General features: G+C 71.8%; 58 protein-coding genes and 1 riboswitch (2 of these 59 cut by a window edge). Of the genes, 31 read left to right on the forward strand and 27 right to left on the reverse strand.

All coding sequences use genetic code 11. From position 1 onward, the window contains the following. From OG738_RS24005 to OG738_RS24045, 9 genes are all read left to right on the forward strand, one after another. Positions 1-309 carry the end of a maleylpyruvate isomerase family mycothiol-dependent enzyme gene (locus OG738_RS24005; RefSeq protein ID WP_329044241.1) on the forward strand. Its footprint begins 402 nt before the window's first position, so the window shows 309 of its 711 coding nt (coding positions 403-711); its start codon lies beyond the left edge, outside the window; the stop codon is at positions 307-309. Between the two features lie 105 nt (positions 310-414). Continuing rightward, the gene (locus tag OG738_RS24010) at positions 415-3,714 is read left to right on the forward strand and encodes a phosphodiester glycosidase family protein (protein WP_329044242.1); all 3,300 of its coding nucleotides are present in this window, start codon (positions 415-417) and stop codon (positions 3,712-3,714) included. Between the two features lie 102 nt (positions 3,715-3,816). Continuing rightward, complete coding sequence (locus tag OG738_RS24015) at positions 3,817-4,011, forward strand: hypothetical protein (protein WP_329044243.1); 195 nt, start codon at positions 3,817-3,819, stop codon at positions 4,009-4,011. Further along, positions 3,995-4,504, forward strand: coding sequence for a DUF6879 family protein (locus tag OG738_RS24020; RefSeq protein ID WP_329044244.1), 510 nt, complete (start codon positions 3,995-3,997; stop codon positions 4,502-4,504). Before OG738_RS24015 ends, OG738_RS24020 begins: the two co-directional genes overlap by 17 nt. Then, the gene (locus tag OG738_RS24025) at positions 4,488-5,336 is read left to right on the forward strand and encodes a helix-turn-helix domain-containing protein (RefSeq protein WP_329044245.1); all 849 of its coding nucleotides are present in this window, start codon (positions 4,488-4,490) and stop codon (positions 5,334-5,336) included. Before OG738_RS24020 ends, OG738_RS24025 begins: the two co-directional genes overlap by 17 nt. Before the next feature lie 69 nt (positions 5,337-5,405). Then, positions 5,406-6,350 carry an ABC transporter ATP-binding protein gene (locus OG738_RS24030; RefSeq protein ID WP_329044246.1) on the forward strand — a complete coding sequence of 315 codons (945 nt, stop codon included), beginning with the start codon at positions 5,406-5,408 and terminating at the stop codon, positions 6,348-6,350. Then, positions 6,350-6,682 (forward strand): hypothetical protein, encoded by a 333-nt coding sequence (locus tag OG738_RS24035; protein WP_329044247.1) that lies wholly within the window; start codon positions 6,350-6,352, stop codon positions 6,680-6,682. Before OG738_RS24030 ends, OG738_RS24035 begins: the two co-directional genes overlap by 1 nt. Continuing rightward, on the forward strand, positions 6,679-7,485 hold the full coding sequence (locus OG738_RS24040; protein ID WP_329044249.1) for an ABC transporter permease: 807 nt from the start codon (positions 6,679-6,681) through the stop codon (positions 7,483-7,485). The genes OG738_RS24035 and OG738_RS24040 overlap by 4 nt, the downstream gene beginning before the upstream one ends. Then, positions 7,485-8,315 (forward strand): ABC transporter permease, encoded by an 831-nt coding sequence (locus OG738_RS24045; protein WP_329044250.1) that lies wholly within the window; start codon positions 7,485-7,487, stop codon positions 8,313-8,315. Before OG738_RS24040 ends, OG738_RS24045 begins: the two co-directional genes overlap by 1 nt. Positions 8,316-8,318: 3 nt before the next feature. Here the strand turns inward: OG738_RS24045 and OG738_RS24050 are convergent, their stop codons facing one another. After that, a complete protein-coding gene (locus OG738_RS24050; protein ID WP_329044252.1) occupies positions 8,319-9,752 on the reverse strand; it encodes a S8 family peptidase in 1,434 nt (477 codons plus the stop codon). A gap of 533 nt (positions 9,753-10,285) precedes the next feature. Here OG738_RS24050 and OG738_RS24055 point away from each other — a divergent pair. The 5 genes from OG738_RS24055 (at position 10,286) to proB (ending at position 16,731) form a co-directional block, all read left to right on the forward strand. Continuing rightward, positions 10,286-13,282, forward strand: coding sequence for a translation initiation factor IF-2 N-terminal domain-containing protein (locus tag OG738_RS24055; protein ID WP_329044254.1), 2,997 nt, complete (start codon positions 10,286-10,288; stop codon positions 13,280-13,282). 161 nt (positions 13,283-13,443) lie between these two features. Further along, entirely contained in the window at positions 13,444-13,758 is a 315-nt protein-coding gene (rplU, locus tag OG738_RS24060) for a 50S ribosomal protein L21 (RefSeq protein WP_086678418.1), read from the forward strand. A gap of 39 nt (positions 13,759-13,797) precedes the next feature. After that, positions 13,798-14,058, forward strand: coding sequence for a 50S ribosomal protein L27 (rpmA, locus tag OG738_RS24065; RefSeq protein ID WP_329044255.1), 261 nt, complete (start codon positions 13,798-13,800; stop codon positions 14,056-14,058). A gap of 106 nt (positions 14,059-14,164) precedes the next feature. After that, the gene (gene obgE / locus OG738_RS24070; RefSeq protein WP_329044257.1) at positions 14,165-15,625 is read left to right on the forward strand and encodes a GTPase ObgE; all 1,461 of its coding nucleotides are present in this window, start codon (positions 14,165-14,167) and stop codon (positions 15,623-15,625) included. Further along, entirely contained in the window at positions 15,622-16,731 is a 1,110-nt protein-coding gene (gene proB, locus OG738_RS24075) for a glutamate 5-kinase (protein ID WP_329044258.1), read from the forward strand. Before obgE ends, proB begins: the two co-directional genes overlap by 4 nt. Before the next feature lie 205 nt (positions 16,732-16,936). Here proB and OG738_RS24080 read toward each other — a convergent pair whose 3' ends face one another. Beyond that, complete coding sequence (locus OG738_RS24080; RefSeq protein ID WP_329044259.1) at positions 16,937-17,650, reverse strand: SDR family NAD(P)-dependent oxidoreductase; 714 nt, start codon at positions 17,648-17,650, stop codon at positions 16,937-16,939. A 62-nt stretch (positions 17,651-17,712) separates the two neighbouring features. On the opposite strand from OG738_RS24080, the gene OG738_RS24085 reads away from it, so the two are divergent. Further along, positions 17,713-18,312 (forward strand): TetR/AcrR family transcriptional regulator, encoded by a 600-nt coding sequence (locus tag OG738_RS24085; protein ID WP_329044260.1) that lies wholly within the window; start codon positions 17,713-17,715, stop codon positions 18,310-18,312. Here the strand turns inward: OG738_RS24085 and OG738_RS24090 are convergent. The 5 genes from OG738_RS24090 to OG738_RS24110 all read right to left on the reverse strand — a co-directional run bounded on the left by OG738_RS24090 (position 18,282) and on the right by OG738_RS24110 (position 24,275). Beyond that, the gene (locus OG738_RS24090) at positions 18,282-18,566 is read right to left on the reverse strand and encodes a putative quinol monooxygenase (RefSeq protein WP_329044261.1); all 285 of its coding nucleotides are present in this window, start codon (positions 18,564-18,566) and stop codon (positions 18,282-18,284) included. The two genes, OG738_RS24085 and OG738_RS24090, sit on opposite strands and share 31 nt — an antisense overlap. Beyond that, positions 18,563-18,949, reverse strand: a complete 387-nt coding sequence (locus OG738_RS24095; RefSeq protein ID WP_329044263.1) for a PPOX class F420-dependent oxidoreductase — start codon at positions 18,947-18,949, stop codon at positions 18,563-18,565. The genes OG738_RS24090 and OG738_RS24095 overlap by 4 nt, the downstream gene beginning before the upstream one ends. 11 nt (positions 18,950-18,960) lie before the next feature. Further along, positions 18,961-20,682, reverse strand: coding sequence for an arginine--tRNA ligase (argS, locus tag OG738_RS24100; RefSeq protein ID WP_329044265.1), 1,722 nt, complete (start codon positions 20,680-20,682; stop codon positions 18,961-18,963). 96 nt (positions 20,683-20,778) lie between these two features. Next, the gene (locus OG738_RS24105) at positions 20,779-22,065 is read right to left on the reverse strand and encodes an MFS transporter (RefSeq protein WP_329044267.1); all 1,287 of its coding nucleotides are present in this window, start codon (positions 22,063-22,065) and stop codon (positions 20,779-20,781) included. A 98-nt stretch (positions 22,066-22,163) separates the two neighbouring features. Beyond that, on the reverse strand, positions 22,164-24,275 hold the full coding sequence (locus OG738_RS24110; RefSeq protein ID WP_329044268.1) for a RecQ family ATP-dependent DNA helicase: 2,112 nt from the start codon (positions 24,273-24,275) through the stop codon (positions 22,164-22,166). A gap of 197 nt (positions 24,276-24,472) precedes the next feature. Between OG738_RS24110 and nadD the strand changes: the two genes are divergently transcribed. The 7 genes from nadD (at position 24,473) to OG738_RS24145 (ending at position 30,957) form a co-directional block, all read left to right on the forward strand. Beyond that, a complete protein-coding gene (gene nadD / locus OG738_RS24115; RefSeq protein ID WP_442875951.1) occupies positions 24,473-25,042 on the forward strand; it encodes a nicotinate-nucleotide adenylyltransferase in 570 nt (189 codons plus the stop codon). Positions 25,043-25,101: 59 nt separating this feature from the next. Continuing rightward, positions 25,102-25,497 (forward strand): ribosome silencing factor, encoded by a 396-nt coding sequence (gene rsfS / locus OG738_RS24120; protein WP_003067112.1) that lies wholly within the window; start codon positions 25,102-25,104, stop codon positions 25,495-25,497. Beyond that, a complete protein-coding gene (locus OG738_RS24125) occupies positions 25,494-26,108 on the forward strand; it encodes a histidine phosphatase family protein (protein WP_329044273.1) in 615 nt (204 codons plus the stop codon). Before rsfS ends, OG738_RS24125 begins: the two co-directional genes overlap by 4 nt. 3 nt (positions 26,109-26,111) lie before the next feature. Continuing rightward, positions 26,112-26,840 carry a diglucosylglycerate octanoyltransferase gene (gene octT, locus OG738_RS24130; RefSeq protein WP_329044274.1) on the forward strand — a complete coding sequence of 243 codons (729 nt, stop codon included), beginning with the start codon at positions 26,112-26,114 and terminating at the stop codon, positions 26,838-26,840. A 4-nt stretch (positions 26,841-26,844) separates the two neighbouring features. Continuing rightward, a complete protein-coding gene (locus OG738_RS24135; protein WP_329044276.1) occupies positions 26,845-27,702 on the forward strand; it encodes a DegV family protein in 858 nt (285 codons plus the stop codon). Positions 27,703-27,859: 157 nt separating this feature from the next. Continuing rightward, positions 27,860-28,579, forward strand: coding sequence for a ComEA family DNA-binding protein (locus OG738_RS24140; RefSeq protein WP_329044278.1), 720 nt, complete (start codon positions 27,860-27,862; stop codon positions 28,577-28,579). After that, positions 28,576-30,957: a ComEC/Rec2 family competence protein gene (locus OG738_RS24145; RefSeq protein ID WP_329044280.1), complete on the forward strand. Its 2,382-nt coding sequence runs from the start codon at positions 28,576-28,578 to the stop codon at positions 30,955-30,957. The genes OG738_RS24140 and OG738_RS24145 overlap by 4 nt, the downstream gene beginning before the upstream one ends. A gap of 5 nt (positions 30,958-30,962) precedes the next feature. Here the strand turns inward: OG738_RS24145 and OG738_RS24150 are convergent, their stop codons facing one another. Together OG738_RS24150 and thrC are read right to left on the reverse strand one after the other, a co-directional pair. Then, complete coding sequence (locus OG738_RS24150) at positions 30,963-31,472, reverse strand: DUF4231 domain-containing protein (protein ID WP_329044282.1); 510 nt, start codon at positions 31,470-31,472, stop codon at positions 30,963-30,965. A gap of 115 nt (positions 31,473-31,587) precedes the next feature. Then, the gene (gene thrC, locus OG738_RS24155) at positions 31,588-32,853 is read right to left on the reverse strand and encodes a threonine synthase (RefSeq protein ID WP_329044284.1); all 1,266 of its coding nucleotides are present in this window, start codon (positions 32,851-32,853) and stop codon (positions 31,588-31,590) included. Between the two features lie 13 nt (positions 32,854-32,866). Beyond that, positions 32,867-33,000, reverse strand: a riboswitch (SAM riboswitch). A gap of 136 nt (positions 33,001-33,136) precedes the next feature. Between thrC and holA the strand changes: the two genes are divergently transcribed. Continuing rightward, positions 33,137-34,117 carry a DNA polymerase III subunit delta gene (gene holA, locus OG738_RS24160; RefSeq protein WP_329044285.1) on the forward strand — a complete coding sequence of 327 codons (981 nt, stop codon included), beginning with the start codon at positions 33,137-33,139 and terminating at the stop codon, positions 34,115-34,117. Between the two features lie 240 nt (positions 34,118-34,357). Here the strand turns inward: holA and rpsT are convergent, their stop codons facing one another. Then, on the reverse strand, positions 34,358-34,618 hold the full coding sequence (rpsT, locus tag OG738_RS24165; RefSeq protein ID WP_013228460.1) for a 30S ribosomal protein S20: 261 nt from the start codon (positions 34,616-34,618) through the stop codon (positions 34,358-34,360). A gap of 331 nt (positions 34,619-34,949) precedes the next feature. Here rpsT and OG738_RS24170 point away from each other — a divergent pair, with 331 nt between their 5' ends. Beyond that, complete coding sequence (locus OG738_RS24170) at positions 34,950-35,813, forward strand: DMT family transporter (protein ID WP_329044288.1); 864 nt, start codon at positions 34,950-34,952, stop codon at positions 35,811-35,813. Between the two features lie 23 nt (positions 35,814-35,836). Beyond that, positions 35,837-36,211 (forward strand): VOC family protein, encoded by a 375-nt coding sequence (locus OG738_RS24175; protein WP_329044290.1) that lies wholly within the window; start codon positions 35,837-35,839, stop codon positions 36,209-36,211. Here the strand turns inward: OG738_RS24175 and OG738_RS24180 are convergent. Continuing rightward, positions 36,208-36,828 (reverse strand): class I SAM-dependent methyltransferase, encoded by a 621-nt coding sequence (locus tag OG738_RS24180; protein ID WP_329044291.1) that lies wholly within the window; start codon positions 36,826-36,828, stop codon positions 36,208-36,210. The two genes, OG738_RS24175 and OG738_RS24180, sit on opposite strands and share 4 nt — an antisense overlap. A gap of 115 nt (positions 36,829-36,943) precedes the next feature. Between OG738_RS24180 and lepA the strand changes: the two genes are divergently transcribed. Further along, positions 36,944-38,794, forward strand: coding sequence for a translation elongation factor 4 (gene lepA, locus OG738_RS24185; protein WP_329044292.1), 1,851 nt, complete (start codon positions 36,944-36,946; stop codon positions 38,792-38,794). 131 nt (positions 38,795-38,925) lie between these two features. Beyond that, a complete protein-coding gene (locus tag OG738_RS24190) occupies positions 38,926-39,495 on the forward strand; it encodes a Uma2 family endonuclease (protein WP_329056818.1) in 570 nt (189 codons plus the stop codon). Positions 39,496-39,502: 7 nt separating this feature from the next. On the opposite strand, the gene OG738_RS24195 is transcribed toward OG738_RS24190, so the two are convergent. From OG738_RS24195 to OG738_RS24205, 3 genes are all read right to left on the reverse strand, one after another. Then, positions 39,503-40,078 (reverse strand): PH domain-containing protein, encoded by a 576-nt coding sequence (locus OG738_RS24195; protein ID WP_329044293.1) that lies wholly within the window; start codon positions 40,076-40,078, stop codon positions 39,503-39,505. A 25-nt stretch (positions 40,079-40,103) separates the two neighbouring features. Next, entirely contained in the window at positions 40,104-40,550 is a 447-nt protein-coding gene (locus OG738_RS24200) for a pyridoxamine 5'-phosphate oxidase family protein (protein WP_329044295.1), read from the reverse strand. Between the two features lie 115 nt (positions 40,551-40,665). Further along, on the reverse strand, positions 40,666-42,432 hold the full coding sequence (locus OG738_RS24205; RefSeq protein ID WP_329044296.1) for a family 20 glycosylhydrolase: 1,767 nt from the start codon (positions 42,430-42,432) through the stop codon (positions 40,666-40,668). Positions 42,433-42,559: 127 nt separating this feature from the next. Here OG738_RS24205 and OG738_RS24210 point away from each other — a divergent pair, with 127 nt between their 5' ends. After that, entirely contained in the window at positions 42,560-43,609 is a 1,050-nt protein-coding gene (locus OG738_RS24210) for a nitronate monooxygenase (RefSeq protein WP_329044297.1), read from the forward strand. Here the strand turns inward: OG738_RS24210 and OG738_RS24215 are convergent. The 3 genes from OG738_RS24215 to OG738_RS24225 all read right to left on the reverse strand — a co-directional run bounded on the left by OG738_RS24215 (position 43,606) and on the right by OG738_RS24225 (position 47,312). Further along, positions 43,606-45,072: an amino acid permease gene (locus tag OG738_RS24215; RefSeq protein WP_329044299.1), complete on the reverse strand. Its 1,467-nt coding sequence runs from the start codon at positions 45,070-45,072 to the stop codon at positions 43,606-43,608. The genes OG738_RS24210 and OG738_RS24215 overlap by 4 nt on opposite strands. 93 nt (positions 45,073-45,165) lie before the next feature. Next, on the reverse strand, positions 45,166-46,209 hold the full coding sequence (locus tag OG738_RS24220; protein WP_329044301.1) for an alpha/beta fold hydrolase: 1,044 nt from the start codon (positions 46,207-46,209) through the stop codon (positions 45,166-45,168). Between the two features lie 137 nt (positions 46,210-46,346). Then, complete coding sequence (locus OG738_RS24225; RefSeq protein WP_329044302.1) at positions 46,347-47,312, reverse strand: quinone oxidoreductase family protein; 966 nt, start codon at positions 47,310-47,312, stop codon at positions 46,347-46,349. Between the two features lie 59 nt (positions 47,313-47,371). On the opposite strand from OG738_RS24225, the gene OG738_RS24230 reads away from it, so the two are divergent. The 3 genes from OG738_RS24230 to OG738_RS24240 are packed head-to-tail and all read left to right on the forward strand — an operon-like array spanning position 47,372 to position 48,413. After that, positions 47,372-47,575 (forward strand): hypothetical protein, encoded by a 204-nt coding sequence (locus OG738_RS24230; RefSeq protein ID WP_329044304.1) that lies wholly within the window; start codon positions 47,372-47,374, stop codon positions 47,573-47,575. A gap of 11 nt (positions 47,576-47,586) precedes the next feature. After that, entirely contained in the window at positions 47,587-48,048 is a 462-nt protein-coding gene (locus OG738_RS24235; RefSeq protein ID WP_329044305.1) for a ribonuclease domain-containing protein, read from the forward strand. Next, positions 48,045-48,413, forward strand: a complete 369-nt coding sequence (locus OG738_RS24240; RefSeq protein ID WP_329044306.1) for a barstar family protein — start codon at positions 48,045-48,047, stop codon at positions 48,411-48,413. Before OG738_RS24235 ends, OG738_RS24240 begins: the two co-directional genes overlap by 4 nt. A gap of 18 nt (positions 48,414-48,431) precedes the next feature. Here OG738_RS24240 and OG738_RS24245 read toward each other — a convergent pair whose 3' ends face one another. From OG738_RS24245 to OG738_RS24285, 10 genes are all read right to left on the reverse strand, one after another. Further along, positions 48,432-49,205, reverse strand: a complete 774-nt coding sequence (locus OG738_RS24245) for an enoyl-CoA hydratase family protein (protein WP_329044307.1) — start codon at positions 49,203-49,205, stop codon at positions 48,432-48,434. A gap of 87 nt (positions 49,206-49,292) precedes the next feature. Beyond that, on the reverse strand, positions 49,293-49,922 hold the full coding sequence (locus OG738_RS24250) for a cyclase (protein ID WP_329044309.1): 630 nt from the start codon (positions 49,920-49,922) through the stop codon (positions 49,293-49,295). A gap of 163 nt (positions 49,923-50,085) precedes the next feature. After that, positions 50,086-50,823: a sirohydrochlorin chelatase gene (locus OG738_RS24255; protein ID WP_329044310.1), complete on the reverse strand. Its 738-nt coding sequence runs from the start codon at positions 50,821-50,823 to the stop codon at positions 50,086-50,088. Further along, positions 50,820-52,082: a sulfate adenylyltransferase subunit 1 gene (locus tag OG738_RS24260; protein WP_329044311.1), complete on the reverse strand. Its 1,263-nt coding sequence runs from the start codon at positions 52,080-52,082 to the stop codon at positions 50,820-50,822. The genes OG738_RS24255 and OG738_RS24260 overlap by 4 nt, the downstream gene beginning before the upstream one ends. Then, positions 52,082-53,002 carry a sulfate adenylyltransferase subunit CysD gene (cysD, locus tag OG738_RS24265; protein WP_325154296.1) on the reverse strand — a complete coding sequence of 307 codons (921 nt, stop codon included), beginning with the start codon at positions 53,000-53,002 and terminating at the stop codon, positions 52,082-52,084. The genes OG738_RS24260 and cysD overlap by 1 nt, the downstream gene beginning before the upstream one ends. A gap of 11 nt (positions 53,003-53,013) precedes the next feature. Next, positions 53,014-53,709, reverse strand: coding sequence for a phosphoadenylyl-sulfate reductase (locus tag OG738_RS24270; protein ID WP_329044315.1), 696 nt, complete (start codon positions 53,707-53,709; stop codon positions 53,014-53,016). Continuing rightward, entirely contained in the window at positions 53,706-53,861 is a 156-nt protein-coding gene (locus OG738_RS24275; RefSeq protein WP_329044316.1) for an Insertion element protein, read from the reverse strand. The genes OG738_RS24270 and OG738_RS24275 overlap by 4 nt, the downstream gene beginning before the upstream one ends. Continuing rightward, a complete protein-coding gene (locus OG738_RS24280; RefSeq protein ID WP_329044318.1) occupies positions 53,858-55,546 on the reverse strand; it encodes a nitrite/sulfite reductase in 1,689 nt (562 codons plus the stop codon). The genes OG738_RS24275 and OG738_RS24280 overlap by 4 nt, the downstream gene beginning before the upstream one ends. Positions 55,547-55,652: 106 nt before the next feature. Continuing rightward, positions 55,653-55,763 (reverse strand): putative leader peptide, encoded by a 111-nt coding sequence (locus OG738_RS44705; RefSeq protein WP_352252756.1) that lies wholly within the window; start codon positions 55,761-55,763, stop codon positions 55,653-55,655. Positions 55,764-55,800: 37 nt separating this feature from the next. Beyond that, a protein-coding gene (locus tag OG738_RS24285) for a TetR/AcrR family transcriptional regulator (RefSeq protein ID WP_329044320.1) crosses the window boundary here: on the reverse strand, positions 55,801-56,250 show its 3' portion. It continues 78 nt past the right edge of the window; only the last 450 of its 528 coding nucleotides appear in the window; the start codon falls outside the window, past its right edge; the stop codon is at positions 55,801-55,803.

Here is a 56,250-nt window from a genome sequence, read left to right on the forward strand (position 1 = left end):
CACGTGCTCGACCCGGCCGTGGCCGCGGACGGCGTCGACGAGGTCCTGTCCACTCTCCTGCCGCGCGTGACCCGCTGGCACGCCGTGCCCCGGCTGCCCGGCCCGGTTTCCCTGCGGGCCACCGACACCGGCGACGTCTGGACCGTCCACCCCGGCGAGCCGCCCGCGCTGGGCCCCGCCGCCGACGGCGCGACCGTCGAAGCCCCGGCCCGCGATCTCCTGCTGCGGCTGTGGAAGCGCACCGGTCCGGACCCCCGCGTCGAGGGCGCCGCCGCGGCCGCGCTGCTCGAAGCACCCCTGACCCCTTGATGGTGTTCTAGACCATTCAGGCGGCGTTCACCGGGAAGTCTTCCCCCGGCCGTGCCACTGCGCTGTGCTGGTTCGGCTCACTCTCACTCGATACTGGGGTACCTGGTGAAGAAGTCACCCATCGCGCTGCCGCTCGTCGCCTTGTTCGCGACGGCGTTCGTCGTTCCCGCCCACGCCGATCCGCTCCGCGCGCCGCTCGGCACGCCGCCGGTCGAGGCCGCGCCCGCCGCGTCGTCGGCTCACGAAGGCCCGGCGGCCTTCGCCGCCGCGAACCCCGACGACGGCCTCGTCACCGGGAGCGCGACCACGGAGGTCGCGCCCGGCCTGGACCTCACCCAGTTCGACCGGTTCGACCCGGCCGGGTGGATCCGCGGCGACACGCTCGCCGTCGACCTGGGCAGCAAGGTCCTGAAGCCGACGTACCTGAGCCCCGGCACGGTGTCCGCGCGCACGCCGCTTTCGCAGCAGGTCGCGCGCACCGGCGCGGTCGCTGGTGTCAACGGCGACTTCTTCGACATCTCCGCGACCGGCGCGCCGATCGGCGTCGGCATCGACCACGGGCAGCTGCAGACCGCGCCCGCGGCCGGCCACAACTACACGGCCGCGATCACCGACGAGGGCAAGGCCCGGCTGGCTTCGATCTTCCTCGAAGCGAGCGTGACGCTGCCCCGCGGCACGGTGCGGGCCACGAACTTCAACAGCCCGGTCCTCGACGAGGACGCGATCGGCGTCTACACGCCGTTGTGGGGCGCTTCCGCCCGCAAGACCTCGGTCGCCGGCGCCCAGCGGGTCGTCGAGGTGGAGCTGCGCGACGGCGTCGTCACGCAGGTCCGCAACGCGCCCGCGGACGGCCCCATCGCGGCGGGGACGACGCTGCTGCTGGCCCGCGAAGCCGGGGCGGACGCGCTCGCGTCGCTGAAGCCGGGCGACCCGGTGGGCGTCACATACGCGCCGCGGTCGGACGCCGGCAAGATCGCGGTCGCCGTGGGCGGCAACGAAGTCCTGCTCCACGACGGCGTCGTGCAAGCGGTCGACGACGTCGCCATGGCACCGCGCACCGCGGTCGGCTTCTCCGCCGACGGCACGCGGATGTGGCTGGCCACAGTGGACGGCCGGCAGGCCGACAGCCGCGGGATGACCGAGCTGGAACTGGCGCGGCACATGAAGAGCCTCGGCGCCGACGACGCGCTCAACCTCGACGGCGGCGGTTCGTCGACGCTCCTCGCGCGCAACGAAGGCGAAGCCGCGCCGAGCGTCCGCAACGCGCCGTCCGACGGCGGGGAACGCCTGGTGCCCAACGGAATCGGCTTCGCGACCGCGCCGGGCAGCGGCAAGCTCACGGCGTTCGCGCCGGCGCCCGCCGTCGCGACCACGGACGCGAACCGCGTGCTGACCGGCCTCACCCGGCACCTGGTCGCCGACGGCCACGACGAGACCGGCGCCGCGGTCGCCGCCGACCCGCACTGGCGCACCTCGGACCCGCGGCGGGCCACGGTGACGCGCGGGGTGGTGACCGGACACGGCGCGGGCGGCGTCGACGTCGTCGCGCGCTCCGGCCGCGCGTCCGGCAAGACCACGCTTTCGGTGCTGGGCAAGCCGGTCCGGCTCGGCACGAGCACCGAGCAGGTCGCGTTGTCCGGTGCCGGCGCCAAGAGCACGTTCAAGGTCTACGGCTACGACGCGGACGGCTACGGCACCTGGCTGGAGCCCGACGACGTCAAGCTCGACTACGACCACTCCGTGGTGCGGATCGAGCCGTCGGGCGACGGGTACCAGGTGACCGCGCTGACCGCGTCCGGCGCTTCGGCGATCACCGCGGCGGCGGCGGGCCTCACCACGCACCTGGCCGCGTCAGTGGGGACCGTGCCGCGGATCGCGTCGCCACTGGACGGGCCGGCGGGCTGGACGGCGACGGTGTTCCCGGCGGTCGTCGGCGCCGCGCTGTCCGCGGCGCCCGGTCGCGACGGCGGCCAGGGTCTCGCCCTGGACTACCGGCTCACCGGCACGACCGCGACGCGCGCCGCGTACGTGACGCCGTCCTCGCCACTGCCCGTGCCGTCCGGCACGCAGAAGATCGGGCTGTGGGTGAACGGCGACGGCAAGGGCGCGTGGCTGCGGGCGGAGCTGCGCGACGCGGCGAACGTCGCGTCCATTGTGGACCTTTCGCTGAGCGTCGACTGGACGGGCTGGCGGTACGTCACCGCCGCGGTCCCGGCCGGACTGCCGGACGGCCAGCGGCTGGCGCGTTTCTACGCCGTCGAGAACGTGCCGGACCAGCAGTACGAAGGCCGGCTGGTGTTCGACGACCTGACTTTCGAGGTGGCGCCGACGACGTCGGTCCCGGCCGACCCGGCGCCGCACGACCCGGCGCTGGTCACCGACGGCACGCTCACCGGCGGCCTCCGCGTCGCGGTCGTCAGCGACGCGCAGTTCACCGCGGACGACCCGGCCGGACCGCTGGTCGCCCAGGCCCGGCGGGCGCTGCGCGAAGCGGTCGCGGCGAAGCCGGACCTGGTGCTGATCAACGGCGACTTCGTCGACCGCGGCACGGCACCCGACTTCGTGCTGGCGCGGCAGGTGATCACCGAGGAGCTCGACGGCAAGGTGCCCTGGTACTACGTGCCGGGCAACCACGAGGCCGAAGCCGGCAACGGCCTCGCCAACTTCCAGGCCGTCTTCGGCGTGACGCACCAGGTCGTCGACGTGCACGGCATCCGGCTGGTGCTGCTGGATTCCTCCCGCGGTTCGCTGCGGGCGGGCGGGTTCGACCAGGTCCGGATGCTGCGCTCGGCACTCGACTCCGCCGCTTCCGACCGGTCGATCCGCGGGGTCGTCGTCGCCATGCACCACCCGGTCAAGGACCCGAGCCCGACCGGGAACTCCCAGCTCGGCGACCGGAAGGAAGCCACGCTGCTGACCCAGTGGCTCACCGGGTTCGAGCAGGCGTCCGGCAAACCGGCCGCTTCGGTGGCTTCGCATGCCGGCGTGTTCTCGCTGTCGCGCGTGGACGGCGTGCCGTACCTGGTCAACGGCAACTCCGGCAAGGCGCCCGCGGCCGCGCCCGGCGACGGCGGGTTCGTCGGCTGGACGCTGCTGCGCGTCGACCCGGCCGACCGCGCCCAGCCGGTGCGGTTCGAGACGCGGCCGAACGTGGACTCGCTCTCCGTGTCGGGGCCGTCCTCGCTGGCTCGTGGGGAGCGCGCGGTCGTCCGCGCTTCGTTGAGGCAGGGGACGCGCGACGTGCCGGTGTCGTACCCGGTGAGCGCCGACTGGACGGTCGGCCGGGGTGTCGTCGCGTTCGATCCCGCTTCGGGTGTCCTGACGGCGCTGCGGCCGGGTGTCGCGCGGCTTTCGGTGACGGTCAACGGGGTGACGCAGTCGCTGGTCGTGACGGTCGGCGGCTAAACCAGTTCATGCAAGATCGCGAATCGCAGCAGCGGGCTTCTTGCCACCGTGTATGACGCTCCGTAGTGTCCTGGCTGCTGCGACAGCAAGGGGGAGGACGCCGTGAAGCTGACCAGGCTCGCGAAGGAATGCAAGGAAGGTGAATGCGACACCGTGTTCCTGTCGGACCGAGGAACGCTGGTCCTGCAGGGAATGGCGGTTTTCGCCGCTGACGGCATGTGCCTTGGCGCCGGGGAGCAGGCGGTGGAGCTGCCGGTAGCACTGGTGAAGGAGGCGTTGAGTGCTCTTGCGCAGTGAGGAACTGGGCCGGCTGTTCCGGACGTTCCGGCTTTCGGCTTTCCGGCTCGAAACATTCCCGGTTTACGACGTGGCGAGCGAGCGGGAGGAGTACGACCGCTTCCTCGCGGGAGAGAAGCCGCCCGCCGATCTTCATTACGGTTGGCTGGACATCGTTGCCGGACATCGCGAAGCGGGCCGCTCCATGCAGCGGGTCCGTGTCGTGTCCCGGCCGCTCACTGACTACGTTCGGTACGAGTTCGAGTGGGGGTTCCAGTTCAACGTCCGGTCAGGGGAGGACATCCGCATCCTGGACCTGACCAACCGTGCGCTCGACCTGCCCCAGCAGGATTTCTGGTTCTTCGACGACTCGACGATCGTGCGTCTCGACTACGACGAGGACGGTGCCGTGTCCGGCCGGATGCGGCTTGACCGGCCGGACCTGGCGCAGTACCGGGCTTGGCGTGATCTCGCTCTGACGGAGTCCGTGCCGTTCCGTGAATACCGGACCTGACGAGCCTGGGCCCGGGCGGGACGACCTGGCCGAGACGTTGCGAGCCCTTCGCCGGGCGGCTGGTCTGTCGGGCGAGCGGCTCGCGGTCCGTTGTGCCATGTCGCAGGCGAAGATCAGCCGGATCGAGGGGCGGAAGATCACGCCCAGCGTTGCCGACGTCGAGCGGATCCTCGTCGCCCTCGAGGTTCCGCGTGGCGTGGCCGATGACCTCGTGGCGCTCGCTCGCAGGGTCAATGTCCAGCACACCTCCTGGCGCGCCGCCGCCCGGATCGGTCTCTGGCGGAAGCAGGACGAACTGCGCGTCCTCGCCGATTCGTCGAAGACGATCCGTCAGTTCCTTCCTGCGATGCCCAGCGGTCTGCTGCAGACGGAGCACTATGCCCGCGCCGCGTTGTCTCCGATGGTGTCGACAGATCCGGCGCGAGATGTCGACAAGGCGGTCGGAGCGAGACTCCGGCGACAGGAGACGTTGGATGACCTGGATCGCCGATTTCTCTTCGTCTTGACCGAGCAGGCTGTGCGGTGGCGCTACGCAGGCCCGCCGGTCATGGCGGCGCAGTGCCGGCACATGGCCGACGTGGCCGAGCGTCCGAATGTCGACCTCTCCGTGGTGCCCCGGTTCGGCGAGACGCCCGGCGGACCGTTGAACACGTTCGTCGTCTACGACCACCGGCTGGTGCTCGCCGAGCTGTTCTCCGGCGAGATCGCCTTGCGTGATGCCAGAGACATCGCCCACCACCTCGAGGTCTTCGACTTCTTCCGCAGCCGTGCGCTTTCCGGTGCGGACGCGGCGGCTTTCCTGCGCTTCGTCGCCAAGGAGTTCACCGATTGAGCCGCTGGTCGTGACCGTCCGGGGCTAAAGCGTTCGGTTTTTGTCGGTGCCCGCTCGTATGGTCGGGGTGTGGACGAATCGGAGGACCGGGAACCGGCGCTGGTGCAGGCCAAGGCGCTGGTGAAGCGCTTCGGCGAGTTCGAGGCGGTGCGCGGGATCGACGCCGAGGTGCGGCGCGGGGAGGCGTTCGGCTTCCTCGGCCCGAACGGCGCCGGCAAGTCGTCGACGATGCGGATGATCGCGTGCGTGTCACCTCGCACCGACGGCGACCTCCGCGTGCTGGGGCTGGATCCGGAGGTCGCCGGGCCGCGGATCCGCGCGCGCCTCGGCGTGGTGCCGCAGCAGGACAACCTGGACGTCGAGCTGACCGTCCGGGAAAACCTGCTGATCTACGGCCGGTACTTCGGGCTGTCCCGGGCGGCGGCCCGGCGCAAGGCGGACGAGCTGCTGGAGTTCGCGCAGCTCCAAGATCGGGCCGCCGACAAGGTCGACCCGCTGTCGGGCGGCATGAAACGCCGGCTGACGATCGCGCGGTCCCTGGTCAACGACCCCGAGCTGCTGCTGCTCGACGAGCCGACGACCGGCCTCGACCCGCAGGCGCGGCACCTGCTGTGGGACCGGCTGTTCCGGCTCAAGGAGCAGGGCACGACGCTGATCGTCACGACCCACTACATGGACGAGGCGGAGCAGCTGTGCGATCGCCTGGTCGTGATGGACCACGGCCGCATCGCGGCGGAGGGCTCGCCCGCGGAGCTGATCAGCCGCTACTCGACGCGCGAGGTGGTGGAGCTGCGCTTCGCGACCGGGCAGCAGGTGTCGGCGGCACAGCAGGTGGCGGGGCTGGCCGAGCGGGTCGAGGTGCTGCCGGACCGGGTGCTGCTGTACAGCGACAACGGCGAAGACACCCTGGAGCACGCACATTCCCGCGGCGTCCGGCCGCTGTCGAGCCTGGTGCGCAGGAGTTCGCTGGAGGACGTGTTCCTGCGTCTGACCGGGCGGACGCTGGTGGACTGATGGTGATCGTCCTCGCCGGTGCCCCCGGCCCGCTCGCGAAGCAGGTCACCCGCGGCAGCGCGCCCGTGGAGCGTGAAGCCCGTGGTGGCTCGCTCCCCGACCCTGTTGGTCGTGGTGGCCTGCTCTCGGCTCTCGTGGATAGTGGTGGCTCGCTTTCGGACCGCGCCGGTCTTGGCGGCTCGCTCCCGGAGCCCGCCGCCCGCTTCCCCTTCTTCGACCAGCCCATCCGCGTCGGCGGCGCGCTGCCGCTCGCGTCGGGCAGCTCAGCCGCCCGCAGCCGCACTGCCCGCGGCGGCCCCGGGCACCCGGCCCGCGTCCGGAGGCGGCCATGACCACCGTCGCACCGACCGGCCGCGTCGTCGGCAAGTGGCACGGCGCCTGGCTGCGCGTCGAGGGGTACTGGACCTGGTACCGCCGCCATTGGTTGTCCACCTTGTACTCCACCGGCCTGCAACCCGTCCTGTTCCTCGCCGCCATGGGCCTCGGCTTCGGCTCGCAGGTGCGGCCCGGCGCGGTCACCGGCGGCCTGTCCTACCTCCAGTACATCGCTCCGGCCCTGCTCGCCGCCGGTGCCGCGCAGCAGGCCGTCGGCGATTCGAGCTATCCCGTGCTGTCGGGGTTCAAGTGGCAGAAGGACTACCTGGCCGTCACGGCCACGCCGGTCTCGCCCGGCCAGGTGCTCGGGGGCCACCTGATCTGGTCGGCGCTGCGCCTGACGCTCGCCGGCGCGATCTACGCGTTCGTCGCCCTCTTCTTCGGCGCCTGGACCGGCCCCGGCGTGCTGCTCGTGATCCTCGCCGGCACCGTCACCGGCCTGGCCTGCAGCACGCCGATGGCCGCGCTGGCCGCGCGGACGTTCGACGAGGGCCAGCGCTTCGGACTGATCTTCCGCTTCGTCCTGATGCCGATGACCCTGTTCTCCGGCACGTTCTTCCCGATCTCGCAACTGCCGGCCGCGATCCGCTGGCTGGCCTGGCTTTCCCCGCTGTGGCACGGCACGCAGCTGGCCCGCGGCTTGAGCGTCGGGGGAGTCGGCGGCTGGGCGATGCTCGGCCACTTCGCGGTGCTCGCGGCGTTGTTCGCGGCCGGGTGGGCGGTCGCGCACCGGGCCTTCTACCGGAGGCTGGTGGTCTGATGGTGAGCGTCCAAGCCCCACCCGCGCGCGCCGGGCTGCTGCTGCGGATCCTGCCGCCCGGCCTGTACGCGGGCCGCGCGCGCATGCTCGTCGAACGGTCGGTGCGGGTCTACCGGAACAGCTGGCTGATCTTCCTCTCCGGCGCGGCCGAGCCGTTCCTGTACCTGCTGGCGTTCCAGCTGGGGTTCGGCAAGCTCGTCACCGAGGTGGCCGGCCCGGACGGCCGCCCGATGGGCTACGTCGCGTTCGTGGCACCGGCCCTGCTCGCGACGTCGGCGATGAACGGCGCGGTCTTCGAGTCGACGTACAACCTCTTCTTCAAGCTGCGCTACGCGAAGCTGTACGACGCGATGCTGGCGACGCCGATCGGCCCGCTCGACGTCGCACTCGGCGAGATCGGCTGGGCGATGACGCGTGGCGGCGTCTACGCGGTGGCGTTCCTCGCGATCGCGGCGGCGATGGGGCTGCTGGCGTCGTGGTGGGCGCTGCTGATGGTCCCGGCGGCGCTGCTGGTCGGGTTGGCCTTCTCGGCGATCGGTATGGCCCTGGTGACGTTCCTGCGCTCGACGGCCCAGTTCGACTACATCGCGCTGGGCCTGATGCCGATGTTCCTGTTCGCGACGACGTTCTTCCCGCTGTCGGTCTACCCGGAGCCGCTGCAGTGGGTGGTCCGCTGCCTCCCGCTGTACCACGCGATCGAGCTGATGCGCGGCCTGGCGACCGGTCTGCTGTCCGGCAGCATGCTGGTCAACCTGGCCTACCTGCTGGTCCTGGGCGCGGTCGGCCTCTGGGCCTCGACGAGGAGGATCGCCAAGCTCCTGCTCACGTGAGCCTCACCGGGCCGGATCGGGCCGTCCCCGGGGCGCGGCGGCGGCCAGCGCGTCCACCATCCCGTGCCCGTAGAAGCCGTTGAACCCCTCGTACCCCGCGCAGTACGCGTCCTGGGTCCCGTCGCCGGTGAGGTCGTAGTCGGCCGGGCACGGCATCGGCATCGCCTCAGCGTCCAGCGTCCGCCGCAGCTGCCGCGGCCCGGCCTGCGGCAACGACGACGCGAGCAGGGCCAGCACCCCGGTCGCGTGCGGCGCGGCCATCGACGTCCCGCACAGCGGGGCGTACCCGCCGGGCACCGTCGACAGCACGCACTCGCCCGTCTCGCCACCGGGCGCGGTGACATCGATCACGCCCAGCCCGTACGAGCTGTAGCCCGCCTTCACCCGGTCCGAGCCGACGGCGGACACCGCGACGACGTCCCGCAGCGCGGCCGGCAGCGCCTCGCAGCCCGAACCCGCGCCGGGCGAGCCGGAGCGCGCCGACGGCGTCAGGTCGACGGCCTCGTTGGTCGCCGCCGCGACGTTCAGCGTGCCCGCCGAGGTGCTGTACTCCACGGCTCTCGCCAGGGCCTCGTGCACCACGCCGCGGTCGTCGCCGCGGATGCACGACAGCGTCCACGGGTTCACGAAGAAGCTGCTGTTCGTCAGCCGCATGTGCCGGGACGCCGCCCACATCAGCCCGCACACCGCGGCCTCCGGGTCGGCGTACCCGCGGTCGTCGATCACCTTCACCGACGCCACGCGCACCCCGGGCGCCACTCCCGTCACGCCGTGGCCGTCGTCGGCCGCCGCGATGATCCCCGCCACGTGCGTGCCGTGCACCGACGTCGTCGGCTTCCACGACGCTTCGGCCCGGTCGGGCGCGCCGGTCAGGCAGCCCGCGGAGTCGTCGCGGTCGAGGGCGGCGCTGAGGTCCGGGTGGTCGGGGTCGATCCCCGAGTCCAGGACGCCGACGACGACGTCCCGGCTGCCGGGCGAAACGCCGGAGGTGCCGGGCGCGCGGCCCGCGTTGATCATCCGCATGTCCCACTGCCGGTCGCTCAGGTCCGCGGTGGGCACGCGGGCCGGGTCGGTGACGGGCAGCGTCGCGCGCGCGGGCTGCGGCCTGACCTCGGTGGCGCGCTGGGCGGCCAGCCGCTCGGCCTGGGCGCTGAACGCCCGGTCGAGCCCGATCCGGGCACCGAACGAAGAGTCGCCCGAGGTCGCGACGGCGACGGCGATCTGCGGGTAGTAGACGGTGGTGGCGCCGCACGCGCCGGCGACCTGCGCGCGAGCGGAGGACTCGGCCGTGCCGCGGTCGAAGGTGACGACGTAGCGCAGCGGCCGGCCGTGGCCGCAGGACGGCTCGTCGGCCGCCGCCGGACCGGCGGTGACGCATCCCGAAAGCACCAGGACGGTGCACACGGCCGTCCGCAGGGGCCGCGCCAGCAGGGACACCGGACCTCCCACCGGATGCAGGAACCGCGGGTGCCGGCGCGCGAGATCCCGGTCACCCCGAGCCGCACGGTAGCCACCCCGTGCCCGGCGGACAAGCGCTACGGCCAAGTTCCCCCGGCCGGTGGGGCTCGCGGCGCGCCCGGCGGCGTGGGCGGAGGTACCGAGTACGACGGAGCAGTCACCCGGTGTGGGATACTCGAGGTGGCCGCTGGGCCGCGGGGCACGTGAGAGGTGCTGCCTGCGGCGTTGTGGCCCGGTGATGTGCACGAACTCCCGCGACGCGCGTCGCTGCCCGCGAGCCGGGCGGCTGGACGACGTGGCGGGCGGCCCGGGGGCCGCGACTGGTGACGCACAACGCCGAGCAGACCTTTGACCGGGTTGCGCCACCGGATGCGGTGGTGCGGCGCCCGGTCGTCGGGCCAGGATTCCCGTCGCTGGTGACCACCACGGCGGAACGAACAGAAAGGGGCCCCTGCGCGGCCGCGTCCCTGCCGGTGAACACCGGCAGACGCGCCCGGGGGCGGAGGAGACACATGTCGAACGCGGAAACACCCGCCGAGCAGACCGGCGGGAATCCCGCCACACCCGCGAGCGGTCCACTGGCCGACCTGCCCGCCCGGATCCGGGTGCACGCGCTGGCCAAGCTGCTCGAGAAGCCCAGCCGGGACGTCCTGGCCCAGCTCGCGGAGCTGGGCGAAAGCGTGCGCAGCGCGCAGTCGAGCGTGACCAGGGACGTCGCGCTCAAGGTGGCCGAGGCCTTCGCCCCGGCCGAAGCCGGTGCCGCACCCGCCGAGGCCGCGCCCGAGCAGGCCCCCGCCGAGCCCGCCCGCCCGGCGGTGCCCGAGGTGCCGGCCGCCGAGGCCGAGAAGCCGCGTCCGCGGCAGAAGACCCGCGCGCACCTGCCGGTGTTCGCCGCGCCGTCGCCGGTCTTCCTGCCGCCGGAGCCTGCGGCCACCAAGCCCGCCCGCAAGCCCGCCGACCCGTTCGCGGAGCCGCCGCCCCTGCCGGAGACCCCGGCCCGCCCGGAGCCCCGCCCCGAGCCCGAGGCCGACGACGAGACCGAGGACACCTCGGCGGCCGGCGACCTCGGGGACGACGACGGCGAGGACGGCGCCAGCCGCCGCCGTCGCCGCCGCGGCCGTCGGGGCCGTGGCCGCGGCAAGGGCGCCGACGGCAGCGACGAGACCGGTGAAAACGAGGACGGCCAGGCCGAAGAGCAGCCGCGTCGCAAGTCCCGCAACGGGGACGAAAAGCCCGAAGCGGACGCCGAGGAGACCGAGGACGCCGCCGAGTCGTCGGACTCGGAAAGCGACTCCGACGACGGCGAGGGCGGTAGCAAGCGCCGTCGCCGCCGCCGTCGCCGCAAGGGCTCGGACGGCGATGACGCCGAAACCACCGACGACCCGCCCAACACCGTCACCCACGTCCGCCAGGCCAAGGCCGAGCAGGCCGAACGCGCCGAGCGCGAGCGCCCGGCGCGCGACGAGGTGCGCAGTGTCCGCGGGTCGACGCGCCTGGAGGCCAAGCGCCAGCGCCGCCGCGACGGCCGGGAGGCCGGCCGCCGCCGCGCCCCGATCCTGTCCGAGGCCGAGTTCCTCGCCCGCCGCGAGTCGGTCGAGCGCACGATGGTCGTCCTCGAAAAGGGCGATGCGACGCAGATCGCGGTGCTCGAGGACGGCGTGCTGGTCGAGCACTTCGTGACGCAGTCGGGCTCCGGCTCGATCGTCGGCAACGTCTACCTCGGCCGCGTCCAGAACGTGCTGCCGAGCATGGAGGCCGCGTTCATCGACATCGGCCGCGGCCGCAACGCCGTGCTCTACGCCGGCGAGGTCGACTGGGACGCCGCCGGCCTGGAGGGCAAGGCCCGCAAGATCGAGCAGGCGCTGTCCACCGGCGACTCCGTGCTGGTCCAGGTCACCAAGGACCCGGTCGGGCACAAGGGCGCCCGGCTGACCACGCAGATCTCGCTGCCCGGCCGCTTCCTGGTGTACGTCCCCGCGGGCGGCGCCACCGGCATCTCCCGCAAGCTGCCGGAGAACGAGCGCCGCCGGCTCAAGGACATCCTCAAGCGGATCGTCCCGGAGGACGCGGGCGTCATCATCCGCACCGCCTCCGAGGGCATCGGCGAGGAGGAGCTGGGCCGCGACGTCGACCGCCTGAAGGCCCAGTGGGACGTCATCAAGGAGAAGGCCGCCGCCGGTTCCGGCAAGAAGGGCGGCGCGCCGACCATGCTCTACGAAGAGCCCGACCTGCTGGTCAAGGTCGTGCGCGACCTCTTCACCGAGGACTTCACCAAGCTGGAGATCCAGGGCAACCGGTCCTGGGAAACCATCAACGACTACGTCCGGCACGTCGCGCCGGAGCTCGCCGAGCGCCTCAAGCGCTACACCGGCACCGGCGACGCGTTCGCCGACCACCGGATCGACGAGCAGATCACCAAGGCCCTCGACCGCAAGGTCTGGCTGCCGTCGGGCGGTTACCTGGTCATCGACCGCACCGAGGCGATGACGGTGATCGACGTCAACACCGGCAAGTTCACCGGATCGGGTGGCAACCTCGAGGAGACGGTGACCCGCAACAACCTGGAGTCGGCGGAGGAGATCGTCCGCCAGCTCCGGCTGCGGGACATCGGCGGCATCATCGTGATCGACTTCATCGACATGGTCCTCGAGTCCAACCGTGAGCTGGTGCTGCGCCGGCTGACCGAGTGCCTCGGCCGCGACCGCACGCGCCACCAGGTCGCCGAGGTCACCTCGCTCGGCCTGGTGCAGATGACCCGCAAGAAGATCGGCACGGGCCTGCTGGAAGCGTTCTCCACGCCGTGCGAGCACTGCAAGGGCCGGGGCGTGATCGTCTCGACCGAGGTGCAGCGCACGAGCAGCGGCTCGCAGTCCCAGGGCGGGAACGGCAACGGCGGGAACGGCGGCGGTGGCGGTGGCGGTGCCGGGGAGAAGAGCTCCCGCCGGTCGCGCGGCCGCGGCAAGGCCGACGAAGCCGCCAAGGCCGAGGCCGAGAGCGCTGCCAAGGCCGAGGTGCACGCGGTTCCGCCGCCCGAAAAGCGCGAGTCGATCGCGTCCGCGGTGGCGGCGATGGCGAACGCCTCGAAGGTCGCGAAGGAACACGACCACGGCGCCCTGAACGGCAACGGGCACGTCCCGGAGCCGGCCAGGGAGGTCGCGGACGTCCCGGCGACCACGGAGGCGGACGAGACGCCGGTGGCGGCCGAGCCGCCCGCGGAACCCGCCCAGGAGGTCGCCGGTGTCCCGGTGACCACCGAGGCGGACGAGGCCCCGGTGCCGCAGGACGAGGAGCCCGAGGTCGAGCAGTCCCCGGCGCCGGAACCGGCGGAGGAGCCCGTCACCGCGGCTTCAGGGTCTTCGGAGGCAGGGTCTTCGGAGGCCGCGCAGCCGGTCGCCGAACCGGAGGTCAGCGTGCCGGAACCGGCCGCGCGCTCCACCCGGCGCCGTCCGCGCCGGGCCGCGTCGCGCCCGGCGGGTCCGCCGGTGCACGCCTCCGACCAGAGCAAGTGAACAACTAGGGGACCCCGGTGGTAACGCACCGGGGCACCCCACGTAACCTGTAGTACGGCCTGCCAGCAGAGTAGGTCGCTGCGCGAGTTCAGGACCGCCTTCCCGGAGGCGGGCCGATCGCGCGGGCCCCCACCCATTGTCGAGTAATGCAGGAGACTTCCGTGTCGGCGTACGCGATCGTCAAGACCGGCGGCAAGCAGTACAAGGTGGCCGTCGGCGACGTCGTCGAGGTCGAGAAGCTCGAGGGCGAGCCGGGCACCGAGCACATCCTCCCCGCCGTTTTGTACGTCGACGGTGGCGAGGTCACCACGGACGCCGACGCGCTGGCGAAGGTCTCGGTCACCGGCAAGGTCGTCGAGCAGACCAAGGGTCCGAAGATCCGGATCCACAAGTTCAAGAACAAGACGGGCTACCACAAGCGCCAGGGTCACCGGCAGAAGCTGACCCGCGTCGAGGTCACCGCCATCTCCCTGTAAGACCGTCTCCGGATCTTCGGCAAGAAAGAGGATTGAGCCATGGCTCACAAGAAGGGTGCGTCCAGCTCCCGCAACGGTCGCGACTCGAACGCGCAGCGCCTCGGCGTCAAGCGCTTCGGCGGCCAGCAGGTCAACGCCGGCGAGATCCTGATCCGCCAGCGCGGCACCAAGTTCCACCCCGGCGTGAACGTCGGCCGTGGCGGCGACGACACGCTGTTCGCGCTGGCCACCGGCGCGGTCCAGTTCGGCGAGAAGCGCGGCCGCAAGACGGTCAACATCGTTGTGCCGACCGAAGCCTGACCTTCGGTCTGTCGCTAGACCTCTGACGAGGGGTGGGGCCGGAATATCCGGTGCCACCCCTCGTTTGTTTTGTGTATCCCTTGTTCGCGAGTGAAAGAGGCAAGTCATGGCGTCCCGGTTCGTGGACCGCGCGGTCATCCACCTGACCGCCGGTGACGGGGGCAACGGCTGTGCCTCGGTGCACCGCGAGAAGTTCAAGCCCCTCGGCGGCCCGGACGGCGGCAACGGCGGCAACGGCGGCGACGTCCTGCTGGTCGTCGACCCGAACGTGCACACCCTGCTCGACTTCCACTTCCGCCCGCACGCCAAGGCGGGCAGCGGCAAGATGGGCCAGGGCGGCAACCGTGCGGGGGCGGCGGGGGAGACCCTGGTGATGAAGGTGCCGTCGGGCACCGTCGTGTTCACCGAGGACGGCGAGCTGGTCGCGGACCTCATCGGCCCGGGCACCACGTTCGTCGCGGCGCAGGGCGGCCGCGGCGGCCTCGGCAACGCGGCGCTGTCGTCGAAGGCGCGCAAGGCCCCCGGCTTCGCGCTGCTGGGCGAGCCCGGCGAGGCCCGCAACCTGGTGCTGGAGCTGCGCTCGGTCGCCGACGTCGGCCTGCTCGGCTTCCCGTCCGCCGGCAAGTCGTCGCTGATCTCGGTGCTGTCCGCGGCCAAGCCGAAGATCGCCGACTACCCGTTCACCACGCTGGTGCCGAACCTCGGCGTCATCACCGGCGGCGAGACGGTGTTCACGATGGCCGACGTGCCCGGCCTGATCCCCGGCGCGTCCGAGGGCAAGGGCCTCGGTCTCGACTTCCTGCGCCACATCGAGCGGTGCGCGGTGCTGGTGCACGTCGTCGACTGCGCCACGCTCGAGCCGGGCCGCGACCCAGTGTCCGATGTGGACGCTCTTGAGGCGGAACTTTCCAAGTACACCCCGGGTCTCGGCGGGAAGCTCGAGGAGCGCCCGCGCGTGGTCGTGCTCAACAAGATCGACATCCCGGAGGCCGCCGAGCTCGCCGAGTTCGTCCGGCCGGAGTTCGAAGCCCGCGGCCTGCAGGTGTTCGAGGTCTCCACGGCGTCGCGCAAGGGCCTGCGTGAGCTGACGTTCGCCCTGGCCAGGGTCGTCGAGCAGTACCGCGAGGCGCAGCCGGTGCTCGAGCCGGAGAAGATCGTCCTGCGGCCGCTCGCCGTCGACGACACCGGGTTCACCGTCGAGGTCGACCCCGAGGAGGAGGGCGCGTTCATCGTGCGCGGGTCCCGCCCGGAACGGTGGATCCGCCAGACCGACTTCGGCAACGACGAGGCCGTCGGCTACCTGGCCGATCGGCTCGAACGCCTCGGCGTCGAGGAGAAGCTGGCGAAACTCGGCGCGGTGCCGGGCAGCCCGGTCACGATCGGCGACGTCCAGTTCGAGTGGGAGCCGTCGACGCCTGCGGTGGCGATGCACCTGTCCGGGCGCGGCACCGACGTCCGGCTGGAGCGCAACGACCGGGTCGGCGCGGCCGAGCGCAAGGAAGCCCGCCGGATCCGCCGCGACGGCCCGGACGAGACCGAAGACGGCGACGTGGACCTGGACGCGTGAGCGGCACGCGGGAAGCCATCGCCTCGGCCCGGCGCCTGGTCGTCAAGGTCGGCTCGTCGGCGCTGACCACGGCCGGCAGCGGCCTCGACGTGGCTCGGCTGGACGCGCTGGTCGACGCGATCGCCGAGCGCGTCGCCCGCGACGCGCAGATCGTGCTCGTGTCCTCGGGTGCGATCGGCGCCGGGCTGGCGCCGCTTTCGCTCGGCAAGCGTCCCCGCGACCTCGCGACCCAGCAGGCGGCGGCGAGCGTCGGCCAGCTGACGCTGGCGCACGCGTACGCGGAGTCGTTCGGCCGGTTTTCGCTGACGGTCGGCCAGGTGCTCCTGACGTCCGACGACGTCGTCCGCCGGTCGCACTACCGCAACGCGCAGCGGACGTTCTCGCGGCTGCTGGCCCTGGGCGCGGTCCCGGTGGTCAACGAGAACGACACGGTGGCCACGGAGGAAATCCGCTTCGGCGACAACGACCGCCTGGCGGCGCTGGTGGCCCACCTGATCGGCGCGGACGCGCTGATCCTGCTGTCCGATGTGGACGGCCTCTACGACGGCGACCCCCGCGAGGGCGCCACCCGCAAGCTCACCGAGGTCCTCTCGGAGTCCGATGTGGACGGGATCTCGGTCGGCATGTCCAGCTCCGGCCTGGGAACGGGCGGCATGGTGTCGAAGCTGGCGGCGGCCCGCACAGCGGCGGGCGCGGGCATCCCGGTCCTGCTGGCGGCGGCTTCGGAAGCTTCTGCCGCGTTGACAACGGCTTCCCCGGGCACGGCGTTCGCCCCGGCGGACACGCGCCTGTCGGCCCGCAGGTTCTGGCTGGGTTACGCGGCGGACACGACGGGCAAGCTCCACCTGGACGACGGCGCGGTAACGGCGGTGGTCCGCCGCCGCAGGTCGTTGCTGGCGGCGGGAATCATCGGCGTCTCAGGCGAATTCCAGGCCGGCGACGTGGTCGACCTGGTGGACGCGAAGGACCGCCCGGTAGCCCGCGGAGTGGTGGCCTTCGACGCGACGGAACTCCCGGACCTGATCGGCCGCTCAACCCCCGAGCTGCCGCCCGAACAACGCCGCGAGGTAGTCCACGCCGACGACCTCGTCCCCCTCCGCCGCTAACCCCCCACCGCCTCACGTGCTCGCCCAGGCATCACCCGTGATCCACCGGGCATCACCCGTGATTGAGCGGGCATCACCCGTGATCCGGCGGGCATCACCGTGTCGACCGTCCAATCACGTGTGATGCCTCTCCAATCACGTGTGATGCCCCTTCGATCACGGGTGATGCCTTCCTGATCACGGGTGATGCCCCTTCACGTCGGGCTCAGCCCACCGAGACCAGGCGGGCGCCGCCGTCGGCTTCCAGGATCGTGCCGCTCAGGTTGCGGTTCGTCGCCGCCAGCGCCACGACCTCCGCCACGTCGTCCGCCGTCGCCACGCGGCGGCACGGGATCGAAGCCGCCGTCTGCGCGAAGAACCCTTCCCGCACCTCCGCCGGGAAGCCGCTCCACCACGCCGTGTCCACGACGCCCGGCGAAACCGCGTTCACCCGCCGCGGCGCCAGTTCGACCGCGAGCGGCTTGACCAGCGCTTCCACTGCCGCGTTCAGCGCGGCGATGCCCGCCGTCCCCGGCATCGCCGCGTGCGCGCTGATCGCGCCCAGCAGCGTGATCGACCCGTCCGCGGCCAGGTGCGGCAGCACCGCCTGGATCGTCGTCAGGTGCGCCCAGAACTTCGCGTCGAACGCCCGCCGCAGCATCGCCAGGTCCAGCGACGCGATCGGCCCCATCCCTTCGGCGCCGGACAGGCTCACCACCAGCACGTCGACCGTGCCCAGCGACTCCGCCAGCGCGGCCATCGCCGAGGCGTCGCCGCCGTCGGCCTGGTGGCCGGTCAGCTCCGGATCACTGAGAGCGACGTCGTCGAGGCGTTCCTTGCCGCGCCCGGTCACGTGGACGTCGTAACCCTGCTCGTGCAACCGCCGCGCGGTCGCCAGGCCGATGCCCGAAGTGCCGCCGGCGACGAGAGCGATGCTCATGACTTGTTCCCCATTTCGAACCGGTACGTCTCGTTTCGAAACCGACGTTACCATCGGATCCCATGACCGACCAGTCCCGTCCCGGACGCAAGCGCAGCGAACAGAGCCGGCTGGCGATCCTCACCGCCACACTCGACCTGGTCGCCGAGGCGGGCTACGGCGCGCTGACCGTCGAAGGCATCGCCGCCCGCTCCGGCGTCGGCAAGCAGACGATCTACCGCTGGTGGCCGTCGAAGGCCGACGTCCTGCTCGACGCGCTCGCGACGAAGGCGGACCTGTACGTGCCGATCCCCGACGAGGGGACGTTCCGCGCCGACCTTGCCGCGTTCCTGGGCAGCACGTTCGAACTGGGCGAGAAAGCGCAGGTCGCGGACACACTGCGCGCGCTGATGGCGCAGGCGCAGATCGACCCCGGCTTCGGGAAGCGGTTCCGCGAAGACTTCCTCAACCGCCGCCGCGAAGCGCTCGGCACCCTCGTCGACCGCGCCCGCGAGCGCGGCGAACTGCCCGCGGAAGTCAGCTCCCGCACCGTGATCGACGTCGTGTTCGGCACGCTCTGGTACCGGCTCCTCGCGACGCGGGAGCCGATCGGCACCAGCCTGACCGGGGAACTGGTGGCGCTACTGGCCGATCACGGCGCCTCGACCGCCGAAATCCGGTAGCGCGCCACCGAAGCGTCGAGGATCTGCGCCGCCTGCTCGTCCGACGGCCCGGACCCGCGGAAGCGCTCGAGGTCCGCATCGGACTCCCAGCGCTCGTACACGGTCACCCGGCCGGGGTCGAGCAGGTCGGCACCCAGCGCGTACTCCAGACAGCCGGGTGCCTCCCGCGCGAGGCGGACGGCCTCGCCGCAGCTCTCGAGGTAGGCGTCCCGGCCTTCGGGGGCGACCCGCAACCAGCCCGCGATGATGATCACGGGGTGATCCGATCCGGTTTGATCGTGAGCAGCAGCCGCGTCTGGTCCCGGCCGCCCCACCACGGGTACGGGCCGCCGAGGTAGCGCTGCGAGAGCTTCTCGATGTGCTCGACCGCGCCGTCCTCGGTCATCTCCAGCACGCGTCCGCGGATCGCGTAGTAGCGCGACGGCCGGTCGCGGTCGGCGACGTTCAGCGCCACCCGCGGGTCGCGCTGGAGGTTACGCTGCTTCTGGTGGCCCAGCACGGTGTTGACGAGGATGTGCGCGCCGTCGGTGTCCACCCAGGTCTGGGTGAGCTGCGGCGAGCCGTCGGGCATCAGGGTGGCCAGGAAGCAGAGGCTGGGCTCGCGCAGCAGTGCGAGCAGATCGCCGGGCAGTTCCAAGGTGATCTCCGCTAGAGCCGGTCGGGCGCTTCGATGCCGAGCAGCGAGAGCCCGAGCGCGAGCGTGTGCGACGTCAGCGTAGTCAACCTCAGCCGGGACGCGCGCAACTCGGGGTCCGGCGCCTTGATGACCGGACAATCGTCGTAAAACCGGGAGAACGCGACCGCGGTTTCGTACAGGTACGTACAGAGCTTGTGCGGCGCGTAGCCGTCCGTCGCGACCTTCAGCGCTTCGCCGAACCGGAGCAGCTTCACCGCCAGAGCTCGCTCCGCAGGCGCTTCCAGCGTGATTTCCGCACCATCGGATACGCCGGCCGCCTTCCGGAGGATCGACCGCGTCCGCGCGTGCGCGTACTGGAGGTACACCGAAGTGTTGCCTTCCTTGGCGAGCATCCGGTCCCAGGCGAAGACGTAGTCGCGCTCGCGGTCGCCGGACAGGTCGGCGTACTTGACCGCGCCGATGCCGACGGCCCGGGCGACCTCGGCTTGCCCGGCTGCGTCGAGCTCGCTGCGTTCGGCGACGACCGCGGCGGCCTGCGTCACGGCTTCGGTGAGCAGGTCGGCCAGCTTGACCGTGTCGCCGGACCGGGTCCGCATGGTCTTGCCGTCGGCACCCAGGACCGTGCCGAAGCCGATGTGCTCGGCGTGCCCGGTCAGCCAACCGGCCGCGCGGCAGACGGCGAACAGCATCGCGAAGTGCTGCGCCTGCGGCGTCCCGACGACGTAGAGGAGGTCGGTCGCGCCGCGTTCGGCCGTCCAGTACCGAACGGTGGCCAGGTCGGTCGCGGCGTACCCGTAGCCGCCGTCGCGCTTGCGGACGATCAGCGGCAGCCGGTCACCCTCGCGGTTGCGGAAGCCTTCGGGGAACACGCACACCGCGCCGTCGCTGATCTCGGTCAGCCCGGCCCGTTCGAGGTCGTCGACCACGGCGGCGAGGTGCGGGTTGTAGAAGCTCTCGCCGTAGATGTCCTTGTCCGTCAAGGAGATGCCGAGCAGCGCGTAGACCTCGTCGAAGTGCCGGGTCGATTCGGCGACGAGCTCCCGCCAGACGGCCAGGGTTTCCTCGTCGCCGCTCTGCAGCAGCACGACGCGGGTGCGCGCCCGCGTCGCGAACGCTTCGTCGCCGTCGAACTTCTGCCGCGCTTCGCGGTAGAACGCGTCGAGGTCGGCGATGGCGCGTTGCCCGGCCGGGACGTCGAGGAGGTGCTCGATCAGCATGCCGAACGGCGTGCCCCAGTCGCCGAGATGGTTGTGCGGCAGCACTTCGTGCCCGGCGAACCGCAGGAGGCGCGCGAGCGCGTCGCCGATCACCGTCGTGCGCAGGTGCCCGACGTGCATCTCCTTGGCGACGTTCGGGCTGCTGTAGTCCAGCGCGATCCGCCGCGGCGACGCGGTTTCCGGCACGCCGAGGCGGGGGTCGCCGAGGAGCGCGGCGGTGCGGTCTTGGAGCCATTCCCCGCGCAGCACGAAGTTGAGGAACCCCGGCCCGGCGATCTCGGGCGGGTCGGCGATGCCCTCGAGTTCCAGCGCGCCGGCGATGGCTTCCGCGACCTCACGCGGTGGGCGCCCGAGCCGCTTGCCCAGGCTCATCGCGAGGTTTCCCTGGTAGTCGACGCCTTCGCGCGGCGACGCCTGGATCAGCGCCTGCTCCGGCGTCAGTTCGACGTCCAGCGCCCGGCCGGCGGCGGCCACCACGCGGCGCGCCAGCTCCTCGGTAACGTCGGCGGTCTGCACGGTGTCCCTCCTTCGGCTCGGTCACGGAGCCCACAACTGCTTGAGGGGGTCCGGATGTCGCAGCGTAGCGAGCGTGACCGGCCGGTGACGAAGGGTTTACCGCAGCTCGCTGCCCTTGGTCTCGGGCAGGGTCAGGATGACCGCGAAGGCGATCGCCGCGCCGACGGCGACGTACCAGAAGTAGAGCGTCTGCGAGACCGTGCCGAAGACGGTGATCAGCAGCGGCGCCGTGCCGCCGAAGATCGCGACGGTCAGGTTGTACCAGGCGCCGATCCCGAGCCCGCGCAGCTCGGTGGGGAACAGCTCGCTCATGATGGCCGGCGCGATCGACGTCATCGCCGTGTACAGCCCGAGCCCAACGCAGAACACCGCGAGCAGCCCACCGACGCCGGGGCCGATCAACGTGGACAGCGGCACGACGACGAGCGCGGTCACCCCCGACCAGACGAGCAGCTGCGGCTTCCGCCCGGCCCGGTCCGCGAGCGCCCCCATCGGGTACTGCAGGGCGATGAACAACGCCGTGCCGACCGAAAGCGCGAGGAAGACGGCGTCGGCGCCGGCGTGGCGGTTCTTCACCGCGAACGACGTCAGCGCGCTGAAGAACGTGTAGTAGCAAAGCGTCGAGAGCATCGTGAAGCCGACGAGCCTGCCGACGGCCTTGGGGTGGTGCGTCAGCGTCGTCAGCAACGGCCGCTCGAGTTTCCGCGCCTTGGCCTTCGTCTGCTGGAACAGCTCGGTCTCGGCGAGGCTGCGGCGCAGCCACAGCCCGACCAGCCCGAAGACGCCGCCCAGCAGGAACGGCAGCCGCCAGCCCCACGACGCGAGCTGCGCCTTGTCCAGCGTCCGGGCCAGGACGAACCCGAGCACGGTCGCGATCAGCACGGCCGTCCCGGTCGAGATGTAGAAGAACGCCGAGTACCGCCCGCGACGCTCCGGCGGCGCGATCTCGCCCAGGTACGCCGACGCGTTCGACACCTCACCGCCGAGCGACAGCCCCTGCGCGACGCGGGCGAACAGCAGCAGGATCGGCGCGAGCCAGCCCACCTGCGAGAACGTCGGCAGCAGCCCGATCGCCACCGACCCGCCCGCCATGAGCAGGATGGTGAGGATCATGGCCGGCTTGCGGCCGCGCGTGTCCGCGAAGCGTCCGAGCAGGACTCCGCCGAGCGGGCGGAAGAAGAACGCGAGCGCGTAGGTGGCGAACGTGTTGATCAGTGCCAGCGTGTCGTTCCCGGCGGGGAAGAACGCGCCGGCGAAGTAGATGCTGAACGTCGCGTAGATCGTCCAGTCGAACCACTCCAGCGCGTTGCCCGCGCTCGCCGCGAACAGCTTGCGCACCGGCAGCCGGTGCCGCTGGGATGCCTGCACGGCGGACTCGGTCATGGCGGCCTCCACGTCACCCGAAGGTGCAACGGGACTTTGCCATATTCGTTCGCGGTCCGAAAGGTTCCGACTCGTCCGGCTTCGTGTTCTCCTCTCCCTTACGCCGTGCTGGCCAGCGCGAACGGCAGGACCGCCGGCGCGCCGGCCCGCCGCAGCAGGCGGGCGGCCAGCGTCATCGTCCAGCCGGTGTCGATGACGTCGTCCACCAGCAGGACCGGCCCGGCCGGCAGGATCCCCGCGAGGTCGGCGGGCATGCTCAGCCGCTTCCACAGGTCGGCCAGCCGCTGAGCGCTGTTCGCCTGACGCGGTGGCGGGCCGTCCGCGTCGAGCGCGCCGAGGAAGTCCAGCTTGCCGATGTCGGCCAGCCGCGTCGCCAGGCTGTACACCAGCTGTGGCCGCGTCGACGACGGCACGGCCACCACCGCGACCGGCCGCTCCGCCCACTGCCACCCGGCGAGCACCTGGACGCACGCCTTGAACACCGAGTCGGGCACGTCGGCGTCCTTCGCCTGCGGCCCCACCAGTTCCCGCAGCCGGTTGCCCCAGCCGACGTCGGTGAGCCGTCCGAGCACCTGTCCCGGCTCGGCCTGGTCGTCGGCCCCGATCCGGCCGGAGACCGGAACGTCCAAAGAGGACATCCCGGTGGGCCACTGCTTCCGCGGTGCGACCTCGACGCCCGGCCGCTGCAGCCGTTCGCGGGTCGCCTCGGCGACGTCGTCGGCCACCGTCGTGTCCCAGTGCGTGCCGGTGCAGTTGTCGCACCGCCCGCACGGCGTCGCCTCGGGGTCGTCGAGTTGGCGCCGCAGGTACGCCATCCGGCAGCCGTCCGTCGCGAGGTAGCCGAGCATCGCGTCCTGCTCGCGCTCCCGGGCCTCCGCGACCCGCCGGTACCGCCCGCGGTCGTACTCCCAGTCCTCGCCCGTGCTCGTCCAGCCGCCCTTCACGCGCCGCACCGCGCCGTCGACGTCCAGGACCTTGAGCACCATTTCCAGCCGTGACCGGGAAAGCTCCACCGACGGCTCGAGCGCGGCCGTCGACAGTGGACGGTCGGCGTACGCGAGCGTGTTCAGCACCTGCGTCACCCGCAGCTCGTCGGGGAAGGCGAGCGAGCCGAAGTACGCCCAGATCGCCCGGTCCTCCTCGCCGGGCAGCAGCACGACCTCGGCGCGCTCCACACCACGCCCGGCGCGGCCGACCTGCTGGTAGTACGCGATCGGCGACGACGGCGCGCCGAGGTGCACGACGAACCCGAGGTCCGGCTTGTCGAACCCCATGCCCAGCGCGGACGTCGCGACCAGCGCCTTGACCCGGTTGCCGAGCAGGTCGTCCTCGGCGGCCTGCCGGTCGGCCGGGTCGGTCTTGCCGGTGTAGGCCGCCACCGGATAGCCGCGGTCCTTCAGCAGCGACGCGACGTCGTGCGCCGCCGCCACGGTCAGCGTGTAGATGATCCCCGACCCGGGCAGCTCGGCCAGGTGGTCGGCGAGCCAGGCCAGCCGCGCCTGCGACGTCGGCAGCCGGCACACCGACAACCGCAGGCTCTCCCGGTCGAGGCTGCCGCGCAGCACCAGCGTGTCCGCGCCCGTGCCGAGGCCCAGCTGCTCGGCGACGTCGGTGACGACGCGGTCGTTCGCCGTCGCCGTGGTCGCCAGCACCGGCACGCCGTCGGGCAGGTCGCCCAGCAGCGTGCGCAGGCGCCGGTAGTCGGGCCGGAAGTCGTGCCCCCAGTCGGAGATGCAGTGCGCCTCGTCGACCACCAGCAGGCCGGTGCTGGCGGTCAGCTTCGGCAGCACGTTGTCGCGGAAGTCCGGGTTGTTCAGCCGTTCGGGGCTGACAAGCAGCACGTCGATCTCGCCGGCCGCGACCGAGGCCTGGACCTGGTCCCACTCCTGGGGATTCGCGGAGTTCATGGTCGCCGCGTGGATCCCCGCACGGGCCGCCGCCGAGATCTGGTTGCGCATCAGGGCGAGCAGCGGCGAGACGATGACCGTCGGCCCGCTGCCCTGTTCACGCAGCAGGGCCGTGGCCAGGAAGTACACCGCCGACTTGCCCCAGCCGGTGCGTTGCACGACCAGCGCGCGACGCCGGTGCGCGACCAGTGCCTCGATGGCCGTCCACTGGTCTTCGCGCAGCTTCGCCGAATCGCCGGCGAGGGCCCGGACGAGGGTCTCGGCGCGGTCGCGGAGGGCTGGGGTGGTGCTGGTCGTGTCCACGTCCCCACGTCTACCCCATGGCACCGACGATCCGGGAATCGGCGGCGTCGCGAACGGACCGTTCGCGACGAATACCGGCCGTAATGTGACCTGAATCACAACTACTGCCCGGTAGGGCGAGGTGTGCGAGAGCACCCGGCTTCGCGCCGTCCGGCTGTATAGGCTCTCCGGTCATGTCACCACGGCGGATCGGGGTCATGGGCGGCACGTTCGACCCCGTGCACCACGGCCACCTCGTCGCGGCCAGCGAGGTCCAGTCCCGGTTCGGGCTCGACGAAGTGATCTTCGTCCCCACCGGGCAGCCCTGGCAGAAGACGAGCCGCCAGGTGACCAAGGCCGAGGACCGCTACCTGATGACGGTCATCGCGACCGCGTCCAACCCGGTCTTCTCGGTCAGCCGCGTGGACATCGACCGCGGCGGCCAGACCTACACCGTCGACACGCTGCGCGACCTCCATGCCGAGTACCCCGACGATCAGCTCTACTTCATCACCGGCGCCGACGCGCTCGAACAGATCCTGACCTGGCACAAGGCCGACGAGCTGTTCGACTTCGCGCACTTCATCGGCGTCACGCGGCCCGGCTACCGGCTGAACTCGCACCACCTGCCCAGCGGCAAGGTGAGCCTCGTCGAGGTCACCGCGATGGCGATCTCCTCGACCGGCTGCCGCGACCGCGTCGAACGCGGGGAACCGGTCTGGTACCTCGTTCCCGACGGGGTCGTCCGCTACATCGCGAAGAAGGATCTCTACCGGAAGAGCGACTGAAGGGCCCCTGGTCGCGGCGGGTACTCTTCTCGGGCGAACCCGATCTGTGAAGGAGCACCGTGGCAGCCACGTCCGAGGCACGAGAGCTGGCCGTAGCGGCCGCACACGCGGCGGCGGACAAGAAGGCCAGCGACGTCGTCGTGCTGGACGTGTCCGAGCAGCTCGTCATCACCGACGCCTTCGTCATCGCCTCCGCGTCCAACGAGCGCCTGGTCGGCGCCATCGTCGACAACGTCGAGGAGAAGCTGCGGGAGAGCGGCCACAAGCCGGTCCGCCGCGAAGGCGCCCGTGAGGGCCGCTGGGTCCTGCTCGACTACGTCGACGTCGTGGTGCACGTCCAGCACGTCGAGGAGCGCACGTTCTACGGCCTCGAGCGGCTGTGGAAGGACTGCCCCCGCATCGAGGTGGCCGGTCTCGAAGAGCCGCCCGCCGACGAGGACCCGGACGTCCCGTGAGCCCGCGGCGGCTCGTGCTCTGGCGCCACGGCGAGACGGACTACAACGCCGCCGGGCGGATGCAGGGTCACCTCGACTCGGCGCTGACGCCGGTCGGCTGGAACCAGGCCCGGTTCGCGGTTCCCGCGCTGGCCCGGTTCTCCCCGGACCTCGTCATCGCGTCCGACCTGCGCCGCGCCACCGACACGGCCACCGTGCTCACCGACGCGATCGGCGTCCCGCTGCGGATCGACAAGCGGCTGCGCGAGACGCACCTCGGCGAATGGCAGGGGCTCACCGGCGCGGAGGTCGACGCGGCCTACCCGGGTGAACGCGACCGCTGGCGCAAGGACGCGACCTGGGCGCCGCCGGGCGGGGAGAACCGCCTCGACGTCGCCGACCGCGCGAGCGAAGTGGTCACCGACCTGCAGCAGGCCAATTCTTCGGCGGGCGACACCGTCCTGCTGGCCGCGCACGGCGGGCTGATCACGGCGCTGACGGCGCGGCTGCTGAACCTGCCGGTGGAGACTTGGCCGTCGCTCGGCGGGATCTCGAACTGCCACTGGGTCGAGCTGGGCGCGCGCGACGGGAAGTGGCGGCTGCAGGCCTACAACGCGGGGATGCACGGCTAGCCGATGGGGCCCCGCCTGCTGGTGTTCGGCGATTCGCTGAGCTTTCACGGTCCGGAAGGACCCTGCGCCGCGGACGAGCCGCGGCTGTGGCCCAACGTGGCCGCTGCGGCGTTGGGCGGCACCGCCGACCTGGTCGCCGGGATCGGCTGGACCGCACGGGACGCCTGGTGGTCGCTGACCGGCGACCCGCGCGTGTGGGCCGACCTGCACCACGTCGACGCGGTCGTGCTGGCGGTCGGCAGCATGGACACGCTGCCCTCGCCGTTGCCGACCTACCTGCGCACCGGGCTGAAGTACCTGCGGCCCGACCCCGTGCGCCGCGTCGTGCGCAAGGCCTACCTCGCCGCGCAGCCGCGGCTGTCGATCGCGTTCCGCGGCCGTCCCGTGGTCCTACCGGCCAAGCTCACCGTGCAGTACCTCGACACCGCCGTGGACGCGTTGCGCGTTCTGCGCCCCGAACTGCCGATCTACGGCATGCTGCCGTCGGTGCACCGGGCCGCGGCGTACGGCGGCGTCCACACCGCGCGCCCGGCCGCGGCGGCCGCGATGGCGGCGTGGGGCGCGCGGGCGAACGTTCCCTTGCTCGACCTCGAAGCCGTTGTCGGAGAGCACGTCCTGAGCGGCGAGGGCAACCCGGACGGCATGCACTGGGGCTGGCAGGGACACGCCGCGGTGGGCGACGCGATGTCCGTGTTGATGGCGCCGGTGGCGGCCCCCGGCCACGTAGGCTGACGGCGTGTCGGTCGCCGTAGTCACGGATTCCACCGCCCACCTGCCGGAGGGCTTCGCCGAACGGCACGCGGTCCGGGTGGTGCCGCTGCACGTCCTGGTCGACGGCGTGGTTTCCCTCGACGGCGTCGAGACCGGCCCGGCGGCGGTCGCCGAGGCGATGAGCCAGCGCAAGATCGTCACGACGTCCCGGCCGACGCCCACGGAGTTCGTCAAGGAGTACCGCGCGGCGCTCGCCGACGGCGCCGACGCGATCGTTTCGGTGCACCTCTCGCGCGAGCTGTCGGGCACCTGGGAAGCGGCGGTGCTGGCGGCGCAGGAGGTCGGGCCGGACCGGATCCGCGTGGTCGACTCGCGCACCACCGCGATGGGGCTCGGGTTCGCCGCGCTGCACGCCGCCGACGCCGCGGCCGCCGGAGCTTCGGCGGCGGAAGCCGAGGCCGCGGCGGTGACCGCGGCCGGGTGCTCGTCGACGCTGTTCGTCGTGGAAACCCTGGAACACCTGCGCCGCGGCGGCCGGATCGGGCCGGCGGCGGCGCTGCTCGGCACGGCGCTGGCGGTGAAGCCGGTGCTGCACATGTCCGAAGGCCGGATCCTGCCGCTGGAGAAGGTCCGCACCATGAACCGGGCGCTCGCGCGGCTGGTCGAGCTGGCCGCCCAGGCCGCGCGGGACGACGACGTCGAGCTCGCCGTCCACCACCTCGCCTCGCCGGAGCGGGCCGTCGAGCTGGCGAACCGGCTGGAGGAGGCCGTGCCGCGCTCGGCGGGCTGCGTGGTCTCCGAGCTGGGCGCGGTGATCGGGGCGCACACCGGGCCCGGGGTGCTCGGGGTGGTCGTCCAGCGGACGGTGCCGTCCCGGCACTAGCCGCGGGCGCGCCGAACCCTCCAGCATGCCACCCGGGTACGACGGAAACGGCCGTTCCCGGGCCCGGCCGGGTGGATCCGTCCACATCACCCCGGTTGTCCACAGAACGCGGCGGCACCCCTGTCGGACGCCTCCCGCGGGCCCTAACGTCGATCGTGTGTTCGAGCAGCCCGCCCGGGATCCGGGCCCTCCCGTCAACGACCGGCTCGCCTGGCTGGCCGACCAGCTCTCGCCCGACGCGAGCACGGTCGGGCCCGGCGGCCGGCTGGTCCGGCGCTGGCTGCCGGGCGGACCGGCCGGTGCCGGCCGCCGCCGGTGGGCGTTCGCCGGGGTCGCCGCGGCGGTCGTGGTGATCGTCCTCGGCTCGGTCGCGCTCCTCGGCGGCCGTCCGGCACCTGAGTCACCACCCGCGCTGCCGAGTGCGAAACCGGCGAGCGAGGCCACGGCCCGGGCCGCACCCCAGGCCGGTCTCGTCGTCAGCGTGATCGGCCGCGTCCGGTCGCCCGGCCTGGTCACCGTGGTCCAGGGCGCCCGGGTCGCGGACGTCCTGCGGGCCGCGGGCGGCGCCGATCCCGGCGCGGACCTGACCGCGCTGAACCTCGCCCGCCGGGTGACCGACGGGGAGCAGCTCGCGGTCGGGATCCCGGCGCCCGCCGCCGCGCCGGCCGGTGCCCCGGCGGGCGGCAAGGTCGACCTCAACGCGGCGAGCACGGATCAGCTCGACACGCTGCCCGGCGTCGGCGCGGTGACGGCCCAGCGGATCGTCCAGTGGCGCACCGAGCACGGCGGCTTCACGAAGGTCGAGCAACTGCGCGACGTCGGAGGCATCGGAGAAAGCAAGTTCGAAAAACTTCGCGAGCAGGTGACGGTCGGATGAGCACACTTCCCACGACCGACACCCGGCAGGACATGCGGCTGGTCCCGGCGGCGCTCACGTGCTGGCTCGCCGCCCTCGGCGGCCTGCTGCTGGGCTGGTGGACGGCCGTCGCCGTCGGCCTCGCCTCGGCGGTGCTCGCCGGGCTGGTGCTCTGGCGGGCGCGCGGGCGTCGCCGGGCGCTCGGCGCGGCGGCGGCCCTGCTGGTGCTGGGACTGGTCGCCGCCGGCCCGATCGCCTGGCGGATCCGGGACGCACAGCGTGACGACCTTCGCGCGGCCTCGGCCGAGGGACTCCCCGCGGCGGTGCGGGTCGTCGTCGCCGAGCGCCCGAAGCCCGTGCGCAGTGCCGGATACGCCGGCCAGCAGGCCGGTGCCCGGTCGGTGGTGCTCACCGCCGACGTCCGCACGGCGTCGGTCGACGGACGGCCGGTCACGTCGTCCGGACGCGTCCTGCTGCTGGCCCCGGTCGCGCAGTGGGCGTCGCTGCTGCCGGGCCAGGACGTGACGGCGACCGGGCTGCTGATGCCGCCGCGGGGCTCGGACCTGACCGTCGCGGTGCTGTCCGTGCGCGGTCCGCCGGGCGAACTCGGGCCGGCCCCGTGGTGGCAGCGGATCGCGGCCGAGCTGCGCACCGGACTCCACGACCGGTGCCAGGACCTGCCGGAGGAACCCGCCGGCCTGCTGCCGGGGCTGGTCCTGGGCGATACGAGCGGGTTGTCGCCGCGGGTCGAGCAGGAGTTCGTCACCGCCGGGCTCACGCACCTGACCGCCGTCAGCGGGGGAAACCTCGCCGTGGCGTGCGGTGCGGTCCTGCTCCTGCTGCGCTTGCTCCGGCTCGGGCCCCGGCTGTCGGCGGTGCTGGCGGGCGCCTGCCTGGCCGGGTTCCTCCTCCTGGTCGGGCCGGAGCCGAGCGTGCTGCGCGCCGGGGTGATGGCGGCGGTCGCGTTGCTGGCGCTGGCGCTGGGCCGGCGCGGCTCGGCGTTGCCCGCACTGGCTTTCGCGGTGTGCCTGCTGGTGGTGACGGATCCGGCGATGGCGACGGACTTCGGGTTCGCGCTGTCGGTGTTCGCCACGGCCGGGCTGGTCCTGATCGCGCCCCGCTGGGCCGCCGTCCTGGTGCGCCGCGGCGTCCCGCCGGGGTTCGCCGAAGGCCTGGCGATCCCGCTGGCCGCGTTCCTCGTGACGGCGCCGGTCCTCGCGGGCATGGCGGGCTCGGTGAGCCTGGTTTCGGTGCTGACCAACGTCTTGGCCGCCCCGGTGGTGGCCCCGGCGACGGTGCTCGGCGTGCTGGCGACGGTGGTCGGCCCGTGGTGGCCGGGTGCCGGGACGGTCCTGGTGCACCTGGCCGAACCGGAGGCCGAGTGGCTGATCACGGTGGCGCGGCACGGCGCGCGGGCTCCTGGCGCCGTCGTCGCGTGGCCCGGCGGCTGGACGGGCGGGCTGCTCGCCGCGGCCGTGCTCGTGGTGCTGGTGCTGGCCGCCCGGCACCGGCGCGTGCGGCTGGTCATGGCAGTGCTGGTCGTCGGGGCGCTGCTGGTCTTCGTGCCGGTCCGGGTGCTGGCGCCGGCGTGGCCACCGCGGAACTGGGCGATGGTCGAGTGCGACGTCGGGCAGGGTGATGCGGTCGTGCTGGCGACCGCGGAGCCGGGACGCGCCGTCGTCGTGGACACCGGGCCCGAGCCGGGGCCGGTGGACGAGTGCCTGCACCGGCTGTCCGTCGACCGGATCCCGCTGCTGGTGCTGAGCCACCTGCACGCGGACCACATCGGCGGCCTGGCCTCGGTCTTCGACGGCCGGGCGGTCGGCGGGATCGCCGTCGGCCCGGGCCGGGCGCCCGAGTGGGCGTGGCGCCAGGTCGCCGCGGAGGCGAAGCGGCAGGCGGTGCCGCTGGTCGAGCTGAACCCGGGGGAGCGGCTGGCGTGGCCCGGGCTGTCCCTCGACGTCCTCGGCCCGCGCTATGTCCCGGCCCGCTCGGCCGGGCAGCAGGACGGCACGACGATCAACAACAGCTCGGTGGTCCTGCGAGCGCAAACCCCGGCCGGCCGGGTGCTGCTGACCGGCGACGTCGAACTGGCGGCTCAGGCCGACCTGCTGGCCGACGTCGGAAACCTGAAGGCGGACGTACTGAAGGTTCCGCACCACGGCTCTCGCTACTCGCTGCCGACGTTCCTGGCGGCCGTGGCGCCACGGGTCGCGTTGGTGAGCGTGGGCGCGGGCAACACCTACGGCCACCCGAGTAAGTCCACAATGGACACGTTGACGGCGCTGGGTGCCCTGGTGACCCGAACCGACGTCGACGGTGACACGGCAGTGGTCGGCGACCCGGCCGGTCCGGCGGTAGCCCGCCGGGGCGAGCCGCGCGGCCCGCCGCGCCGCTGAGCGGATCATTCGACGGCGGGGTGGGGGGCGCTCTCCTGGGTTCGGCGGCCGCGTTCGGCGGTGATCCGGCGCCGGACCCATTGGCGCCCACCCTCGTCGGCGAGGTTTTCCACGCGGGCGACCAGCTCGCGGACGGCGTCCGGGCCGTCGTAAGGCGGTGACGAATGGAGGAACAATGCGGCTTCACGCTCGATCGCGTAGCCGATCTGGCTGTGCTCCACCCAGTTCTCGTGCATGCCGAACGTGGTCCGGATGCCGGTGGCGATCAGGACGAGGGCGCCCAGCGCGGCGATGACCACCGAGTCGAGGTGCGCGGCGGCGGCCACCGGGATCGCGGCCGAGCCGACGAGGGCGACGACTTCCATGACGCCGTACCGCAGCCGGTCTCGCCGGGCGCCTCTCTTGTACCACCGCCATCTCGCGATGACCGTCACCGGCAAGGCCCGGCCGTCGCGTTCGGCGGTGACCATCCAGTGCTCGGCGAGATCGCCGGACGTGTTCTCAGCCCACTTCATACCCCGAACCTCCTGGACCGCGCCGACGCCTGGCGGGTGTCGACCTTAGCGGCCCAGGGAGCGCGGAAAGGAGGTGTTGCCGGGGCGAGCCGCGTGGCCCGCCCCGGCCAGGACATCAGTAGCCGAGCGCTTCGTTCACGGCCTTGGCGGACGCCGGCACGGTCGCCTTCGGGCCGATGTGGTTCTCGACCGCGTCGAGGGTCTTGAGGCCGTCGCCGGTGATCAGGAGGACCGTGTCGGCGTCCGGGTCGAGCTTGCCCGTCTGGACGAGCTTCTTCGCCGTCGCGACGGTGACCCCGCCCGCGGTCTCGGTGAAGATGCCTTCGGTGCGGGCCAGCAGCCGGATGCCTTCGACGACCTCTTCGTCGGTGACGTCCTCGATCGCGCCGCCGGTGCGGTTGACGATGTCGAGCACGTACGGGCCGTCGGCCGGGTTGCCGATCGCCAGCGAGCGGGCGATCGTGTCCGGCTTCACCGGCTGGACCACGTCCTGGCCGGCGCGGAACGCGGCCGACACCGGCGAGCAGCCGGTGGCCTGCGCGCCGAACACCTTGTACGGGCCGGCATCCACGAGACCGAGCTGGCCCAGCTCGCGGAAACCCTTGTCCACCTTGGTCAGCTGCGAACCGGAGGCGATCGGCACGACGATCTGCGGCGGGATGCGCCAGCCGAGCTGCTCGGCGACCTCGAAGGCCAGCGTCTTCGAGCCTTCCGAGTAGTACGGCCGGACGTTCACGTTCACGAACGCCCACTTCGGGTGCTCGCCGGCCAGCTCGGTGGCGAGGCGGTTGACGTCGTCGTAGTTGCCGTCGACGGCGATCAGGTCGCCGTCGTACACCGCGGTGGTGAGGATCTTGGCGCGCTCGAGGGTCTTCGGGATCAGCACGACCGACCGCCAGCCCGCGCGGGCCGCGGCGGCGGCCGTCGCGTTGGCCAGGTTGCCGGTCGAGGGACACGCGAGCACCTCGAACCCGAACTCGCGGGCCGCGGCCAGTGCGACGGCGACCACGCGGTCCTTGAACGAGTGCGTCGGGTTGCCGGTGTCGTCCTTGACCCACACGCGCTTGAGGCCGAGCTCCTTGGCGAGGCGGTCGGCGCGGATCAGCCGGGTCGCGCCGGGCTCGGTGTTCGGGATCTCTTCGACGTTGGACGGAACCGGGAGGAGCTTCTTGTAGCGCCAGATGTTCTTGGGGCCGGCCTCGATGTCTTCGCGGCGGACGCGGCCGAAGTCGTAGGCGACCTCGAGCGGCGAGAAGTCCTCGGCGGAGACGAATTCGGGGGCGAGCGGCTGCCGGTGGCCCTCTTCCTTCGACACCAGTTCGACGGCCGGTCCGAGATCCGGGGTCTTCGTGGCGGAGGTCGTTCCGAGGGTGGCGGTCATCGCGAGGTTCCTTTCCTCATCTGCCCCGCCGAAGCGGGCCGGAATTGGCACCGTGGTCGTCAGCTACCCCGCGATCGCGGGATGACGGGCTGTACGCCGGTTGCCGGGGCTTCGTCGGGCCGTTCCCTCTGCCCCTCTGGATGAGCGGTATTCGGTTGTCGGCGCGCGCCGATCGGCGCGCTGCCTCGAGGACACCGTACGACATGGCGCTCACGCCGTGCCATGGTGGCCGCTCGACATCACCGGAGCGGGCGCACGACAGCGCAAGTGAGAGGATTCTCCCGTGACCGCGCAAGCCACCGCCCCGGCCCCGCTGCACCTGGTCCTGGGTGAGGAAGAACTGCTGATCGAGCGCGCCGTCCGCGACACGCTCGCCGCGTCCCGCGCGATCGACGCCACGGCCGAGCTGACTCGCGTCCGGGTGTCGGATCTCACAGCCCCGGAGCTGGCCGAACTCGTCAGCCCGTCGCTGTTCAGCGAGGGCCGCGTGATCGTCCTGGAGTCGGCGCAGGACATCTCGCAGGAGCTGGCCGACGCCGTCGCGTCCTACCTGAAGGACCCCGCGGACGGCGTCGTGCTGGTCATCGTGCACACCGGTGGCGGCCGCAGCAAGGCGGGCAAGACGCTCCCGGCGGCGCTGAAGAAGGCCGGCGCCGAGGTGACGGAGTGCCCGAAGCTGACCAAGCCGGCCGAGCGCGAGCAGTTCGTGCGGCACGAGGTGCGCCGGGCAGGTGGCAAGATCGATCCGGCTGGGGTCGCGGCGTTGATCGACGCCGTGGGCTCTGACCTGCGAGAACTCTCCTCGGCGGCGACGCAGCTGGTGGCGGACGCGGGCGGGAACGTCGACGCCGAGGCGGTCCGCCGGTACCACCGCGGCCGCGCGGACGTGACCGGCTTCGCGGTCGCGGAGAAGGCGGTGAGCGGCGACCGTTCGGCGGCGCTGGAGTCGCTGCGCTGGGCCATGCAGCTGGGCGTCCCGCACGTCCTGGTCGCGGACGCACTGGCCGATGCGGTCCGCACGATCGCCCGGGTCTCGGGCGCGGGCCGCGGCAACCCGAACCAGCTGGCGGGCGAGCTGGGCATGCCGCCGTGGAAGGTCCGCAAGGCCCAGGGCCAGTCCCGCGGCTGGAACCAGGACGGCCTGGCCACGGCGATGCGCGTGGTGGCGAGGCTGAACGCCGAGGTCAAGGGTGTGGCTGCGGACCCGGGCTACGCGCTGGAGCGCGCGGTCCTGGAGGTGGCGGCCGCCAAGGGCGACCGCTGACGCCGCGGCAGGCGGAACTCGCGGTGCCTACCGCGACCGGATGCGCGACCGGATGTGTGCCCGCGAGACTTGCGGTGCCCGCCGCCACCGGATGTGTGCCCGCGAGACTTGCGGTACCCATCACTTACCGGCGCGCCCCGCGAGCGACCGCCGACCCGCAGCACCGAACCCACTGCGCGAAGCACCCGGACATGAAGAAAGCCCCGGCCGAAGCCGGGGCTTTCCCAGAAATCAACCAGCTCAGAGCGCGTTGACGCGCTTGGCCAGCGCCGACTTCTTGTTGGCGGCCTGGTTGGCGTGGATGACGCCCTTCGAGACGGCCTTGTCCAGCTTCTGGGCGGCGTCGCGCTGCAGCTCGACGGCCTTGGCCTTGTCGCCGGCCTCGGCGGCTTCGCGGACCTTGCGGATCGCGGTCTTCACCGAGGACCGGATCGCCTGGTTGCGCTGACGCGCCTTCTCGTTCGTCGTGATGCGCTTGATCTGCGACTTGATGTTGGCCATCGGGCAACTCCTGTTTCACTCGGTGAGATTCGCCGCCGCGCTGAAGTGGCCCCACTCCGGAGAGCGGGTTTCCTCCATGACGGAATGCCGCACGGGCAGCGAGCGATGACTCTAACAGCCGGGCCGCGGACGTCCGGAGCCGGGAGTACCGTGGGTGACGGCAGTGCCTAGGGTTCCGTCACCGGTCCGCGCACCCCGCTTCACCCAACCAGGATCGGCGGGCCTGGTCCGAGCGGCACCATCGGCAGGCCCGGACGGCCGGTCGTTCATCTGACGGGGCAAAAGCCTGGAGGACCCGGTTTTCGCGCGCGCGAAAACCCGAAGGGGTCCCATGAACACCACCGCCTTGTCCTTCGTCCTCATCGCGGCCGTCGTGCACGCCGCGTGGAACCTCGCCGCCAAGCGGATCTCCTCCGGGGGCGCCCAGTTCGTCTGGCTCTACTACACGGCTTCGGCGGTGGTCCTCCTGCCGGTGACGGTCGTGCTGCTGGTCGTCGAGCCGGAACGTCCACAGTGGAGCTGGCTGGTGGCCGCGGTCGTCACGTCGGTGCTGCACATCGGCTACGGCATCGTGCTGCAGCGCGGGTACCGCGTCGGCGACCTCTCCGTCGTCTACCCGGTCGCGCGCGGCACCGGGCCGCTGCTGTCCGTGCTGGCCGCCGTCCTGGTGCTCGGCGAACGGCCCGGCCCGCTCGGCCTGCTCGGCGCGTTCCTGGTCATCGCCGGGGTGCTGGTGATCAGCACCGGCCGCAGGACGGGTGACCCGCGGGCGGTCAAGGCCGGCGTCCTCTACGGGCTCCTGACCGGCGCCGTCATCGCCGGCTACACCCTCTGGGACGCCCACTCGGTGACCGGCCTCGGCGTGCCGCCCGTCGTCTACTTCGGGCTCGGCTCGGTCCTGCAGAGCGTGCTGCTCGTGCCCGGCGCCCTGGCCGGCCGTGCCGAGGTGACGCGGATCTGGCGTGAGCAGCGTCGCGAGGTGCTGGTCGTCGGGCTGCTGTCGCCGGTCGCGTACATCCTCGTGCTGTTCGCCCTCACGATGGCGCCGGTCAGCCTGGTCGCGCCCGCCCGGGAGCTGAGCATCGTGCTCGGCGGCCTCGCCGGCTGGCTGGTGCTGGGGGAGCGCGACGCCGCGCGGCGGCTCACCGGGTCGGTGATCGTGTTGTCCGGCATCGCCGCGATTGCGGCCGCCTGAGCACGTCCGGTAGGGATGGTCGGATGGAAGTCCTGAAGAGCCGGCTGCTGATCCGCCCGCGCGACGTCGACGCGACGACGGCGTTCTACCGCGACACCCTCGGCCTGGCCGTGGAGCGTGAGTTCCCCGGCGGCACGGTGTTCTTCCTCGGCCACGGCTCCCTGGAGGTGTCCGGCCGGGGCGAGACGGGCTCGTCGCCCGACCTGGCGCTCTGGCTGCAGGTCCGGGACCTGGCCGGCACCATGGCCGACCTGAAGGCGAAGGGCTGGGAACCGGTGCGCGACGCCCAGCGCGAGCCCTGGGGCCTCGACGAGGCCTGGATCGCCGACCCGGACGGCACGCGCATCGTGCTGGTCGAGGTGCCCGAGGGCCACCCGATGCGGACGGACACCCGTTAGGCGGGCTTGACGGCGCGCAACTGCGCGGCGAGCGCGGCGAAGCCGGGCGGGTCCCAGGTCCAGGTCTGCAGGTCGGCGAAGCCCGCTTCGGCGGCTTCGTCGGCCAGGACGTGCCTGCTCACGGGCAGCCACTTCTCGTGCGCGGACAGCAGCAGCCGTCCGCCGGGGCGCAGCACCCGGGCCAGCTCGGTGAACCCGGCCGCGCGGTCGTCCCAGAGCATCACGTTGTTGACGCTCAGCACGACGTCGACGGACCCGTCGGGCTCGCCGACGTGCGCGGCCGACCCTTCGCGCAGCTCGGCGCGGTCGCCGCAGCGCTCCCGGCAGAGCCCGAGCATCTCGGGCGAGGGATCGACGCCGATGGCGCGCCCGGCCAGCCGCGCGGCGGCGGCCAGGCCGACGCCGGGACCGGGGCCGACGACCAGGACGGTCTCGTCCGGCTCGATCCGGGCCAGGTCGACGATCCGCTGCTCGGTGGCGGCGTTGCCCCGTGCCATCACCCAGCCGCCGAGGCGGCCGAGCGGTCCGGACGGGTGACCGAACGTCCGGTCGAGGACGCGGGCGAAGCCGCTGGTCTCCGGCGGGGGAGGGGGTGCCGGCTGGCGCGAAGTGCTCATCCTTCGAGGGCACCACGGATCGCGGAACCCCGCATCGGGGATGACCCCCACCCGCACCCGGAGGGCCGTGGGAGGATAGAGGTGGCCATCCCCGACTTTCCGAGGACTCATTCGAGTGACAGCGCTCAACAAGTTCGCCGACACCACCTTCACGCCTCCGGAGCTGATCCGGAACTTCTGCATCATCGCGCACATCGACCACGGCAAGTCCACCCTGGCCGACCGCATGCTGCAGCTCACCGGCGTCGTGGAAGAGCGGGCCATGCGCGCTCAGTACCTCGACCGGATGGACATCGAACGCGAGCGCGGGATCACGATCAAGGCGCAGAACGTCCGGCTGCCCTGGAAGGTCGACGGGCAGGACCACGTCCTGCACATGATCGACACCCCCGGCCACGTCGACTTCACCTACGAGGTCTCGCGGGCGCTGGAGGCGTGCGAAGGCGCCGTCCTGCTGGTCGACGCCGCGCAGGGGATCGAGGCCCAGACGCTGGCCAACCTGTACCTCGCGCTGGAGAACAACCTCCAGATCATCCCGGTGCTCAACAAGATCGACCTGCCCTCGGCCGATCCCGACAAGTACGCGGGTGAGCTGGCCCACATCATCGGCTGCGAGCCGGAAGACGTCCTGCGGGTCTCGGCCAAGACCGGCATGGGCGTCGGCGAGCTGCTCGACGAGGTCGTCAAGTCGGTCCCGGCGCCGCAGGGCGACGCCGACGCGCCGGCCCGCGCCATGATCTTCGACTCGGTGTACGACACCTACCGCGGCGTCGTCACCTACATCCGCGTCGTCGACGGCAAGATCACGCCGCGCGAGAAGATCAGGATGATGTCGACCGGCGCCACGCACGAGCTGCTCGAGGTCGGCATCATCTCGCCGGAACCCAAGCCCAGCAAGGGACTCGGCGTCGGCGAGGTCGGCTACCTGATCACCGGCGTGAAGGACGTCCGGCAGTCGAAGGTCGGCGACACGGTGACGTCCGAGCGCCACGGCGCCAAGGAAGCGCTGGCGGGCTACCGCGAGCCGAAGCCGATGGTCTATTCCGGACTGTATCCGGTGGACGGCTCCGACTACCCCGAGCTGCGCGAGGCGCTCGACAAGCTCCAGCTCAACGACGCGGCGCTCGACTACGAGCCGGAGACGTCGGTGGCGCTGGGCTTCGGCTTCCGCTGCGGCTTCCTCGGCCTGCTGCACCTGGAGATCACGCGCGACCGGCTCGAGCGCGAGTTCGGCCTCGACCTGATCTCGACGGCGCCGAACGTCGTCTACGACGTGGTGCTGGACGACGGCAAGGAAATCCACGTCACCAACCCGTCGGACTGGCCGACCGGCAGCAAGATCGACAAGGTGCTCGAGCCGGTCAGCAAGGTCAGCATCCTGGCGCCGGCGGAGTTCATCGGCACGATCATGGAGCTGTGCCAGAACAAGCGCGGCCAGCTGCTCGGCATGGACTACCTGTCCGAGGACCGCGTCGAGCTGCGGTACAACATGCCGCTGGGCGAGATCATCTTCGACTTCTTCGACACGCTGAAGTCGCGTACGCGCGGCTACGCGTCGCTGGACTACGAAGAGGCCGGCACGCAGGCGGCGGACCTGGTCAAGGTGGACATCCTCTTGCAGGGCGAGGGCGTGGACGCGTTCTCCGCGATCGTGCACAAGGATGACGCCTACAACTACGGCAACCGCATGGTGAACCGGCTCCGCGAGCTGATTCCGCGGCAGAACTTCGAGGTGCCGATCCAGGCGGCCATCGGCGCCCGGATCATCGCGCGTGAAACGATCCGCGCGATCCGCAAGGACGTGCTGGCCAAGTGCTACGGCGGTGACATTTCGCGGAAGCGCAAGCTGCTGGAGAAGCAGAAGGAAGGCAAGAAGCGGATGAAGACCGTGGGCCGGGTCGAAGTTCCGCAGGAGGCGTTCGTCGCCGCACTGTCCACTGAGGACTCCGGGAAGAACAAGAAGTAAGTGTTCCATTGATGTGACAGCGGCGTCCATATTCACGCCTCCGCGTGAATATGGACGCCGAGCCGGTGTTCGATGCGGTTTCTGTCGGTGCTCTCTGGTTTGCTCTGGTGCAAGAGCGAAAGGAGAGCACCATGACGGTCATGGCAGACATCGAGCATCCCGCCGATTCGGGCCCCCTGACGGTGCACGACCTCGAGGGGATGCCGGACGATGGCCGACGCCGTGAACTCATCGACGGGGTGCTCATCGCGAGCCCCGCGCCGGGAAGAAGACACCAGAAGATCGTGGTGAAACTCTGGAGAGTCCTCGAGGACGCGTGCCCTTCCGAGTACGACGTACTCGTCGCGCCGTTCGCGGTGCACCCGGGTGACGATACGGAGCTGCAGCCGGATGTCCTGGTCGGCCGGGACGAAGACTTCACCGAGAAGGATCTCCCGGCGCCGCCGGTGCTGGCCGTCGAAGTACTGTCGCCCAGTACGGCGATCTACGACCTGAACCTCAAGAAGCCGGTCTACGAGCGGCTCGGCACGCCCAGCTACTGGGTGATCGATCCGGGGGAACCCGCGCTGACCGTGTTCGAGCTGGACGAGGAGGGGCACTACCAGCAGGTGGCCAAGGCAGCAGGCGACGAGGTCCTGGAGGTCGAGCGGCCGTTCCCGGTGCGGATCGTGCCGAAGGAGCTGCTGGGCCGGCTCGGCTGACCGCCAATCAGCGGATTCGAGGCGTGCCGCGGAGCTGAGCGTGCAACTGACGGTGGCGCAGCTCCTTCCGCAGCCGGTCGACCACGGCGTCGAACAGGACCGGGTCGAGGATCGCCGTCTGCTCGAACTGCCGTCGGTGCGGCGGCGCCGGTTCGAGCTTGCCGCGCGGTGCGTACCGCTGCACCGAGCTCTCGACGCCCCCGCCGGTGATCAGATCGAGCCAGAGCGCGTCGCGCAGGTAGCCGTCACCGAAGCGGGCCGAACGGCGAGCGTTGACATCGGCGATCTGCGACCACGGCACCAGCCGCGTGCTGAGCGTGCCCGCGGGCACACGGACGCCTTCGTCGCCGACGGTGAGGTCGCGGAGGCCTTCGAAGCCGCGCTTCAGCATGCGGGCCCGGGATGCGCGGTAGCCGAGGACGGCGATGACCACGGTCGCCGCGTAGGCGCCGCCGATCAGCCACGGAGACAGGTCGCGCACCAGGCGCAGGGCGAGCGCGGCCCCGAAGCCGGCATCGGCGACGGCGAGCACACCGAGCAGGACCTTCACGGGCGTCGTGACGCGGGTGGGGGACTCGGACAACGGTCGACTCCTGGGGCCGGGCGGGTCAGGGGTTGCCGATTATCCGGTCCGCTGTGACGAACACCGCGACCCGCCGCTCTTCGGCCATCACGCGGTCGTACTCGTCCCAGTCGTCGTGCGTGCCGGTGGCGGCGACGAAGACGTCGCGCAGCAGCTTCGGCAGGCCCGCGGGGTCGAAGGCGGGATCGGGGTCGTCGGGTCCGACGAGGTGGGTGGCGCCGGTGACGGAGACCCAGTTCCAGCCGCGGCGGAAGGTCACGGTGGCGTGCCCGGCCCGCCGCAGCAGCGCGAGCTTGTGCGCCCGCCCGATGGCGACGTAAGCCACGCCCGGCGCGCCGGTCACCGGGTCTTCGAAGACGCCGGCGTTGACGACGGAGGAGTGAACGGTGCCGTCGGCTCGCGTCGTGGCGATGGTGGCCAGGCCGTTCTCCTGCAGCGACAGCGTGCGAACCTGCTCCAGATCAACGCTCATGCCCCAACCTAACCCGGCGGGCGAACCGCGTGTTCCGGATTCACCGGACGAAGTGCGGTGTTCACCGTCCGCACAGCCGGAGCCGGGCCCGCCACGCGGCAGGCCCGGCCGGCACTCAGCAGGCGCCGTTGTCGGTCCAGACGCCCCACTCGCCCGTTGTTCCTGGTTCCTCGCCCTGGGTCCACCACTTCGCGGTCCACTTGTGGCCGTTGTGGGACACCACGTTCCCGCCCGTGTACACCTGCGAAGCGCTCCACTCCGGATCCGCGCACGAGCCCGGGTTCGTCGTTCCGCCCGTGTCCCAGGCAACCTGCGCCGACCGGTAGAAGTTGATCGACTGCGCCACCCAGCGCGGGGCCTGTGCGCCCAGCCGCGTGCGGAACGCCGTCCAGTCGTGGGTCGACCACGGGGACCAGCCCAGCTCCGCGTGCGCGGCCAGCCGGGGGAACGCGAGGTAGTCGATGTCCGACGGCGTCGTCACCGTTTCCGTCCACAGCGGTGACTCCACTCCGCGGACCGCGGACTCGCCGACGCCCGACAGGTACGCGCCCGGGTTCCAGCCGTACGCGTCCTGGACCTCGATGTAGCCCGCCCACGACAGGCCGATCGGGGTCGAGCTGTTGTACTTCATGTCCAGGTACGCCTTGTTCGCCGGCGAGAGGATCACCTTGCTGCCGCGGGAAACCGCTGTCGACACGCCCGCGTCCGACGTGGACGTCCCCCAGAACTGCGGGGTCGCCGAAGCGGGCAGAGCAGCCTTCGCGATGTCGTGCCAGCCCACCACGGACTTGCCGGTCGCCGCCACCAGGGGGAGCACCTTGTTCTCGAACGTCAAGTAGTCGGCCGCCGAGGTCGACGAGGCCTCGTCGCCGCCGATGTGGAGGTACGGGCCGGGCGTCAACGCCGCCAGCTCGCGCAGGACGTCCGCGATGAACGTGTACGTGATGTCCTTCGAGATGCACAGCGAGCTGTAGCCGACCGCCGTGTCCGTCCGCAGGGCGGGCGCCACGCCGTTGCAGTTCAGCTCCGCGTACGACGCCAGCGCCGCGTTCACGTGGCCCGGCATGTCGATCTCGGGGATGACCGTGATGTGGCGCGAAGCCGCGTAGTTCACGATGTCCGTGTACTGCGCCTTCGTGTAGTACCCGCCCGCGCCGCCGCCGACCTGCGTGCTGCCGCCGACTGACGTCAGGCGGGGCCAGCTGTCGATCTGGATGCGCCAGCCCTGGTCGTCGGCCAGGTGCAGGCTGTTGATCTTGTACTGGGCGAGCTCGTCGAGGTACCGCTTGACCGTCGACACCGGCTGGAAGTGCCGCGCGACGTCGAGCATCGCGCCGCGGTAAGCGAACCGCGGGTAGTCCACGATCGTCGCGCCCGGGATGCTCCACGGGCCGGCCTGGGCGGTGGGGCTTTCCACCCGCCCGGGCAGCATCTGCCGCAGCGTCTGGACGCCCGCGAAGAGCCCGTCGGCGGTCGACGCCCGCACTGTGACCGAAGACGCCGTCGACACCAGCTGGTAGCCCTGCGTGCCGACCGACGCGGGCGCTCCGCTCAGCAGCAGCGCGACGCTGTCGGCCGGTACGGACGCCGGAGCGTCGGAGACCGGCAGCGCGAAGCCGGTCGACGGCCGCAACACGCCGGCCAGGTAGGTGCCGACGTCCTTGGCCGGCGCCGATCCGGCTTCGGTGACGATCTTCGTCGTCGAAACCAGCGGGAAGGCGACGCCGGCCGCCGGGGTCACCGACGCCGGCACGGGCACGATCGACTGCAGCGCCGGTGTCGCCGCCGCGGCCGGGGTGAGCTGGGCGGCGGTGGTACTGGCGCCGACCAGGGCCAGCACGGCGAGGGCGCGACCGGCGCGCCGCGCGAGGGGTGTCTTCACCGGGGACCTCCTGCGGGAAGGGCGCGACATCGCCGTCGCACCTGCCCGGATCGTCGCATTTCCGGCCGCGGTGGTCTAGACCAGTTCGGGTAGTCCTGACGGCGAAGCCGGGACTACGCTCGGTGGCATGTTCGACGAGCTGACGTTCCCGGTCATCGCCGCGCCGATGGCGGGTGGGCCGACCACGCCCGAGCTGGTCGCCGCGGTCACCGAGGCCGGTGGCTTCGGCTTCCTCTCGGCCGGCATGCTCACCCCGGCGGCGCTGACCGCGCAGATCGACCGCACCCGGGAGCTGACCGGCCGTGAGTTCGGCGTCAACCTCTTCGTCCCGCAGCCCGACACCGGCGCCGACCTCTCCGCGCACCGCGAGCGCCTGCAGGCCTTCGCCCGCGAGTACGACGTCGAGCTGGGCGAACCGAAGTGGGACGACGACGCCTATCCCGCGAAGCTGGACGTCGTGCTCGAGAAGCGGGTTCCGGTGGTGTCGTTCACCTTCGGGCCGCCCTCGCCGTCGGACGTCGTCCGGCTCCACGAGGCCGGGAGCACGGTCGTCGTCACCGTGACCACGCCGGAGGCCGCGCAGCGGGCCGCGGACCTCGGCGCCGACGCACTCGTCGTCCAGGGCTTCGAGGCGGGCGGGCACCGATCCCTGTTCACCGACGACGCGCACCGGCCCGGCGGCGGCGCCGAATACGGCGTGCTCGCGCTGCTGCGGCTGGTCGCCGCGCGCGTCGACCTGCCGCTGGTCGCCGCCGGGGGACTGGTGCACGGCGCGGACGTCGCCGCCGTGCTCGCCGCGGGAGCCGTCGCCGCCCAGCTGGGCACGGTCTTCCTGCGCGCCGACGAAGCCGGGACGTCGGAGGCGCACCGCAAGGCCCTCGCGCTCGCCGAGCGTGAGACGGCGTTCACGCGCGCCTTCAGCGGCCGTCCGGCCCGCGGGCTGGTCAACAAGTTCATGGACGCGCTGTCCGAGGGCGCGCCCGCGGCCTACCCGCAGCTGAACAGCCTCGCCGGGCCGGTGCGCAAGGCGGCGGCGAAGGCCGGGGACCCCGAAGCGATCTCGCTGTGGGCGGGGCAGACCTACCCGCTCGCCTACGACGCGTCGGCCGCCGTCATCCTCGAGCGGCTGAAGGTCGAGGCGCGCGACGCGGCCGCGCGCCTCGACCGCATCCGCTAGTCCGTCTTCTCCACCTCGACGCCGGAGCCGGGCGCGCGGTTCAGCGCGGAGTGCCGCCGGCTGTATAGGAAGTAGATGACCATGCCGATGACGAACCAGACGGCGAACCGCAGCCACGTCACCGGCTGCAGGAACGTGATCAGCCAGATCGAGAACACGACGCCGATCGCCGGCACCACCGGCATGCCCGGCGTCTTGAACGTCCGGTTCAGGTTCGGCTGCTTGTAGCGCAGCACGATCACCGCGACGCAGACGACGACGAACGCGAGCAGGATGCCGATGTTCGTCAGCTCGGCCGCCTCGCCGATCGGCAGCACCCCGGCGATGATCGCGGACGCGCCGCCGAGGATCCACGTCATCCGGCTCGGCACCTGGCGCTTGGGGTTGGTCTTGCCGAACCACGGCGGGAGCAGCCCGTCGCGGCTCATCGAGTAGCCGACGCGGGTGGCGCCCATCAGGAACGTGAACAGCACAGTGAGGATGCCGATGATGGCGCCGATCGCGATCACCGTGGCCAGCCCGGAGAGCCCGACCGACTTGAACGCCGTCGAGAAGCCGCTCTTCGGGTCGATCTCGGTGTACTTCTGCATGCCGGTCAGCACCAGGCAGGCCAGCACGTACAGCACCATCGAGATGGCCAGCGAGTACAGGATCGCCTTCGGCATGTGCCGCTGCGCGTCCTTGGACTCCTCGGCGGCCGTCGACATCGCGTCGTAGCCGAAGACGGCGAAGAACACCGTGGCCGCGCCGGTCACCGCGCCGCCGAAGCCCGCGGGCGCGAACGGCGTGTAGTTGCCGGTCTTGACGTAGAAGAAGCCGACCAGGATGACCACCAGCACGATCAGGACCTTGATCCCGACCATCGCCGTCTCGAACCGGGCGGCGCTGCGGATGCCGCGGTTGAGCAGGTACGCGATCAGCAGGCACAGCAGCGCCGCGAACAGGTCGACCTTGTGGCCCGGCCCGGTGCCGGGCGCGCCGAGCATCCACGCCGGCAGGTCCAGGCCGAGCTGGCCGAGCAGGAAGCTGAAGTAGCCGGAGATGCCGATCGCCACCACCGACACGATCGCGGTGTACTCCAGCAGCAGGTCCCAGCCGATGAACCAGCCGACGACCTCGCCGAGCACGGCGTACCCGTAGGTGTAGGCCGAACCGGCCTTCGGGATCAGGCCCGCGAACTCGGCGTAGGAGAACGCGGCCGCGGCGCTCGCGACACCCGCGATGAGGAACGAGATCAGCACGGCCGGGCCGACGCCGGGGATGCCCGCCGAGGCGTCGCCGTGCGCGACGCTGCCGGCGAGGGCGAAGATCCCGGCGCCGATGATGCCGCCGATGCCGATGGCAGTCAGCTGCCACAGGCCCAAGGTGCGGTTCAGGCCACCGCTTTCCGAGGTGTCCTGGATCTGGTCGATCGGCTTGCGCCGGAAGATGCCGGAGCTGGGGCCCAGGCTTGGAGCGGACATCTTCGTCTCCCGAACGTCGCGGTGGACGGGCCCGGATCACGGGCCCAACCGGGGAACCTACCGCCAACTCCGCGCGGGTACAGCCTGAGCGCGTCAGCCCGCCGCGGTGTCCTCGCCCACGGCCTCCGACGCCGTCGCGACGGCCCGCTTGGCCTGGGTGGTCCGGACCGCGCTCGCCGCGAAGTAGGTGAGCAGCTCCGCGATCTCCACCGGGTCGTCCAGCTGCGGGCAGTGCCCCCAGTCCTCGCGGACGAGCAGCCGGCTGTGCGGCACCAGCGTGTGCAGCTGCCGCCCGGACGCCGCGGTCACGAGCTTGTCCTTGCCGCACGCGACGACCAGCAGCGGCACCTTCACCGACTCGAGCCGGTAGGCGTCGGCGAGCTCCGCGACGAGCTGCCGGGCCTGCTCGAGGCGGGTCTTGGTCGCGCGGTAGTCGGGGAACAGCGCGGTGAAGCGCTGCACCTGCGTCGCGTCGGCCGCGCCCGAGTCGGCGTAGAGCAGCCGCGGGACGACCTGCTCGGCGACCTTGCGCACCAGGAACCCCGGCACCGGCACGGGCAGCGCCGAGTACAGCCGCAGCGGCAGCGGGTAGCGCGCCATGGTCCGGATCAGCCACGAGTCGACGAACCCGGGCGCGGCGATCGAGACGACGCCCGAGATCGGCAGGCGGCTGTTTTGCGCCGCGCGCAGGCTCATCGTGCCGCCGAGGGAGTTGCCGGCCAGCACGACCGAGCCGAGCACGGCCTGTTCGCGGACGACGGCGGTGGTGAACGCGTCGAGCTGCGGCAGCATCGGGCCGGGCCGCAGCGGCTGCGCGTCCCCGAACCCGGGCAGATCGACCGCGGCCGCCGGGATCCCGGCGGCCGCGAGCTGCTCGAGAGCGGGACGCCACGTGTCGGCGCTGTCGCAGTAGCCGTGCAGCAGCACCAGGCGCGGCGCGGACGGCCGGACCTGGGGCGTGGCCGCGCGCCTGCGCAGGGAGCGACGGGGGAGGTCCGGGTCCGCGACGACCTCCCCGACCTCCAGGACGCGGGTGCGGACACCGGCGTAGCGCCGGAAGGAGACCCGGATCGGGTCCGGGTCGCTGCTGGACCGGCCGCCCGGTCCAGCCGAGGCAGGCCGCTTCGTCGCGGTCATGACTTCAGAATAGCTTGCGACCATTGGGTTTTGGTCGAATTCAGGTGCTAACGACCAGATCTCGAGTTGAGTACGTTGGAGATTCACCAGATGCCGAGCCGGGCGGAACAAGGCGATCCGCCCAGCTCAGCGGGGGTCTAGCGGGTGAAGACGATCTTGCCGGCCGTGTCGCCGTCGAGCATCGCCTGGAACCCCTTAGGGGCCTCGGCGAAGGGCAGCTCGGCACCGATCTGGGGCCGTACCCCGGTCAGGTCCAGGTAGGCGAGCAGGTCCGCCAGCTCGTCGCGGGTGCCCATCGTCGAGCCGGCGACGCGCAGCTGGAGGAAGAAGACCCGCTGCAGCTCCGCGTTCGCGTCCGGGCCGCTGGTCGAGCCGGAGACGACGATGATCCCGCCCGGCTTGAGCGACTTCACCGAGTGTGACCAGGTCGCCTTGCCGACCGTCTCGAACACGGCGTCGACGCGCTCGGGCAGCCGCGCGCCCGACTCGAACGTCTGGTGCGCGCCGAGGCTCGCGGCGAGCGCGCGCTTCTCCTCGGTGCGGCCGGTGACCCAGACCCGGAACCCGGCCGCGCGGCCGAGTTGCACCAGCGCCGTCGAGACGCCGCCGGAGGCGCCCTGCACGAGCATCGTCTGGCCCGGCCGCAGACCCGACTTCACGAAGAGCATCCGGTAGGCGGTCAGCCAGGCCGTGCCCATGGTGGCGGCCTCGGCGAAGCTGAGCGCGGCGGGCTTCGGGACGACGTTGCGGGCCGGCACGACGACCTGGTCGGCGAAGGTGCCCTGGTGCTTCTCGGTGAGCAGCGTCCGCTTCGGGTCGAGGGTGTCGTCACCCTGCCAGCCCGGTGCGTTGATCACCGAGTGGACGACGACCTCGGAGCCGTCGTCGAGGGTTCCCGCGCCGTCGCAGCCGAGGATCATCGGGAACTGGTCGGGCTTGATCCCGACGCCGCGGAGCGTCCAGAGGTCGTGCATGTTGAGGCTGGCCGCCTTGACGTGCACACGGACCCAGCCGTCGGGCACGTCGGGGTCGGGTCGCTCGCCCACGACGAGCGAGTCCAGCGGGCTTTCGGCGTTGGGTTCCTGCGCGTACACGGCGAACATGTCCTGCAACGTACCGCCCCTGGCACGCGGGGGCAGCAGAGCGCGCGTAGGCTCACACCGTGTTCAACGGGCTTGCCGACTGGTGGGACGGGGTCGAGCTGTGGCTCGCCCAGGCGTGGTTCCCGGTCCAGTTCGTGCTGGTCATGGTGGTCGTCGTGCCGCTGTGCCTGGCCGCCGCGTGGGTGCTCGACAAGCTCGTCGGGCTCTTCGCCCACTGGCTCGCCCCGGGGCGTGACGACGACCGCTCCGACACCCCGTCCTAGGCTGGCGCACCATGTTCAACCGAAGGCGGATCACCGCCGCGCTGATCGGTCTCCTCGTGCTGGTGCTGGGGGGCTGGCTGGTCAAGGACGTCCTCAGCGGCGGCTCTCCCGCCGCGGCCCCGGCGCCCAGTTCGTCGGCGAACGCGCCCGCGAAGGGCGGCGCGGCCGTGCCGGGCGCCGACTCCGGGTTGCCGGTGAAGGCGCTTTCCACGCTGCCGCCGCAGGCCGGGGACACGTGGAAGCTCATCCAAAAGGGCGGCCCGTACCCGTATCCGCGCAACGACGACGTCGTGTTCGACAACCGCGAGAAACGGTTGCCCGCCAAGAAGTCCGGCTACTACCACGAGTACACCGTGAAGACGCCGGGCAGCGCCGACCGCGGCGCGCGGCGGCTGATCACGGGGCAGGCGCACGAGCTGTACTACACCGGCGACCACTACGCGTCGTTCGTCGTCGTGGACCCGGCTCGATGAGCGCCTCGGAGCAGGCGAAGGCCGCCGCGGAAGCGGCCTTCGCGAGGGGCGCGTACCCGCACCTGGTGAACTCGCGCCCGACCGTGGACAAGGCCAGCACGCTGAGCGCGTTCGCCGACGCACTGTCCTTTCCGGACTACTTCGGCCACAACCTCGACGCGCTCTACGACTGCCTGACCGACCTTTCCTGGCTGCCGCAGGGCGAGCACGTGCTGATCTGGCCGGGCTCGGAGGCACTGCGCACGGCCGAACCCAAGACGTACCTGGCGATCCGCAGCGTGCTTTCCGACGCGCAGCGCGCGCTCGGCCCGAGCGGCCGCAGCGCCGGTTCGTGGCGGCTCACGGTCGTGCTGCCGGACGCCTGAGCCGCCACGCCGGGAACGTCAGTCCTGGGGGACCCAGTTCGGCTTGCGCTTCTGGGTGAAGGCCAGGATGCCCTCCTGGCCTTCTTCGCTCGCGAAGAACTTCGCCGACAGCCCGAGCATCTCCTCGAAACCCTCCGACGGCGTCGCGGGGCGGGGACGGCTCAGCAGCGCCTTCGTCTCAGCCAGCGCCGTCGGGCCACCCGCCGCCAGTGCCTTGACGAACCGCGCGACCTCGGCGTCCAGTTCGGCCGCGGGCACCGCCGAGTTCAGCAGGCCGATCTCCACCGCGCGGCGCGCGTCGAACGTGTCGCCGGTGAGGAACAGCTCGTGCGCCGCGCGGGGGTTGAGGCGGGGCAGGACCGTCAGGGAGATGACCGCCGGGACGACGCCGATGCGGACCTCCGAGAACGCGAACGTCGCTTCCGACACCGCCACGGCGATGTCACACGCCGCCACCATGCCGATGCCGCCGGCGCGCGCGGGGCCGGCCACGCGCGCGACCACCGGCTTCGGGCTGGTCCACAGCTGCTCGAGGATCTTCGGGAACTCGTTCACGCCCTGGTCGCCCGCGCCGGCGCCGCGGGCCTCCTTGAGGTCCATCCCCGCGCAGAACACCGGGCCCGTGTGAGTCAGCACGACGACGCGCACGGCGTCGTCCGCGGCGGCCTTGGCGAGCGAGTCCGACAGTTCGCGCCGCAGCTGCGCCGAAAGCGCGTTGCGGTTGTGCGGGGAGTCCAGGGTGATCGTGGCGGTGCCGCCCACCACGTCGTAGTGCACCAGTTCGTCAGCCATGACCGACACCCTTGCACACTCCCCACACGTGACCGGTGTTACGCGGGCCACCCCGCGGGCCGGCGACCCCCGGGGTGGCCCGGACGGTCAGCCGATGGTCGTCGTGGTGAAGACCGGGCTGGGGTTGGGGAAGCAGGCCGTCGGCGCGGTGATGTCGCCGATGATCGTGCTCGCCACCGCCTTGAACGTCAGGCCGGGGTCGCTGTAGCTGGTGCCGGACAGCTTCGTCTCGATCGTGCCCGACTGGCCGGCGGTCAGGTGCGCCGTGACGGTGGGCAGCTCGAAGGTGGCGCCGCCGGCGATCGGGCCGGGGAAGCTCAGGGTCGCGACGCCGTCCGCCACGGCGATGGTCGGTGCCGTGTCGCCGAGGCCGGAGCCGCCGGTGAGGTCGGCGCCGACGTAGGTGGAGTTCGCCGGGATCGGGAACTTCAGCGCGAACGTGTTGATGTTCTTGACCTTGTTGCCGCTCACGTCACTCGGGACGGTGTTCGGCGCCGGGTCGATGACGACGTCGAACGCGCCGCCGGGCGCGACCGTGGCGGGCGCCGTGACGTCGGTGTCCTGGTTCAGCGACACCTGCTGCGGCCCGACGATCGGGGCGTCGGCCCGGCAGTCGAAGGTGACCGTGGTGGCCGCCGAGGCCGGGGCGGCGAGAGCGAGGGGCAGGGCCGCGACCGCGACCAGGACGCCGAGCTGGGAAAGGTGAAGTGCTTTCACTTGTATCCACCTACCTGCGGTTTTAGAGGGGAGGAACGAAAGCCGCGCAGCGCTTAGAGAGTTACCGGCAAGTTAACTAGCGCGTCAAGGATTTACCGTTCCCATGCGCGCAGCGTCACCAGAAATGTGAAAAAGACTCGCCTTTTGGCGGTGTCACCGCGACCTACGCGTACTGGCGGAGCAATCCGCTCATCGCGGTGGCGTAGCGGCTGATGACGACGTCGGCGACGCGGGGATCGTCGGCGAGCGGCGCCGCGAGGAACGCGCGGGGATCGGCCTCGCGGGCCAGCCGCCCGATGCGGTCCGGCAGCAGACCCGGCGCGAGGAACCACGACGCCACGACCAGGTGCCGCACGCCGCGGGCGCGCAACCGGGCGGCCGCCGCCGGGATGTCCGGCTGGGCGGCGGACGCAAATGCCTCGCTCACCGGAACACCCAGCCGCTCTTCCCACCGCGCGGCCAGAGAGGCGACGACCGCGTTCGCCGAAGCGTTGGACGACCCGACCGCGCTGAGCAGCACGCCCGTCCCACGCCGGCGCGGTGCGGACGCCAGCCGGTCCAAGGCCACCGCCTCCAGCGCCGGGTCGGCGCCCAGCACGTCCGACACCGTCACCGTGAAGCCCGGGCACGACGACACGACCTGGTCGATCAGCGCCGGCAGGTCGACCCGGGCGTGGAACGCGCTGCCCAGCAGCAGCGGCACCACGACCGCCGTCCGGTGGCCGTCCGCGTACAGCTCCCGCAGCACGTCGGTGATCCGCGGCTCCGAGAGGTCCAAAAAGGACTCGTGCACCGAAAGACCCGGCGCCTGGGCGCGCACGACGTCGACGAGTGCCCGCACGGTCTCGGCCGAGCGGGGGTCACGACTGCCGTGCGCGACGGCGACCAGGGGCGGCGTCACGAGAAGCGCTCACCCACCAGGCCCGCGGCGAGGGTGTCGCCGTCCTTCGGCTCGATCACCAGGAACGCACCGGTGCGCGGGCTGACGCCGTAGTCGTCGACACCCAGCTCCTCGGCCAGCCGCAACGTGACCAGCCCGATGTCGTTCAGCTCCAGGGAAGCCGGCGAGTCCACACTGGACAGCTGCTGCTCGTCGAACCGCGCGTGCAGCTCGCCGACCAGCGCCTGCACCGTGCGCGCGCCGTGCTTGACCAGGACCCGCGCCCCGGTTTTCAGCGGCTTCGACGACAGCCAGCACAGCGTGCCGGTGATCTCGTCGGTGACCCGCGGCGGTGCGTCCGCGGCGGCGATCAGGTCGCCGCGGGAGATGTCGATGTCGTCGGTGAGCAGCAGCGTCACCGACGTCCCGGCGCCGGCCTCGTCGAGGGGGCCGTCGGCGGTGTCGATGCGCTCGATCCGGCTGCGGATGCCCTGCGGCAGCACGACGATCTCGTCGCCCGGGCGGACCGTGCCCGCGGCGATCTGGCCCGCGTAGCCGCGGTAGTCGGGGTACTCCGGCGTACGGGGGCGGATCACGTACTGCACCGGGAACCGCAGTGCCGAGTCGTGCGGGTCGGGCGCGACCGGCACGTCCTCCAGGTGCTCCAGCAGGCTGGGGCCGGAGTACCACGGCGTCCGCTCGGAGCGCGTCGCGACGTTGTCGCCTTCCAGCGCCGAGACCGGGATCGCGAGCACCGAGCCTTGCGGGTAGCCCAGCGTTTCGGCGTGCGAAGCGAACTCCTTCGCGATCACCGTGAACGTCGCCTCGTCGTAGTCGACCAGGTCGATCTTGTTCACCGCCAGCACCAGCTGCGGCACACCCAGCAGGGCCAGCACGGCCGCGTGCCGCCGGGTCTGCTCGATGACGCCCTTGCGCGCGTCGACCAGCAGCACGGCCAGTTGCGCGGTCGACGCGCCGGTCACCGTGTTGCGCGTGTACTGCACGTGCCCGGGTGTGTCGGCCAGCACGAACGACCGCTTAGGCGTCGCGAAGTACCGGTAGGCGACGTCGATCGTGATGCCCTGCTCACGCTCCGAGCGCAGGCCGTCGACGAGCAGCGACAGGTCCGGTGTGGACAGTCCCTTGTCGACGGACGCGCGCGTGACGGCGTCGAGCTGGTCGGCGAGCACCGATTTCGTGTCGTAGAGCAGCCGGCCGACCAACGTGGACTTTCCGTCGTCCACGCTCCCGGCCGTGGCCAGGCGAAGCAGCGAACTCATCAGAAGTACCCCTCACGCTTGCGGTCTTCCATGGCCGCCTCGGACATCCGGTCGTCGGCGCGGGTGGCGCCGCGTTCGGTGAGCCGCGACGCCGACACCTCGGCGATGACGTCTTCGACGGTGGTCGCGGTGGACTCGATCGCGCCGGTGCACGAGCCGTCGCCGACGGTCCGGTAGCGGACCGTCAGCTCACGGACCTCTTCGCCGGGCCGCGGGCCGCCCCACGGGCCCTCGGTCAGCAGCATCCCGTCGCGCAGGTACACCTCGCGCTGGTGCGCGTAGTAGATCGACGGCAGCTCGACCTTCTCGCGGGCGATGTAGTTCCAGACGTCGGCCTCGGTCCAGTTGGACAGCGGGAAGACGCGGACCTGCTCGCCCGGGCGGTGCCGGCCGTTGTAGAGGTTCCACAGCTCGGGCCGCTGCCGGCGCGGTTCCCACTGGCCGAAGGCGTTGCGGAGGCTGAAGATCCGCTCCTTCGCGCGGGCCCGCTCCTCGTCGCGGCGGCCGCCGCCGAACACCGCGTCGAACTTGTTCTCCGCGATGGTGTCCAAGAGCGGCGTGGTCTGCAGCGGGTTGCGCATCCCGTCCGCACGCTCTTCCAGGCGGCCGTCGTCGATCCAGTCCTGGACCTTCGCGACGACCAGGCGCAGGCCGTGCCGTTCGACGACGCGGTCGCGGAACTCGATGACCTCGTCGAAGTTGTGGCCGGTGTCCACGTGCAGCAGCGGGAACGGCACCGGCGCCGGCCAGAAGGCCTTGATCGCCAGGTGCAGCAGCAGCGTCGAGTCCTTGCCGCCGGAGAAGAGGATCACCGGCCGGTCGAACTCGCCCGCCACCTCGCGGAAGATGTGGATGGCCTCGGATTCGAGGGCAGCCAGGTTGTCCTGTGCCGCGTCGGTAGCGGGCTCCAAGGTCGTCATGCGTCCCTTCCTCAGCCGTGCAGTCCGCACTCGGTCTTCGACTGACCCGCCCACCGGCCGCTGCGCGGGTCCTGACCCGGTTCCACGCGAGCAGTGCAGGGCGCGCAGCCGATCGAGAGGTAGCCGATCGAGACCAGCGGGTTCTCCAGGATCCCGTGCTCGGCGATGTAGGCCTTGAACTCGTCGTCGGTCCACGCCGCGATCGGGTTGACCTTCACCAGGCCGTTGCGGTCGTCCCAGGTGACGATCGGGGTGTTCGCCCGCGTCGGCGCGTCGACCCGGCGCACGCCGGTGACCCACGCCGAGTAGTTCGCCAGGGTCTTGCGCAGCGGCACGACCTTGCGCAGGTTGCAGCACAGCGTCGGGTCGCGGTCGTGCAGCTTCGCGCCGTATTCGGCGTCCTGCTCGGCGACGCTCTGCTCGGCCTGCGCGTTGACGATCTTGACGTCCGGGTAGACGGTCTGGACGGCGTCGCGCGTGCCGATCGTCTCCGGGAAGTGGTAGCCGGTCTCCAGGAAGAGGACGTCCACATCGGACTTCACCTTGGTGGCGAGGTCGATGAGGACGGCGTCCTGCATGTTGGACGCGACGATGAAGTCGTCGCCGAACGTGTCGACGGTCCAGCGGATCGCCTCGTCGGCGGTGGCGTCGGCGAGTTCTTTCGACGCGCGCTCGGCGAGGGTCTTGTAGTCGGCGGTGGCGGTCATCGGGAAACCTCCGGGAGGGACAGTCCGAGGAATTTGACCGAGAAAACCCGGCGACAGGCGGAACACAGCCAGCCGCCGTTCTGTTCCGGCCGCAGGTCCTCGTCCCCGCAATAGGGGCAGTAGTAGGGAACCGCTCGTTCGGTGGAGGTCACTGCAGCGCGCTTTCCTCGGCGCGCGCCGCCCACTGCGGGAACCGCTCACCGGGCTCGCGTCCGGTGACGTAGTTCCGCACGACCCGCTCGACGTAGCCGGTCAGCTCGCTCGAGGTCACCTTGTGCCCGCGCAGCTTCCGGCCGAACCCGGCGTCGAGGCCGAGCCCGCCGCCGAGGTGCACCTGGAAGCCTTCGACCTGGTTGCCGTCGGCGTCGGTGACGATCTGGCCCTTGAGGCCGATGTCGGCGGTCTGGATCCGCGCGCAGGAGTTGGGGCAGCCGTTGAGGTGCACGGTGACCGGCGTGTCGAGGCCGCCCTGGATGTCGGCGAGGGACTTCTCCAGGTCCGCGACGAGCTGCTGCGCGCGGGCCTTCGTCTCGACGATGGCGAGCTTGCAGAACTCCAGCCCGGTGCAGGCCATCACGCTGCGCCGCCACGGCGACGGCTTGGTCTCCAGCCCCAGCTCGGCCAGCTCCGCCAGCAGCGTCGGGACCTGGTCTTCGGGGACGTCGAGCACGACGAGCTTCTGCTGGGGGGTGAGCCGGACCCGGCCCGACCCGGCCCGTTCGGCGGCCTTGGCCACGGCGACCAGCGTCCCGCCCGAGACGCGGCCCGCGATCGGCGCCGCACCGAGGTAGAACTTGCCGTCGACCTGCGGGTGCACGCCGACGTGGTCGATCGGCACGGCCGGGTCGACCGGCGGCGGGCCGTCGATCAGCTCCCGCTTGAGGTACTCGTCCTGCAGGACCTGGCGGAACTTCGCCGCGCCCCAGTCCTTGACCAGGAACTTGATCCGGGCCCGCGAACGCAGCCGGCGGTAGCCGTAGTCGCGGAAGATCGAGATGACGCCTTCCCAGACGTCCGGGACCTCGTCCCGCGGCACCCAGGCACCGAGGCGCTGGCCCAGCATCGGGTTGGTCGACAGACCGCCACCGACCCAGACGTCGAAGCCGGGGCCGTGCTCGGGGTGGTTCACGCCGACGAAGGCAACGTCGTGGATCTCGTGCGCGACGTCGGGCTGGCCGGAGACGGCGGTCTTGAACTTGCGCGGCAGGTTGGCGAACTCGGGCTTGCCGATGTAGCGGCGCTTGATCTCGTCGATCGCCGGCGTGCCGTCGATGACTTCGTCCGCCGCGATGCCCGCGACCGGCGAGCCGAGGATGACGCGCGGGCTGTCGCCGCACGCTTCCATCGTCGTCATGCCGGCGTCTTCGAGCTTCGCCCAGATCGTCGGGACGTCCTCGACTTGGATCCAGTGGTACTGGATGTTCTGCCGGTCGGTGATGTCGGCGGTGTCGCGCGCGTACGCCTGCGAGATCTCGCCGAGCACGGTGAGCTGCCCGGTGGTCAGGGCGCCGCCGTCGATCCGGACCCGCAGCATGAAGTAGCGGTCGTCCAGCTCTTCGGGCTCCAGCGTCGCGGTGCGGCCGCCGTCGATCCCCGGCTTGCGCTGGGTGTAGAGGCCGAACCAGCGGAACCGGCCGCGCAGGTCGCCCGGGTCGATCGAGTCGAACCCGCGGTGGGCGTAGATGTTCTCGATCCGCGCCCGCACGTTGAGCGGGTGGTCGTCCTTCTTCGACCGCTCGTTCGGGTTCAGCGGCTCCCGGTAACCGAGCGCCCACTGCCCTTCACCGCGCTTCTGCTTGACGCGCGCGGGGCGGGCGGGGGTCTGGGGCGTGGCCATGGCGGCGTCCTCCGAGAGGCTTTCGTGGCGGCGGAGGACCATCGGCTCGCGGGTTCCTCCGGCGCCGGCTGTCCGAAATTCGTGGCAGGTGGTGGCGATCGGTGAGTCAGCGAACGGGTACGCAGAGGGCGCTGGCGACCCGCAGCAGGTCGACGTGGCGGCGGGCCACGAGGAGAACACCGGCATGAGTCACGGCGTCAGCGTGCCACGCGTCCACAATGTGGTCCAGGCCTGCCCGAATGGTGGGAGCAGGGTCACTCGCCTGCGAGAATGCGATCGACCAGCAGGCCCACGACCTGCGCGTCCGAGTACCCGGCGAAGGCTTCGGGCAATGTCAACCGCTCGACGGTCAGACCGGTCAGGGCCAGATAGAGCAGCAGGACCTCGTCCCGGCCGCCGGGCAGCCCGGCGGCTTCGTGGAACCCGACGCTGAGGTCGAAGCTGTCCCGCACGGTCGCGGTCAGCGCCGCCGCCAGCCCGGGCCGTCGGTTCGCCTCGAGCCGCAGTTCGAGCAGCGCGAGGTAGGAGCTGCGGCGGGTCGTCAGCCGCTTCATCACGTCGCCGAGCAGCGCGGCGACCCGGCCGGCCGACGGCTCTTCCGCCCGCGGGTCGGCCATGACCTCCTCCGGCGCGGACAACCGGACGTGCACGCGTGCACCCGCTTCGGCCAGCAGCTGGTCGCGGTCGCGAAAGTAGTTCGACGT

Origin of the sequence: Amycolatopsis sp. NBC_01488 (assembly GCF_036227105.1) — a bacterium.
Lineage (GTDB): Bacteria > Actinomycetota > Actinomycetes > Mycobacteriales > Pseudonocardiaceae > Amycolatopsis.

Excerpts from the sequence above, each read along its gene's own strand:
- OG738_RS24085 (WP_329044260.1), top strand. The coding sequence starts at position 17,713 with ATGACCGACCAGTCCCGTCCCGGACGCAAGCGCAGCGAACAGAGCCGG.
- thrC (WP_329044284.1), bottom strand. The coding sequence starts at position 32,853 with ATGACCGCCACCCTCGGAACGACCTCCGCCACGAAGACCCCGGATCTC.
- obgE (WP_329044257.1), top strand. The coding sequence starts at position 14,165 with ATGGCGTCCCGGTTCGTGGACCGCGCGGTCATCCACCTGACCGCCGGT.
- OG738_RS24040 (WP_329044249.1), top strand. The coding sequence starts at position 6,679 with ATGACCACCGTCGCACCGACCGGCCGCGTCGTCGGCAAGTGGCACGGC.
- OG738_RS24055 (WP_329044254.1), top strand. The coding sequence starts at position 10,286 with ATGTCGAACGCGGAAACACCCGCCGAGCAGACCGGCGGGAATCCCGCC.
- OG738_RS24045 (WP_329044250.1), top strand. The coding sequence starts at position 7,485 with ATGGTGAGCGTCCAAGCCCCACCCGCGCGCGCCGGGCTGCTGCTGCGG.
- OG738_RS24245 (WP_329044307.1), bottom strand. The coding sequence starts at position 49,205 with ATGGCTGACGAACTGGTGCACTACGACGTGGTGGGCGGCACCGCCACG.
- OG738_RS24220 (WP_329044301.1), bottom strand. The coding sequence starts at position 46,209 with ATGACCGCGACGAAGCGGCCTGCCTCGGCTGGACCGGGCGGCCGGTCC.
- OG738_RS24270 (WP_329044315.1), bottom strand. The coding sequence starts at position 53,709 with ATGACCGCCACCGCCGACTACAAGACCCTCGCCGAGCGCGCGTCGAAA.
- cysD (WP_325154296.1), bottom strand. The coding sequence starts at position 53,002 with ATGACGACCTTGGAGCCCGCTACCGACGCGGCACAGGACAACCTGGCT.
- rpsT (WP_013228460.1), bottom strand. The coding sequence starts at position 34,618 with ATGGCCAACATCAAGTCGCAGATCAAGCGCATCACGACGAACGAGAAG.
- OG738_RS24035 (WP_329044247.1), top strand. The coding sequence starts at position 6,350 with ATGGTGATCGTCCTCGCCGGTGCCCCCGGCCCGCTCGCGAAGCAGGTC.
- OG738_RS24225 (WP_329044302.1), bottom strand. The coding sequence starts at position 47,312 with ATGTTCGCCGTGTACGCGCAGGAACCCAACGCCGAAAGCCCGCTGGAC.
- OG738_RS24190 (WP_329056818.1), top strand. The coding sequence starts at position 38,926 with ATGACGGTCATGGCAGACATCGAGCATCCCGCCGATTCGGGCCCCCTG.
- OG738_RS24240 (WP_329044306.1), top strand. The coding sequence starts at position 48,045 with ATGAGCGCCTCGGAGCAGGCGAAGGCCGCCGCGGAAGCGGCCTTCGCG.
- OG738_RS24235 (WP_329044305.1), top strand. The coding sequence starts at position 47,587 with ATGTTCAACCGAAGGCGGATCACCGCCGCGCTGATCGGTCTCCTCGTG.
- OG738_RS24080 (WP_329044259.1), bottom strand. The coding sequence starts at position 17,650 with ATGAGCATCGCTCTCGTCGCCGGCGGCACTTCGGGCATCGGCCTGGCG.
- OG738_RS24260 (WP_329044311.1), bottom strand. The coding sequence starts at position 52,082 with ATGAGTTCGCTGCTTCGCCTGGCCACGGCCGGGAGCGTGGACGACGGA.
- OG738_RS24105 (WP_329044267.1), bottom strand. The coding sequence starts at position 22,065 with ATGACCGAGTCCGCCGTGCAGGCATCCCAGCGGCACCGGCTGCCGGTG.
- OG738_RS24170 (WP_329044288.1), top strand. The coding sequence starts at position 34,950 with ATGAACACCACCGCCTTGTCCTTCGTCCTCATCGCGGCCGTCGTGCAC.
- octT (WP_329044274.1), top strand. The coding sequence starts at position 26,112 with ATGGGGCCCCGCCTGCTGGTGTTCGGCGATTCGCTGAGCTTTCACGGT.
- OG738_RS24280 (WP_329044318.1), bottom strand. The coding sequence starts at position 55,546 with ATGGCCACGCCCCAGACCCCCGCCCGCCCCGCGCGCGTCAAGCAGAAG.
- nadD (WP_442875951.1), top strand. The coding sequence starts at position 24,473 with ATGGGCGGCACGTTCGACCCCGTGCACCACGGCCACCTCGTCGCGGCC.
- OG738_RS24175 (WP_329044290.1), top strand. The coding sequence starts at position 35,837 with ATGGAAGTCCTGAAGAGCCGGCTGCTGATCCGCCCGCGCGACGTCGAC.
- OG738_RS24145 (WP_329044280.1), top strand. The coding sequence starts at position 28,576 with ATGAGCACACTTCCCACGACCGACACCCGGCAGGACATGCGGCTGGTC.
- OG738_RS24150 (WP_329044282.1), bottom strand. The coding sequence starts at position 31,472 with ATGAAGTGGGCTGAGAACACGTCCGGCGATCTCGCCGAGCACTGGATG.
- OG738_RS24210 (WP_329044297.1), top strand. The coding sequence starts at position 42,560 with ATGTTCGACGAGCTGACGTTCCCGGTCATCGCCGCGCCGATGGCGGGT.
- rpmA (WP_329044255.1), top strand. The coding sequence starts at position 13,798 with ATGGCTCACAAGAAGGGTGCGTCCAGCTCCCGCAACGGTCGCGACTCG.
- OG738_RS24200 (WP_329044295.1), bottom strand. The coding sequence starts at position 40,550 with ATGAGCGTTGATCTGGAGCAGGTTCGCACGCTGTCGCTGCAGGAGAAC.
- OG738_RS24180 (WP_329044291.1), bottom strand. The coding sequence starts at position 36,828 with ATGAGCACTTCGCGCCAGCCGGCACCCCCTCCCCCGCCGGAGACCAGC.
- OG738_RS24215 (WP_329044299.1), bottom strand. The coding sequence starts at position 45,072 with ATGTCCGCTCCAAGCCTGGGCCCCAGCTCCGGCATCTTCCGGCGCAAG.